This is a genomic window from Quadrisphaera setariae (assembly GCF_008041935.1).
Classification (GTDB): Bacteria; Actinomycetota; Actinomycetes; order Actinomycetales; family Quadrisphaeraceae; genus Quadrisphaera; species Quadrisphaera setariae.
Window position 1 is genome coordinate 57,672 of sequence record NZ_VKAC01000006.1, and the last position, 57,671, is coordinate 115,342.

The following is a 57,671-nucleotide window of genomic DNA, read 5'->3' on the forward strand; positions in this document are numbered from 1 at the left end:
GGGCGGTCCGGCGCAGATGAAGGCGGCGCGATCGAATCCGCTAGATGAATGGTTCCGTAGTAGTCATAGGGCCTGTGGATACTGTGGAAAACCCCCGTCATCGCAGGTGGGAGGTTGTGCACACCTGTGGACAGAGCTGTGGATGACGTGGGGAAAAACTACGGGTGCCTGTGGACGGCCAGATGTTGTCCACATCCCGTCCACAGATCGACCCCCGTTTGTCCACACGTCGTCCACAGGAATCCGACGGTTCTCCACAGGGCCTGTGGACACAGTCGTCCACAGGCCCTGTGGACGGCTGTGGATCGTCCTCACCTGTGGACACACCCTGTGGACAACTTGCGTCGTCGCAGGTCAGGAGGTTGCGAGCTTCAGGCTCGGTGCTGGAGCTTGATGCGGTTGGTCAGCTCCGTGACCTCGTTGTAGGTCTGCCGGCGCTCCGTGAGCTGCTCGCGCACCTTGCGGTTCGCGTGCATCACGGTGGTGTGGTCCCGACCGCCGAAGGCCTGTCCGATCTTGGGCAGGCTCAGCTCGGTGAGCTCCCGGCAGAGGTACATCGCCACCTGGCGCGCGTTCACCACCGACCGCGAGCGGGCGGGCCCGCACAGGTCCTCGATGGTCAGCTTGTAGTAGTCGGCCGTCTGCGCCATCACCGTCGCCAGGGAGATCTGCGCGGTCTCCCCGGTGAGGAGGTCCTTCAGGACCACCTCGGCGAGCGCCAGGTCGACGTCGGCGCGGTTGAGGTTGGCGAAGGCCGTGACGCGGATGAGGGCCCCCTCCAGCTCGCGGATGTTGGTCGAGATCTGCGAGCCGATGAACTCCAGCACCTCGTACGGCACCGAGATGCGGTCCGTGATGGCCTTCTTGGACAGGATCGCGATCCGCGTCTCCAGGTCCGGCGGCTGCACGTCCGTGGTCAGGCCCCACTCGAACCGCGACCGCATGCGCTCCTCGAACCCGAAGAGGTTCTTGGGCGGCTGGTCGGAGGTGATGATCACCTGCTTGTTGGCGTTGTGGAGCACGTTGAAGGTGTGGAAGAACTCCTCCTGCGTCTGCACCTTGTTGGACAGGAACTGGATGTCGTCCACGAGGAGGAAGTCGACGTCGCGGTAGCGGCGCAGGAACGAGTTCTTCTGGTCGTCCCTGATGGAGTTGATGAAGTCGTTGGTGAACTCCTCGGAGTTCACGTACCGGACCTTCACGCCCTGGTAGAGGTGCTGGGCGTAGTGCCCGATGGCGTGCAGCAGGTGCGTCTTGCCCAGCCCCGACGGCCCGTAGACGAACAGCGGGTTGTAGGCCTTGGCCGGCGCCTCGGCCACCGCCACCGCCGCCGCGTGGGCGAAGCGGTTGGAGGAGCCGATGACGAAGGTGTCGAAGGTGTACTTCGGGTTCAGCCGCGCGGGCTCGGCGTCCTTGCGGGTCTGCTCTCCGCGGCGGCTGCGCGGCACCTGCGGTGGCCGGCTCACGCCGAACAGGGCGCCGTCCTCGCCGGTGGCGAGCAGCTCGGAGCCGTCCTCGCCGTCCTCGTCCTCGGCGGGCTCGCCGTCTCCGGCGCCCGCAGGGGCTCCGGAGACGCCCCGGGGGGACGGCACCTGTCCCTCGGCGGGGGCGGGTGGGGGCGGCACCTCCAGGGGAGGGGCGTCGGTGAGGGTGCTGTCGACCGCCACCGCCACGCGGACCTCGCGGCCCAGGCGCTCCGAGAGCGCGGCCGCCACGGGCTCGCGCAGGCGCTGCTCGATCATCTCCTTGGTGAGCTCGTTGGGCACCGAGAGCAGCACCATGTCGTTGAGCAGACCGAGGGGACGCGTCAGGCGGAGGAACGCCAGCTGCTGGCGCGAGATGCGTGCGTCCGCACCCAGCGCGGCGATGACGGCCGGCCAGGCGGACGGGAGGTCCTGCTGATCGGCCACCGCTCCACCCTCCCACGCCCGCACGCGGGGTCGCGCACGTCGTCCACAGGGTTGTCCACAGGCTGTGGACGGAGGTGGGGACGTGGACCGGTCGGGAGGCGGCGGTGCCGGCCCCGGAGCGGGAGCGCACGACGCTAGCGGCACCGTCTCTCCGGGCACAAGGCGGCATGCCGGAGGGGGTTCCGACACCCCGGTGGCGCGGCCCGGGGCGTCAGGCGGCGGCTCGTGAGCGCGGCAGAATTGACCCTTCAGGCTCCGCGCCCCTACCGTGGAGCGGTTGCGGCAGGCGCTCGAGCGTCCCCGGAAGCCCTCACGACCACGTCGTCAGGGCCGGGGGAGCTCAGCCCGGCCGCTCGGTGCGACCGCATCCTCCCGGGTGCCAGGTCGCCCGCGACAGCGAGCTGATCAGCGACGTGATGGAGTGACGGGCGTGAGCAAGCGGACCTTCCAGCCGAACAACCGGCGCCGGGCCAAGGTGCACGGCTTCCGCCTGCGCATGCGGACCCGCGCCGGCCGAGCCATCCTCGCCGCGCGGCGCTCCAAGGGCCGCGCGCAGCTGTCCGCCTGAGACCAGCGGCCCCCGGGCCCGCTGCCTCGTGCTTCCCGCGCCGCACCGCCTGCGCCGCCCCGCCGACTTCTCGGCGGTCGTGCGGCGCGGGCGGCGCGCTGGCCGGCGCCACCTCGTGCTGCACCTCCTCGAGCCCTCGGGCCCGGAGGAGGCGGCAGGCCCGGTGCGCGTCGGTTTCGTGGTGTCCAAGGCCGTCGGCGGATCCGTGGTGCGCAACCGCGTCGAGCGGCGGCTGCGCCACCTCGTGCGCGACCACCTGGACGCGCTGCCTCCCGGGGCTCGCGCGGTGGTGAGGGCCAACCCGGCCTCCGCCGCAGCTCCGAGCGACGTGCTCGCGCGCGACCTGGCGTCCGCCGTGCACCGGCTCGTCAGCCCGGCCCGGGAGCCGGGGTGAGGCGGGCGGCGCGAGCGCTGCGGGCCCTCGACGCGGGGGTCGCCCTGGCGCTCCTGCTCCTGGTCCGGGCCTACCAGCTGCTGCTGTCCCCCCTGGTCGGCCCCGTCTGCCGCTACGCCCCCTCCTGCTCCTCCTACGGGGCCACGGCGCTCCGGCGCCACGGGGCGGTCCGGGGGACGTGGCTGACGGCGCGCCGGGTGCTGCGCTGCCACCCCTGGGCAGCCGGTGGCTGGGACCCCGTGCCCGAGCCCGCGGGCGGTGCGAGGGCGGAGGCGCCTCCCGGCAGGCCCCACACTGGTGCGGGCGGCGCGACCGGCGGCGAGCCGTCCGAGCGCCACCAGCGCCACCTGCTGCACGACCAGCCGGACCACCACGACCACGGGGCCTCCCGTCCCCAGCCCGTGAGGACGAGATGAACTTCTTCGAGAGCCTGATCTACCCGCTCGAGTGGGTGGTGGCCTGGATCATGGTCGGTGCCCACGCGGGCCTGACCGCGCTCGGCATGCCCGAGGACGGCGGCTGGACCTGGGCGCTCTCGATCGTCGCGCTCGTGGTGATCATCCGCATCGTCCTGATCCCGCTGTTCGTCAAGCAGATCAAGGCGAGCCGGGGCATGGCCCTCCTCCAGCCGGAGATGCGGAAGATCCAGCAGAAGTACAAGGGCAAGACCGACCCGGCCAGCCGCGAGGCGATGAGCCGGGAGACGATGGAGCTGTACCGCTCCCACGGCACCAACCCCTTCTCCTCCTGCCTGCCGATCCTCCTGCAGGCGCCGATCTTCTTCGCGCTCTTCCGGGTGCTGAACTACGGCATCCGCAACGAGCAGGGCGTCGGCCCGCTCACCGGGGTGCTGGCCAAGCAGGCCGCTGAGTCGACCATCTTCGGCGCGCGCCTGACGGACACCTTCCTGGGCAGCGGCGACCTCAACGTCAAGATCCTCACCGCGGTGCTCATCGTGGCCATGAGCCTCACGACGTTCACCACGCAGCGCCAGCTGATGATCAAGAACATGCCGGCCTCCGCGCTCGACAACCCGTTCGCGCAGCAGCAGAAGCTGATCATGTACCTGTTCCCGATCATCTTCGCCGTCTCCGGCGTGAACTTCCCGATCGGCGTGCTCATCTACTGGTTCACCACCAACCTGTGGACCGGTGGCCAGCAGGCCTACGTCATCCGCCGCATGCCCGCCCCCGGGTCCAAGGCCGAGGAGGCGCTGGAGGCCCGCCGGGCCCGCAAGCGCGCCCGCCGCGGTGAGGCCTCGACCGACGTCGTCGCCGGTGAGGTCGTCCAGGAGGCTCCCCAGCGGACCGGCCAGCGCGTCCAGCCCAAGCGCAAGGACCGCAACCGCGGTCCTGCCGAGCCGACGCGCCGCCCCCAGAACTGAACCGCCCACCTGACGACGAGGAGGCCGTGGTGAGCACCGAGCAGGCCACGCACGAGGTCCCCACCAGCACCACTGACGACGACGCCACCGCCGCGGCCGGTCCCGCGGAGGGCCACGCGCCCGCCGGCGAGGGCGGCGAGCGCCGCAGCCGCCTGGAGCGGCTCGAGGAGGAGGGAGAGGTGGCGGCTGACTACCTCGAGGAGCTCCTGGACATCGCCGACCTCGACGGCGACATCGACATCGACGTCGAAGACGGCCGCGCCGCCGTGTCGGTGGTCGCCGAGGGCAGCGACGCCGTCGCCCTGCGCCGGCTCGCCGGTCCGCGCGGCGAGGTGCTCGAGGCGCTGCAGGACCTGACCAGGCTCGCCGTCCAGGCGCGCACCGGTGAGCGCAGCCGCCTCATGCTCGACGTGGCGGGCCACCGCGCTCGCCGGCGCGAGGAGCTGCAGGAGCTGGCCGCGCAGGCGGTGGCCGAGGTCCAGCGCGACGGCGCCCCCGTGGCGCTGGAGCCGATGAACCCCTTCGAGCGCAAGGTCGTGCACGACGCCGTCGCGGCGGCCGGCCTGGTCAGCGACTCCGAGGGCGAGGAGCCCCACCGCCGCGTGGTGGTCTCCCCCGCCGCCTGACGTGGCAGGCGACCCCGCCGAGCCCGCTCAGGCCACCGGGGAGCTCCTGGCGCCGCGCGTCGTCGACGGTCGGCTGCCCGAGCCCGCCGGGCTGGCCGCGGCCGTGAGCACCGTCTTCGCCGCTCAGGACGACGACGGGGCCGGCCTCGACCTGGCGCGCCGCTACGCCGGCCACCTGGCCACGACGGCCGTCGAGCGCGGCCTCGTCGGCCCGCGGGAGGTGCCCCGCCTGTGGGAGCGGCACGTGCTCAACTGCGCCGTCGTCGGCGAGCTGCTCCCACCCGCCGCGCTGGTGGTGGACGTCGGCAGCGGCGCGGGCCTGCCGGGCCTCTGCCTGGCGCTGGCGCGGCCGGACGCCACCGTGGTGCTCGTGGAGCCCCTGGAGCGGCGCGCGACGTGGCTGGGTGAGGTCGTGGAGGACCTCGGCATCGGCCGCCGCGTGCGCGTGGTGCGGGCCCGTGCCGAGGAGGTCGCCCCGGGCCGTCCCGGTGCGCTGCCGGCCGCTGACGTGGTGACCGCGCGCGCCGTGGCACCCCTGGAGCGCCTCGCGGGCTGGTGCCTCCCCCTCGCTCGCCGCGGAGGCCTCCTCCTGGCCCTGAAGGGCCGGAGCGCTGCAGAGGAGGTCGAGGCGGCGCGTGCGGCGCTGGCGCGCCTCGGGGGCCTCGACCCGCAGGTGCTGGAGGTCGGGAGCGGGCTCGTCGCGGTCCCGACCACCGTGGTGAGCGTTACTGTGGGTGCCGCCCCTCACCCGGTCGGGGGTGCGCGAGGCGGAGAGGACGTCGGTGGTCGATCACGAGCGGCGCGGCAGCGCGCGCGGAAGCCACGTGGCTGAGCAGCCTCATGGAACGCCCGAGGACGAGGAGCTCGCCCGTCGGGCGCTGCTCGCCCAGGCGATCCCGGACGCCGGCGAGGACACGCCGCTGGCGCGCCAGGCCGCCGAGGACGCCCGCCGGCGGATCCGGCTGCGGGGGCGGATGCTCCCCAAGCCCCCCCAGACGCGCGTCCTGACGGTCGCCAACCAGAAGGGCGGCGTCGGCAAGACCACGAGCGCGGTGAACCTGGCTGCCGCCCTGGCCCAGTGCGGGCTGCAGGTGCTCGTGCTCGACGTCGACCCCCAGGGCAACGCGTCCACGGCGCTGGGTGTGGCCCACGAGGACCGCACGCCGGGCACGTACGAGGTGCTGGTGGAGGGCCTGCCGCTGTCGGAGGCCGTGCGCCCGTGCCCGGACGTGCGCGGTCTGGAGGTCTGCCCCGCCAGCATCGACCTGGCCGGCGCGGAGATGGAGCTGGCGCAGGAGCCCGACATGGTGGCCCGCGTCTCCCTGCTCAGCCGCGCCCTGGCCGACCACGTCGCCGAGCGCGAGGAGCAGGGACGTCCCCGCCTGGACTACGTCCTGCTGGACTGCCCGCCCAGCCTGGGCCTGATCACGCTCAACGCCCTGGTCGCGGCGCGCGAGGTGCTCATCCCCATCCAGTGCGAGTACTACGCGCTGGAGGGCCTGACGCAGCTGCGGAACAACATCGGCCTCGTGCAGCGGTCCCTGAACCCGCAGCTGGAGATCAGCACGATCCTGCTGACGATGTACGACGCGCGCACGCGCCTGGCCCGCGAGGTGGCCGACGAGGTGCGCCGCGCCTTCCCCACCCGGGTGCTCGACACCACCATCCCGCGGTCGGTGCGCATCTCCGAGGCGCCCAGCCACGGCGAGACCGTGATGACCTACGACCCGGGCAACTCCGGGGCGCTGTCGTACCTGCAGGCCGCGCGCGAGCTGGTCGAGGGCCACCACGCCCGCCTGGCCGCTGCCGCGCCGGTCCCCGCCGACGCGGTCGAGGACCCCGAGGCGGTGGTCCCCGCTCCTGCGGAGCCCGGCGGTGCCACGGACCCGGCGGCCACGGCTGAGCAGACCGTCCCGGTCGCGCGGCTCGGGCAGCCCGAGCCGTCCGACGCAGCAGAGGTCGAGGAGGGGGCGGACGCGGTCGACCAGACCGAGGAGCCCGAGCAGCCGGCGGCCGTCGTCGACCTCCGCAGCGGTCCCCTCGACCTGCGCGGCTCCTGGACGCCGGACCGCAGCACCGCCAGCGGCCGCCGCGCAGCGGAGCGCCGCGCATGAGCGAGCGCAAGCGCGGCCTGGGCCGGGGCCTGGGCGCCCTCATCCCCGACGCCGTGTCCCCGGAGGTCACCGGGCAGCTGCGCGCCGTCAGCGCGCCCGAGCGCCCCGACCGTCGTCCGGAGCCGCAGGTCCTCGACCGCGCCGACCGCCGTCCCGAGCCCGCCGAGGGCGACGGCGCCGGCAGCGGTGCTCCCGCTGACGGCCCCGGTGGCCGCGTCATCGACCTGCGCGACGGAGCCCCGGCGGCCCCCAGCTGGCAGGCGCCGCGCCGTCCCGGCTCCCGGGCCGCCGCGCGCGACGAGGACCTGCTGCCCATCCCGGGCACGTGGTTCGCCGAGGTGCCCATCGGGTCGGTCAGCCCCAACCCGCGCCAGCCGCGCCAGGTCTTCGACGAGGACGCGCACGCCGAGCTCGTGCACAGCGTCAAGGAGATCGGCGTCCTGCAGCCGGTGGTCGTCCGACCGCTGCGCCGGGTCGACGGCAGCACGCCGCCTCCGGGTGAGCAGATGTCGTTCGAGCTGGTCATGGGTGAGCGGCGCTGGCGCGCCGCGGAGAGCGCCGGCCTCACGACGGTGCCCGCCATCGTCAGGGACACCACCGACGAGGACCTCCTGCGCGACGCGCTGCTGGAGAACCTCCACCGCGCCGACCTCAACCCCCTCGAGGAGGCGGCGGCCTACCAGCAGCTCCTCGACGACTTCGGCTGCACGCACGACTCCCTCGCCCAGCGCCTGGGCAGGTCCCGTCCGCAGATCTCCAACACGATCCGCCTCCTGCGGCTGCCCCCGACGGTGGCCCGCCGCGTGGCCGCCGGTGTCATCTCCGCAGGTCATGCGCGGGCCCTCCTCGGGCTGCCGACGGCGGACGCCATGGAGCGCCTGGCGCAGCGGATCGTGGCCGAGGGCCTGTCGGTGCGCACGACTGAGGAGCTGGTGGCCCTGGGCGGCGTCGGCCAGGCCCGGCCGAGCCGCCCGCAGGTGCGCGCCGCGGCGCCCGTGCTGGACGACCTCGCCGCCCGCCTGTCTGACCGCTTCGACACCCGGGTGAGCGTGGCCATGGGCGCCAAGAAGGGGCGCCTGACGGTCGAGTTCGCGACCCTGGAGGACCTCGACCGCATCCTCGGGTCGTTGGCCCCGGGTGAGTCAGGGGTCTTCCAGGCCACCGCTGATGACGTGATCGACGCCGACGGCGCTGGGGGCCCGACCGGTCCCTCGAGCGCCTCCTGACGCCCCCGGAGCCCGGGGCGTGTCCCGCCGCGTCGCGCCGCTGACCCTCGAGGCGCTGTCCGACCTGCCGACCCGCTGCCGCGGGTGCGTGGCGTGGGAGCTCGACCCCGTCTCCGCGGGTCGCGCCGTCGCCGCGGGCGGCACCGCCTTCGAGAAGGAGGCGTGGCTGTCCGAGGTGCTCCTGCAGTGGGGCTCGGCGGGGCGGCTGGCGTACGTCGACGACGCTCTCGTCGGCTTCGTCACCTACGCGCCTCCCGTGCACGTGCCGCGCTCGCGCGCGTTCCCCACCTCGCCGGTGAGCGGTGACGCCGTGCTGCTGATGACCGGGTACGTCGAGCAGCAGCACCGCGGCGGTGGCATCGCCCGGATGCTGGTGCAGAGCGCTGCCAAGGACCTCACCCAGCGCGGCGTGCGCGCGATCGAGGCGTTCGGCGTCGCCGGGACCGAGGTGGACGCGCTGGACGCCGGCCTGTCGGCCGGGTGCATGGTCCCGGCGGCCTTCTTCGAGGCCGTGGGCTTCACCGTGGTCAGGCCCCACCACCGCTACCCGCGTCTGCGGCTGGAGCTGAGGACCGCGCTGTCGTGGCGCGAGGACGTCGAGGCGGCCCTGGAGCGCATCCTGGGCCGCGCGCGCGTCCCCGTCCTCTCCGGGGTCTGAGCCGGCTCGGCGGGGTCCTCAGCGGAGCGCACAGGGCCTCGCACTGCTGACGACGACGAAGGCCCCCGACCTGTGCAGGTCGGGGGCCTTCGTCGTCGTCAGCGGGTCAGCCGATGAACTCGGCGAGCTCCCGCTCGAGGACGGGCTTGGGACGGGCGCCGATGATCTGCTTCACCAGCTCACCGCCCTTGTAGACGTTGAGGGTGGGGATGGAGGTGATGCCGTACGCCGCGGAGGTGCGCGGGTTCTCGTCGGTGTTCACCTTGACGACGTCGAGGACCTCGGCGTGCTCGCCGGCGATCTCCTCGATGATGGGGGAGACCTGGCGGCACGGGCCGCACCAGGGCGCCCAGAAGTCGACGAGGACGGGCTTGTCGTTCTGCAGCACCTCGGTGTCGAAGGTGGCGTCGGTGACGGCGCGAGCGGTCATGGCTGTTCCTCTCGGTCTGCGGGCGGGTCGGTGGTGGTGCGGGAGCGGGCGAGCGGTCAGCCGACGGCGGTGGCCTCGGCCACCTCTTCGGCCTCGACCGCGGCGACCCGCGGGGAGTCGGTGTCGGCCAGGGCGGCCAGGTACCGCTCGGCGTCGAGGGCCGCGACGGTGCCGGAGGCGGCCGCGGTGATGGCCTGGCGGTACTCGTGGTCGACCACGTCCCCGCAGGCGAAGACGCCCGGCAGGTTGGTGCGCGAGGAGCGCCCCTCCACCGCGACGTAGCCCTTGTCGTCCAGGTCCACCTGGCCGCGGAAGAGGTCGACGCGGGGCTCGTGGCCGATGGCCACGAACACGCCGGCCACGGGCAGCTCGGACAGCTCGTCCGTCACGGTGTCGCGCAGGCGCAGGCCGGTGACCTTGTCACCACCCACGACGTCCTCCACGGCGCTGTTCCAGGCGTAGCGGATCTTGGGGTCGTTCTGCGCGCGGCGCTGCATGATCTTCGAGGCGCGCAGCTCGTCGCGGCGGTGCACCAGCGTTACCGAGTCGGCGAAGCGCGACAGGAACGTCGCCTCCTCCAGCGCCGAGTCGCCCCCGCCGACCACCGCGACGTCCTTGCCCTTGAAGAAGAAGCCGTCGCAGGTGGCGCACCAGGAGACCCCGTGGCCGGAGAGGCGCTTCTCGTTGGGCAGGCCCAGCTCGCGGTAGGCGGAGCCGGTGGCGAGCACGACCACGCGGGCGCGGTAGGTCTCCCCCAGGCCGGTGCGCACCACCTTGACGTCACCGGTGAGGTCCAGCTCGACGGCGTCGTCGTAGACGACCTCCGCGCCGAACCGCTCGGCCTGGGCCTGCATGCGCTCCATGAGCTCGGGGCCCATGAGGCCCTCGGGGAAGCCCGGGAAGTTCTCGACCTCGGTGGTGTTCATGAGGGCTCCGCCGACCGTGACGGAACCCGCCACCACGACGGGGTGCAGGTCGGCGCGGGCGGCGTAGATGGCCGCCGTCCAGCCTGCGGGTCCCGATCCCACGATCACCAGGTCGCGGACGTCATCGGGCACGTGGGTCTCCCCTCGAAGGCGGTTGCGCCGGGTCCCGCTGCTGGTCACGGGGCGCGAGTCGTTCAACCGATCGTAGGGGCCGGTCTGTTCCCGACCGTGCTCCCGACCCGTCAGCGCGCGGAGACCTCGTCGACGGTCGCGGCGTACCCGGACGACGTCTGCGGGAGCTCGGTGAACCAGAGCAGCAGGTGGGTGGCGGTCGTCGGCTGGTCCAGGGGGATCTCGACGGTGGCGCCACCGGTGCCCGCTGCGGTGGTGGCCACGACGGTGCTGCCCTCGTAGCCGCCGTCGGGGCTGCTGCGGACCTCCAGGCGACCGCCGGTGCCCTCGGTGCGCAGCTGCAGCGACGTGACGGTGCTCGGTGTCGTGCCGTCGCCCAGCACGAGACCCAGCCCCACGCCGCGCTTGAGGTTGCCCAGCGCCGCGTTGCTGTAGGTGCTCGAGCGCCACTGGGTGGCGGGGTCGCCGTCGACGGCGCGCGAGGCGGCCGCGTCGTTCTCGCTGCTGTCGCCGAAGGGGTCCTGGGCGAGCGCGCTCGTGATCTCACCGGCGCCCTCGACGACCTCGGGCGCACCCGGGGCGGAGGAGCCACCACCCTGGGCGGTCGGGTCTGCGGGCGCAGAGGCGGACGCCCCCGGCGCCGTCGTGTCCGAGGGCGTGATGCCCAGGGCCCCGGCGATCTGCGAGCCCCTCAGCCCCAGCACCACCACGGCCGCCAGCAGCGCGAGGACGAGGACGACGAGGACGGCGAGGAGCGGTCCGCGCCGGCGCCGCTCCTCGCTGGTCGGGGCGTGGCGCGGTGCTGCCACGGCCTCGGCGCCGGCGGGCGCGTGACCCCAGCCGGCGCTGACCCAGTCGGTGGAGTCGGTGTCGGAGAACGCGGCGGTGGCGCGTGAGGTAACGCCCGGGGCGTCGTGCCGAGCGGGGCGCGCCGGCGCGACCGGAGTCGTCGCGACGGGCGCTGCGGGCGCGGGGCGCTGCGGCGCGGGCGCCGCTGGCCGCACCTGCGGCTGCAGGTGCTGGGTGGGGCGCGGCTGCGCCGTGGGAGCGCCGCGGCGCTCGTCGTCGTCCAGGGGAGCCGTGGCGGTCGCGGGCGCGGCGGCCGCAGCCCGCTCCAGGGCGGGCGGCACCTGGCGACGGGGACCGGTGACCGGTCCGAGGAGGGCGTCGAACGCGTCCTCCCCGTGCGCGGCGCGCTCGGCCTCGCGCTCGGCGCGGCGCTGGGCGGCCCTGCGCTCGGCCCGGGTGGTGTGGACGACGGGCTCGTCCTCACCAGCACCGGCGAAGTGCAGACCGGGGCCCCCGCCGAGGCGGGCCCGGGTCGGCGCGGACGCCCAGGCACCTGCGGCGCCGGACGTGGCTCCGGCCGGTGGCGCGGTGCCGCTGGTCGCCTCGACGGTGGCCTCGTCCGTCGACTGCTCGGCGTCCTGGGCGTCCGGCCCGGCAGGAGCCGCCTGGGCGCTCCACGCGCCCGCGAGCCCCGGGGTCGCGGGCAGTCCGAGGGCCGTGCGCGTCACAGGGCCGGTGGCGCTGCCCCAGGGCGCCAGGGCGGCGGCGACGTCCGCGGGGGAGGTAGGTCCCTCGCGGTAGGGACCCAGCACCGCGGCGCACAGGGCGTCGAGGTCGTGGGGGACTCCCGAGGTCAGCTCACCAGGAGTGACCGGGCTGCCACCTCGACCCGTGGGCGCCGCGCCCAGGGCTCCGCACCGGCCCGCGGGCCACAGGCCCGTCAGGGCCGCGTACAGCACCCGCACCAGGCCTTCCGCGTCGTCGCGGTCGGCCTCGGCGGGGGAGCGCGGGGGCAGGCCGGCGGCGGCGCTGGCCACCTCGAGGCCCAGCACGCTGACAGCGCCGTCCGCCGTGAGGGCCACGGCACCGGGCTCGAGGCGGCGGTGGTGCAGGCCGGAGCGGCTGGCCCGGGCGAGCACGGCGGCCGCCTCGCCCACCAGCGCCCGCGCGCGGGCGGCGGGCAGCGGCGACTCGCGGAGCAGCTCGGCCAGCGTGCGACCGGGGGAGCGCTCGGTGACCACCCAGCCCAGGGCGGTGCCGTCCACGGCCCGCTCCAGGCCCACGTCGAGCAGGTGCGGCAGCCGCTCGTCCTCCAGGGTCGCGGAGCGGCGGGCCGCGTCGACGGCCTCGGCGGCGGTGGGACCGGACACCACGGTGACCACCACGGGGCGCAGCAGCTGGTCGTCCTCGCCGTCCCAGGTGGCCCAGGCGCCGTCCTTGGTGCGGCGCTGCAGCAGGCGGTACCTGCCGTCCAGGAGGACGCCGACGGACCCGGCGACGGTGCGCGCGCGGCCCGCGGTGCGGACGGCCGAGGACGGGCCCGCCCCCACCGGGGCGGGCTCCTCGCCGCGGGAGGGCAGGGGCGTGGTGCTGTCTGCCACCTCAGCTCCTCCAGTCGTCGCTCAGCGTGCGTCCGCGCTCTCCCAGCGCAGTCGTCGAACACTGGATGGTACGGGGAGCCGATCCTCTGCGCCGTGATCCAGTAGCGCGTGTCGTGCCCGTCAGAAGGGCCGCCAGAGGTGGCTCGCGGTGGTTCGGCGGGCTTCGTCCCGGACTGCCCCGCCGCCCGGGAACGGCAGAGGGGACCGTCCCCGAGCGGGCCGGTCCCCTCCGTCAGCAGCGGGCGGGCTCGTCGTCAGCGACGGCCGAGCGGACCGGGAAGGCGGCGCAGCAGCGGCCGGACCTCTTCCACGTGGAGCACCCGCAGCCCCACCGCGTACACGAGGACGACGACGGCGCCCCCGACCACGGCCAGGACCGCTGCGCCGACGTAGCCACGCTCCAGGAGCCCGTCGAGAGGTCGGACGGTGAGCAGCCCCAGCGCCGTGGCGACCGCGCCGATGACGAGGAGGCGGATGTGGGTGCGGACGACCCGGGCGCCGTCGACACCCCCGAGCCGCTTGCGGAGGGCCAGGACACCGACGACGGCGCCGACCCACTGGGACACGACGAGGCCGGCAGCCACGCCCTCGATGCGCACCGCGGGCGGCAGCGCGAAGGTGGTGAGTGAGACGGACACCCACAGCGCGGTCGTCAGCGCCTGGACGAAGAAGGGCGTCCTGGCGTCCTCGAGGGCGTAGAAGCCCCGCTGCACGAGGTAGGTGGCGCTGAAAGGGACGAGTCCCAGGGCGACGACGGCGATGACGCGAGCCAGGACGGCACCATCGTCCGGCCGGCCTCCTGCGAGCAGCACACCGGTCGGGCCGTTGAGCGCGACCAGGCCAGCGCTGGCCACCACGGTGGCGACGGCGACCGTCCGCAGCCCCGAGGAGACGTCCATCCTCAGCGCTGCGAGGTCACCCTCGGCCGCCGCCCGGCTCATCCTCGTGAAGAGCGCCGTCACGAGCGACACCGTCACCAGGGAGTGGGGGAGCATGAACACCAGGAAGGCGGAGCTCCACACGGTGTTGCCGGCAGCGTCGCCGCCGCTGACGCTGCTGCCCACGTTGGCGATGACGAAGGCGCTGCCCTGGCTGAGGAGCAGGGCGCCGAAGGTCCACCCTGCGACCCGACCCGCGCTGCGCAGCCCCATCCCGCGCACGCCCCACCGGGGTCGGAGACGGACGCCCGCTCGCCGCAGGACCGGCAGCAGCACCAGCGCCTGCGCGACCACCCCGAGCGTCGACGTCCCGGCGAGCACCGCGATCTGCGCCGGGGTCCAGGCCGCGGCGGAGACGTCCTTGCCCACCGTGCCGAACGCCAGGAAGAACACGCCCAGGCCCGCCAGACCCACCACGTTGTTCACGACCGGTGCCCACATGTAGGCGCCGAACCGGCCCTTGGCGTTGAGGATCTGGCCGAGCAGCGTGTAGAGCGCGTAGAAGAAGACCTGCGGCAGGCACCAGAAGCCGAAGGCGACGGCGAGGGTCCGTTGAGCCGGGTCGGCGCTGAACGTCGTCAGCAGGATGACGAGGGGGGCGGCCGCGACGAGGACCGCCGTGACCGCGGCGAGCGCCACGACGGCGGCCGTCACGAGGCGGTCGAGGTACTCGGCGCCGCCGTCGGGACGCTGCATGGCGCGCACCACCTGGGGCACGAGCACGGCGTTGAGCACGCCGCCGGCGATGAGCAGGTAGAGCATGTTGGGAACGGTGTTGGCGACGGTGAAGGCGTTCGCACCAGCTCCGACGGCGCTGATGAGCGCAGCGAGGAGCGAGACGCGCACGAAGCCGAGGACGCGGGAGACCGCCGTCCCCGCCGCCATCACCGCGCTGGCCCGTCCCAGGGCCGCTCCGCTGAGGGACCGGCGCTCGGAACGGGCTTCAGCCACGGGTGGACTCCTCGGGACGTCGGGTGGGTGGGCCGTCGGGGTCCGCCTCCTCGGCGGAGCGCACCACGGGGGGAGCGGGGCGTCGGCGGACGCGCAGGACGGTGCGCACCACCCCGCCGACGAAGACGAGGCCCGCGACACCGGCGGCGATCGCCACGCCCCGGCCCTCCCAGTCGGCGCGGACGCGGACGCGGAGGTCCATGGGCGTCCCGATCTGGTTGCCCGCGGTGTCGGTGAGGTAGACCGTCACGGACGTGTCGCCGCTCGCCGCGGCCTTCACGGGGATCTGCGCGGGCTGCGTCGCCCCGGGAGCGATGGTCAGCTGCACCGGATCGCGGGGGATGAGGCGCAGGTTCCCCGAGCGCAGGTGCACGAGGACGGTGGCCGGCTGCGTCAGCGAGTTGCTCACGTTGACGGGCAGGTTGACCCGTGAGGAGATCACCGTGGTGGTGCTCCTCTTGACGATCTGCAGTGCACTGCGCAACCGCGTGGCCGTCTCGCCCAGTTCGTCGACCCCCTGCTGCCAGCCCTGCAGGTCCTCGCGCCACCCGAGCCCGGCGGCGGCGGTGGCCCTGCGCTCCACCGGAGCCAGCAGCTCCTGGCGGCCCGTCGGGTCCTGCACGACGGGCGCCACGGTCCGGGCCGCGGCCACCGCGCTCTGCGCGTCGTTGAGCCCTCCTGCCGACAGGGGCGTCCCCGTGGGACCCGGCTCCGCCGACAGCGCCCGCGCCTGCGACACGTCGAAGGCGGCCGCGGTGGGCGGGGTGGCGAGGAGGTCGGGCAGGGAGGTCGCCCGCACCCAGGGAGCGGAGCTGACCGGACCGAGCACGGTCGCCATCGCCGAGGGGTCCGCGTCCCAGTCGCGGGGGAGGGCGAGCACCACGCCGCCCCCGGCCGACGCCGACACCGCGGTGTCGGCGAGGAGCCGGGCGGTCGCCTCGGAGGGGTCCACCTGGGAGCCGTCAGCAGCGGCCGACGTCAGCAGCGACGAGGCAGCGGCGTCCACGAGCACCCCGGTGGCCGTGGCGGTGCTGCCGTCGGCGGTCCGCGTGGCCAGCGTCGCCGTCGAGGGGCCGGTCCCCCGGTCTGACACCGCTCCCGGCACGGACCTCGCGTCCACCAGCACCGCCGGGCCCGGGCCAGACCCCCCTGCGCTGCGCGCCGCGGCGGCGGACTCGGTGACCAGCGGCTGCGGGGTGGCGGTGCCGAGGTCCGCCGGCCACAGCAGGGCCTGGTCGTCGTCGCCGTCCAGCGCGGCGCGCGACTGGGAGACGGCCAGCGCGAGCAGGTCGCTGGTGCCCGCGGCGCCGGTGGCCACCACGTCGGTGTCGCCGTGCGGCAGCACCACCGCCCTGCCCCCGGTGCGCGCGCGGAGCACGTCGAGCCACGCCTGGAGGTCGGGCGAGGTCTCGTCGGCCGTTCCGGTCGTGAGCTCGGGGGCGTCGCCCGTGCCACCCGCGGACGTCGGGTCCGCAGTGCTCGCCGTCGCCGGGGTGCTCGCAGCGCTGCCGGCGGTGGGCGACGCAGCGGCGCTCGCGGAGGCGCTGGCGCTGCTGCTCGGCGTGGCCCCCTGGCTGCTGGCGCTCCCGGTGGCGGTGGAGCTCTGCTCCTGGGCCGGCTGGGCGAACGGGCCGAGCAGGGCGGGGTCGACCACGAGGCTCGTCGACTGCAGGGACATGGCTGGCAGCAGGTCGCGCAGCCGGCCGAGCTGGTCCTCCACGCGCTGTTCGGGCAGCTGCCCCGTGCCCACGTCGGGTGCCCCGGCGGTGACCGGAGCCACCACCGTCAGGGGAGCGGTCACCTGTGAGGCGCCCTGGGGCGCCCACACCACGAAGGAGCGCAGGGCCGCGAGGCGCTGCAGGGAGGAGTCGATGACGTCCACGGTGACGCCCCGCGGTCCGAAGTCCGCGCCCAGCTGGAGCTGGTCGGCGTCCACGGTGAAGTCGACCTCCGTGCTCTCCCCCGGCTCCAGCGACCGTCCCACCGGCTGCTCGGCGCCGTCGACGCCGGAGAACCTGTCCCCTCCCTGCACGCCCTCACCCGACGCCCACGCGTCGAGCGCGGCACGGCTGGAGAGCACCGGGGAGTTGACGAAGAGCCGCGCCCGGGCACCGGTCAGCGCGGTGGTGCTCGTGTTGGTGACCTGCACCCGGACCACCAGCTGCGACCCCGGCGTGAGCGCGGCACCGGCGCCCATCTGCTCCAGGTCCACGGCGATGCCGCTGGGACCCACCACCGAGGCGACGGACGCCAGCGCTGGTCCCGGGGCCGTCAGGGGCGCGGCGGCTGCGGGCGCCGCGACGGCGACCGGCCCCAGAGCCACCGCAGCGGTGCCGACGACGACCGCGAGCCGCCGCGACGACGGACGGGACCGGATGCCCCTCCGCACCACGTGGTCACCCACCGCTGGCGAGCAGCGCGCTCGCGGCGCGCGCGATCCGGCGCTCGTTGGAGAACGCCAGCCGCTGCCCGAGCTGGGTGACGGGCACCCAGGCCGCCTCGACGGCCTCCGCGTCGGGGTCGCCGTCCACGCTGATCGCTCCCCCCGTGGCCTCGAGCAGGTAGTGGTGGACGGTCTTGTGGATGCGCCGGCCCTCCGCGGAGAACCAGTAGTCGATGGTGCCGAGCTCCCCCACCACCACGCCGGTGATGCCGGTCTCCTCGGCCACCTCGCGGACGGCCGCCTCCTGGGGCGTCTCGGCGCCCTCCAGGTGCCCCTTGGGCAGGCACCACTCGAGGCGCCCGGCGCGGTTCAGCCGCGCGATGAGCGCCGCGCGGGCCTCGCCGGTGGAGGTCTCCACGACGATGCCGCCCGCTGAGACCTCCTCCACGGTGCGGCCACCGCCGCGCCACGGGGTCCGACCACCCCGTTCGGAGGGCCGCTGGCCCGGCCTGCCGCCGTCGCGACCGTCGTCGCGACGACGCCGTCCCGGCGTCGGACGACGATCGCCTGGGGCCATGCGAGCCACTGTAACTTCGCGACCTCTGGCAGCCTTGACGCTCGTGCCGCGCCTCGCCAGTGGATCCGCGTCGTGACCGACCACGCAGACCCGACCCCGGACGACAGCCACCCCTCCCCCGGTGGCGGAGGGCGTCGGGAGCGCTCGGACGCCCACCTCGCCGCTGAGCGCCGCGTGCTCGACGACCTCGCCCGGGTGGCTCCCGCGGCCGCCGAGCTGGGCCGCCGCTTCGCCGCCGCCGGCCACGAGCTGGCCCTCGTCGGCGGCTCCGTGCGCGACGCCCTGCTGTCCCGCCTGGGCGGTGAGGGCGAGTTCGACCTCGACTTCGCCACCTCCGCGCGCCCCGAGCAGACCGAGCGGCTCCTGGCCTCCTGGGGCAGCGCCACGTGGGACGCCGGCCGCGCCTTCGGCACCATCGGCGCCCGGCGCGGCCCCGTGGTGGTGGAGGTGACCACCTACCGCTCCGACGTCTACGACCCGGAGAGCCGCAAGCCCGTCGTCGCGTTCGGCGACACCCTCGACGGCGACCTCTCCCGCCGCGACTTCACCGTCAACGCCATGGCGCTGCGCCTCCCCGACGGCGTCTTCGAGGACCCCTTCGGCGGGCTCGACGACCTCGCCGCCGGCTACCTGCGCACCCCCGTCGCCGCCGAGCGCTCCTTCGACGACGACCCGCTGCGCATGATGCGCGGCGCCCGCTTCGCCGCCCAGCTCGGGTTCGACCTCGCACCCGAGGCGCTCGCGGCCGCCTCGGCCATGGCCGAGCGGCTCTCCATCGTGTCCGCGGAGCGGGTCCAGGCGGAGCTGGTGAAGCTGCTGCGCGCCGTCGACCCCGTACCGGGGCTGCGGGTGCTGGTCGACGCCGGCCTGGCGGCCGTGGTGCTGCCGGAGCTGCCGGCCCTGCAGCTGGAGGTGGACGAGCACCACCGCCACAAGGACGTCTACGAGCACTCCCTCACGGTGCTGCGCCAGGCCATCGAGCTGGAGCCGCAGTACGAGCTCGACACCGACGGACCCGACGTGGTGCTGCGCCTGGCGGCCCTCCTGCACGACATCGGCAAGCCGCCGACGCGGCGCTTCGAGCCCGGGGGCGGCGTGAGCTTCCACCACCACGAGGTGGTCGGCGCCAAGATGACGGCCCGTCGGCTGAAGGCGCTGAAGTTCGACAAGGAGACCACCAAGCAGGTGGCCCGGCTCGTGGAGCTGCACCTGCGGTTCCACGGGTACGGCGGCGGGCAGTGGACCGACTCGGCGGTGCGCCGCTACGTCACGGACGCCGGCCCGCTGCTCCCCCGCCTGCACGCGCTCACGCGCGCTGACTCCACCACGCGCAACAAGCGCCGCGCCGACCAGCTCCAGCGCACCTACGACGAGCTCGAGGTCCGCATCGCCGCCATCCGCGAGCAGGAGCAGCTCGACGCGGTCCGCCCCGAGCTGGACGGCGCCGCCATCATGCGGCTGCTCGGCATCAAGCCCGGTCCGGTGGTGGGCCGCGCCTACAAGCACATGCTCCAGGTGCGCCTCGATGACGGGATCCTCGGCGAGGACGCCGCGCGCGAGCAGCTGCTCCGGTGGTGGGCCGAGCAGCCCGAGTCACAGACGCCTGACGCCTGACGGACGCTCGTCGCGACGAGGACGGGGCCAGCGGTCAGGAAGGGCCGACGTTCCCCGTGGAACGTCGGCCCTTCCAGCACCCGACCGCCGCGCGATCCCAGCTGCGCGCACCGTCGTCCTGATCTGTCCGCGTGACGACGTGCGCTCCCGGCTCAAGGGCCGCGGGGGAGACGTCGAGGAGCAGGGCAGGGCACATCACGTCGAACCTCTCGGCGCCCGCCCGAGACGGAGGTTCCGACGGTGCAGCCCCATCCCTCAGACGCGCTCGAGGTCGGTCCCGACGGTCTGGTCCACCCGCTCCTCCCGCTGCCCCGGCGGAGCGGGCTGGCCTCGGCGGAGGTGCTGGAGCGCCACCGGGTCACCGAGCACGGTGACCCGGACGGACCCGTCCTGCTCCTGGCCCACGGCTTCGGCGCCGGCCAGGCGGCCTGGAGCCGGCTGCTCCCCCATTTCCCCCACCACCGCGTCATCACCTTCGACCACCTCGGCTCGGGGTCCACGGACGTCGCGGTCTTCGACCACGAGCGGCACTCCACCCTCACGGGGTACGCCGAGGACGTCCTGGACGTCTGCGGCGCCCTGGACCTGGAGGGCGTCACCTTCGTCGGCCACTCGGTCAGCTCGATGATCGGCGTCCTCGCGGCGGCGTCCGCACCGGAGCGCTTCTCCTCGCTGGTCCTCGTGGCACCCTCACCGCGCTACGTCGACGACCCGTCGACTGACTACGTGGGCGGCTTCTCCCTCGAAGACATCACCGAGCTGCTCGCATCGCTCGACAGCAACTACTACGCGTGGTCCGCGGCGATGGCCCCTGTGGTGATGGGAACCCCTGGAGCGCCCGAGCTGGGCGGTGAGCTCACCGAGAGCTTCCTGGGGACCCACCCGGACGCTGCGCACACCTTTGCCAGGGCCATCTTCCTGTCCGACACGCGTGCGGTGCTCCCCCGTGTCAGCGCTCCAGCGCTGGTCCTGCAGTGCCGGCACGACGCCCTGGCCCCCGAGCAGGTCGGGCGCAGCACCGCAGAGGCGCTGCCCGCCGGCGAGCTCGTGCACCTGGACGCCACCGGGCACTGCCCGCACATCAGCGCCCCGGCGGAGACCGCGGCCGCGGTCCACCGCTTCCTCGGAGCGCTCGAGGTCCGCCAGACCAGTGCGGCATGAGCAGAGCGCGGGCGGTCCCGCTCCAGCTGGTGCCGGACCTCGGAGCGGGAGCGCCTGGCCCCGCCCCGCGCGCTGACGACGTGGTGGTCCCCGTGGAACCGTCTCCTTCGCCCACCGTCGTCGACCGCTGGGACAGGTCGCCGTGCCCCCAGCTGGTGCTCGACCCCACGGCGACCACGGTGCTCGCTGCCAACCAGACCTTCTGGGACTGGACCGGGCTGGAGCGCCCCGCAGTGCTGGGGACCTCCTTCGCCCGCCTGCTGCCCGTCGGCGACCGCATCCTGTGGTCCACCCACTGCTTGCCGAAGCTCGAGGCCGCTGGACGCGTGGACGAGATCTCCGTGGAGGTCGTCGGGAGCGGTGGCCAGCGGCGAGCCGCCTTCCTGACTGCGTCGCGCAGCGGTGCCGGACTCGATGAGCACGTGCTCGTGGCCCTGTTCGGAGCGGCGGAGCGGCGCCGGTACGAAGAGGACCTCCTCGCCTCGAAGCGCCGCGCCGAGGCCTCCGAGGCCCAGCGAGCACGCGCTGAGGCGCGCCTGCAGCACCTGGCCGAGCACGACTCCGTCACCGGGCTGCTCAACCGCCGTGGCCTGCACGCCGCGCTCCTGGCGTCGCTCGCCAGCGGCGAGACCGCGGCGGGGCCGGCGGGAGCGGCGGACTCGACCACGCGCCGGCTGGTGGTCTTCTTCATCGACCTCGACGGCTTCAAGCAGGTCAACGACAGCACCGGCCACGCCGGTGGCGATGCGCTGCTCGCGAAGGTCGCCGAGCGCCTGCGCGCCACCGTGCGCCCAGAGGCCGCGCTCGCGCGCTTCGCAGGTGACGAGTTCGTGCTGCTCGACGCGATGCCCGCCGGTGGGGAGGGGGCCGTCCTGGAGGAGGTCTGCCAGCGCATCCTCGCAGCCCTGGCCCAGCCGGTGGTCATCAGCGGTGTCGAGGTGGTCGTCTCAGCGAGCATCGGCGTAGCGCGTGCGGCGGACTGCGCTGCGCCGGCAGGGGCCGTCGGCCCGGAGGAGCAGGCCGAGGCCCTGCTGCACCGCGCGGACGCGGCGATGTACGCCGTGAAGCGCGGTGGCCGCGGCGGATGGCGGATCCACGACCCCGGTGCCTCGGACCCCGCGGCCGACCGCCTGCGCCTGCTGGAGCAGCTGAGGCACGGCATCGCCGACGGCCAGCTGCGCCTGCACCACCAGCCACGGGTCGACCTGGCCAGCGGACGCACCACCGGGGTGGAGGCGCTCGTCCGCTGGCAGCACCCCGAGCGCGGTCTGCTGCCCCCGGCCGAGTTCATCGAGGTGGCCGAGGAGTCCGGCCTGGTCCGAGAGCTGGGCGCCTGGGTGCTCGAGGCGGCCGTCGCACAGGCCGCCGCGTGGAACGCGTCCGGGCGGAGCCTGGAGGTCAGCGTCAACGTCTCGGCCCGGCAGCTCGCTGACCCCGACCTGTCCTCGACCGTGGCCACCGCTCTGGCCCGGCACGGCGTGCCCGCCTCCCAGCTGGTGCTGGAGATCACCGAGACCGCCCTGATGCTGGACCCCGTCGCCGCCGCCACCACGCTGCGCCGCCTCGCCGACCTGGGCACGCGGATCGCTGTGGACGACTTCGGGACCGGGTACGCCAGCCTCACCTACCTCCGCCGCTTCCCGGTGCACGAGCTGAAGGTCGACAAGTCCTTCGTCGACGGGGTGGCGCGGGACTCTGGCGACCGCGCGATCGTCGCGACCTGCCTCCAGCTGGCGCACGCCCTCGGGCTCACCAGCGTGGCGGAGGGCGTCGAGACCCGCGAACAGCGGGACGCCCTGGCAGAGCTGGGGTGCCACGTCGTCCAGGGCTACCTGTTCGGGCGCCCGGTGCCGGCCGAGCTGCTGGCGCCCTGACCCTGCTCCGGACCGGGTGGTCCGTTCCACGTGTTCCCCGTGGAACGGACCACCGGGAGTCACGAGCCGTGGTGTCGTGTGCGGTGCCCTCAGGCCGCGCGGGTGGCCCGGCGGCTCGAGGTCGCGCTGAGCGCCGCCACCGCCACCCACCACACGGCGAGCGCCGCGAGCACCGGTGCGGAGTAGCCGTCCACGGGGAGCACCAGCGCGGCGAGGCCGGCGGCCGCGACGGTCGCCGCGTTGGTCAGCACGTCGTAGAGCACGAACACCCGGCCGCGGAAGCCGTCGTCCACGCCGGTCTGCACGAGGGTGTCCACGGAGATCTTCACGCTCTGTGCCGTCAGTCCGAGGACGCCAGCGGCCACCACGAGAGCCGTCGCGCCCGGGGCGGTCACCAGGGCCAGGGGAGCGGCCGCCGAGGCCGCGGCTGCGACCACCGCCCACCGCTGCGGTCCCAGCCGCTTCGCGGCCACCGGTGTCAGAGCTGCAGCGAGTGCGAACCCCAGCCCCGACGACAGCGTCACCGCACCTACGAGCGCCGTCGCGGCGAGCAGACCGGAGGTGCCGCCCGTGGAACCGGCGGCCGCCGCGCTGGTGGAGGGGCCCCCGCTGACGGCGGTCCGCGCGTACAGCAGCGACAGCACCAGCGCGACGCCGTACCCCAGGCGGTGGGCGCCGATCAGGAGCAGCGCCCGCCCCGCCGTCCGGCGCTCGCGCAGGTGGCGCAGTGCTCCCACGAGGTCGCGCTCGGGTCGGGTGTGCTGGGCGACGTCCTCCGCTCCGGGGCCGAGCTCGTCTCGCCCGATGCGCAGCGCGACGCCACACGCTGCCGCGCACAGCAGCACGGTGGCCAGCAGGAGGCGAGCGTCGCCGTCGTCGCCCAGCCCGACGAGGGGGTGCACGGCCAGGGCCAGCGCCCCGGCGGCCAGCGCGGTGGCGCTGCCCGCGGTCGGGACGACGGCGTTGGCGGCCACGAGGTCGCGCGCCGGCAGCACCCGCGGCAGCGAGGCTGACAGCGCGGCGAGCAGCAGGCGGTTCACGGAGAGGTAGGCCAGGGCCACCACGAGCACCGCCACCGGTGGGCCGGCGACCACGGCGAGCGCCGCTGCCGCGGCGAGCGCGGCGCGAGCTGCCGACGCCACCACGAGCACCTGGCGGCGGCGGAACCTGTCGAGCACGGCCGCGGCCCACGGCCCGACGATCGTGAAGGGCAGGAGCAGCACCGCCATGGCTCCCGCGATGGCGGCGGGAGAGGCGGCCCGCTCGGGGGAGAGCAGCACGAAGGACGCCAGCGCCGCCTGCAGCACGCCATCGCCGGCCTGCCCCAGCAGGCGCACCATCACGAGGCGACGCGCGCCCGGGGCGCGGAAGACCGCGGCCGCTCCGGCGAGCAGACCCGACGTCGCAGCCGTCGACCGCTGGCGGCCCTGTGCCCCTGAGGGGGCCGTGTCACCGCTCATGCGTCCAAGCCTCGCCGATGCGGTGCTGCCGGCGTCCCACGGGCTCGACGGGCGCGCGCTGGTTCCACGTCGAACCACGCACCCCGTCCGCCCCGAGCGCCGGTGGGGGGCCCGGACGCGCCGGAGGCCCGGACCCCTGGGGGATCCGGGCCTCCGGCGTCGCCGTCAGACGGTCACGAGGCGTTGCGTCAGCGCTCGTTGGTGCCGGCGATGAAGGCCTCGACGTCGTCCTTGGCCTTGTCGTCGCGCTTCTGCACCGGCGGCGACTTCATGAAGTACGACGACGGCGAGGTCAGCGGGCCGCCGATGCCGCGGTCCAGGCCGATCTTCGCGGCGCGCAGCGCGTCGATGATGACGCCGGCCGAGTTCGGGGAGTCCCAGACCTCGAGCTTGTACTCCATGTTCAGGGGCACGTCGCCGAAGTTGCGGGCCTCCATGCGCACGTAGGCCCACTTGCGGTCGTCGAGCCACTCGACGTAGTCGCTCGGGCCGATGTGGACGTTGCGCTTGCCGAGGTCGTGGTCGACGTTGCTCGTCACGGCCTGCGTCTTGGAGATCTTCTTCGACTCGAGGCGGTCGCGCTCGAGCATGTTCTTGAAGTCCATGTTGCCGCCGACGTTCAGCTGGTACGTCCGGTCGACGATGACGCCGCGGTCCTCGAAGAGGCGCATCAGCGCGCGGTGCGTGATGGTCGCGCCGATCTGGCTCTTGATGTCGTCACCGACGATCGGCACACCGGCGTCGGTGAACTTCTGCGCCCACTCCGGGTCGGAGGCGATGAACACCGGCAGGGCGTTGACGAAGCCGACCTTGGCGTCGATGGCGCACTGCGCGTAGAACTCCGCGGCGTCCTCGGAACCGACGGGCAGGTAGCAGACCAGGACGTCGACGCGGGCGTCCTTGAGCGCCTGCACCACGTCGACCGGCTCGGCGTCAGACTCCTCGATGGTCTCGCGGTAGTACTTGCCGAGGCCGTCGTGCGTGACACCGCGCTGCACCGGCACGCCCATGGGGGGCACGTCGGAGATCTTGATGGTGTTGTTCTCCGAGTTGAAGATGGCCTCGGAGAGGTCGAAGCCGACCTTCTTGGCGTCCACGTCGAACGCGGCCACGAACTCGATGTCGCGGATGTGGTACTCGCCGAAGCGGACGTGCATCAGGCCGGGGACGGTCGCGTCGTCCGCGGCGTCCTTGTAGTACTCGACGCCCTGGATCAGGGACGCGGCGCAGTTGCCGACGCCCACGACGGCGACGCGGATGGAGCCCATCCGTTCTCTCCTCACTGGTTGGACGACAGCTGGCCGGACGGCTGGCTGGTGGTGCTGGCCGGTCCCGTCCCGTCAGCGCTGGGTCGCGCGGAGGGGGAGGGCGGCGGTGCGTGCGGGGACCTGGTCGGAGCCCCGGGCCCGGACCCGGAGCTGCGCTCCCGCTCGACGAGCTCGTCGAGCCAGCGCAGCTCCCGCTCCAGGGAGTCGGTGGTGTGGCGGTGCAGCTCCGCGGACCAGCTGTCCGCCCGGGCGCTGGCGCCTGCGGCGCTCACGCGCTCGAGCCGCTCGACCACGCGGGTGCGGCGCCCCTCGAGGATGCGCAGCCGTGTGGCGGGGTCGGTGCTGCCGAAGAAGGCGAAGTGGACGTCGAACTGCTCGTCCTCCCACGTCGCCGGCCCGGAGTTGGCGAGCAGCGAGCGGAGCTGGGCCCGGCCGGCGTCGGTGAGCTGGTAGACGACGCGGCTGCGCTTGCCGGCGAGCGGCGGCGTGGCGGTGGTGGGCGAGCTCTGCGTGATCCAGCCGCGCTCCTCCATGGAGCGCAGGGCCGGGTAGAGGCTGCCGAAGGAGATGCGACGCCGCAGCGGTCCGATGACGAGGTCGATCCGCTTGCGCAGCTCGTAGCCGTGCAGGGGGGCGTCGTCGAGGAGCCCGAGGACGGCGATGGTGAGCGCGTCGGAGCCTCGTGCCACGCGCTCGTCCTCCTCTGCTGACGTCCTGGTGCCCGTCCGGTGGAGCGCGGGAGCGAGCGGATGTATCGAGTCGATACATCCGCGGACTGTAGCCACGGTTCGGCGCGTGCGCGAGTCGTGACCCACCCGTGCAGCCGAAGCCCCGTGGGGGACCAGGCCAGCGCCGCATACTGGCGGGGACTCGAGACCGCTCCACCCGCGGCGGCACCGGGCCCAGGACGGGCCGGCGGCGCCCGCACGACTCCAGGGACGCACCCGGTGCCTTCTCACCCCCAGGCCCCCAGCCGACGCTCCGCGCCCGCCGCCCGCCCGGCGGCCCGCACGGCCGACCCGCGCCACGGTGGAGCCGGTGGCGCGCGGCCGCCGGCGCCGAAGAAGCGCCGCCGCTGGATCCCGTCGTGGCAGCTGGTGGTCGGCGGGTTCCTGCTGTTGGTGATCATCGTGGTGGGCGCGGGCACCTTCGCCTACGCGACCACTCCCACGCCCTCGCTCAACGCGGACGCCCTCAAGGCCACGACGACGGTCTACTACGCAGACGGCCAGACGGTCATGGCCGAGCTGAACGACGGCATCGACAGGAAGCCGCTGACCGAGGAGCAGATGCCCAAGTCGGCCAAGGACGCCGCCGTCGCCTCGGAGGACCGCACCTTCTACGAGAACAAGGGCGTCTCCGTCACGGGCGTCGGGCGAGCTGTCTGGGGCGTCCTCACCGGGAACCCGAACCTCGGCGGCGGCTCAACGATCACGCAGCAGTACGTGAAGAACATCACGGGCAACGACCAGCGCGCCTACACGCGCAAGGCCACCGAGGCCATCCAGGCGCTCAAGGTGGACCAGCAGTACTCCAAGGACCAGATCCTCACGAGCTACCTCAACACCGTCTACTTCGGGCGCGGCGCGTACGGCATCGGTGCCGCGACCGAGGCCTACTTCGGGCCCGACGTCGACCCGAGCCAACTCACCAACGAGCAGGCGGCGCTCCTCATCGGCATCCTCCCGGCGCCCTCCGCGTGGGATCCGGCCAACAGCCCGGAGAACGCGCAGAAGCGCTACACGTACGTCATGGGCGCCATGGCGACGATGGGGTACGTCACTGCTGAGGAAGTCGCGGCCAACCCGGAGATGCCCGGCACCGTGCAGCAGGACAAGCCGAAGTGGTTCCAAGGTCCGCGCGGTTACGTGCTCAACGCCATCGTCAAGGAGCTGGCCAGCAAGGATCTCCGCTTCACTGGCCTGGACGGCGTCAACCGGACTCTCGCGACTACGGACGACGTCGCGACGGCAGGCCTCAAGATCGTCTCCACGATCGACGCCACCAAGCAGCAGGCGGCTGAGGAGACGATGGGTGACACGAGCGTGCTGCCGGCCAAGGGTCGTCCCGACACGCTGCGAGCGGGACTGGTCTCAGTCGACCCGGCCACCGGGGGGGTCGTTGCGATGTACGGCGGTCCGGACTACCTGACCCAGCCCTTCGACGCCGTCAACCAGGGGAAGGCGCAGGCCGGCTCGACGTTCAAGCCGATCACTCTGCTGGCGGCCTTGCAGAACGGCACGACGGACGGTCAGGCCATCGACCTGTCGGACACCTTCGACGGCGCCAGCCCGCAGACCTTCGCTGGCACCCCGGTGTCGAACTACGGCAGCGGGCGGGGTGAGCAGTTCGGCGACATCAACCTGGTCAAGGCGACGGCCGAGTCGGTGAACACCGTCTACGTTCACCTCAACCAGGAGATCGGCCCGCGCACCACGGCCAAGACCGCCGGGCAGCTCGGGGTCACGATGGAGGGCAACTCCAAGGACGCCTTGGTCAACGTGCTGGGGAGCTCGGCGGTCTACCCCATCCAGATGGCGCAGGCCTACGCGGCCCTCGCCAACGGCGGCACGGTGAACCCCGCCCACTACGTCCAGCAGGCCACTCTCGGCGACACCGACTACGCCGTCTACACGGCCAACCCGAACGCCGGGACCAAGCCGTTCACCGACGAGGCGGTGACCGACACCGTCTACGCCATGCAGGCCGTCACCAAGCAGGGCGGTACAGCGGCGAGCATCGGCAAGGCCTTCGGCAAGCGCCCGATCGCCGGCAAGACCGGGACGACCAACGGCAACAAGGCCGCCTGGTTCAACGGGTTCACCCCGCAGCTGCAGACGGCCGTCGTGCTGTACAACAGCGGGCCGGACGGGGAGGAGCTGTCCATCCCCGGCTGGGGTGGCGTCAAGGAGGTCACCGGGGCCACCTACCCGGCGCGCATCTGGACCTCGTACATGACCAAGGCGCTCAAGGGCACCAAGGTCGAGCAGTTCTCCTCGCCGTCGAAGCAGGTGAGCTCGGACCCGACGCCGACGGCGACCCCGACGCCCACCGAGACCGCGACGGCGTCGCCCACCGACACCCCCTCGGACGGCGCGACCGCCAGCCCGTCCGACGGCGCCACCGACGGTGCGTCCGACGGCCCGGGCGGTGGCCAGGGCGAGAACAACGGCAACGGCGGCGGCAACGGCAACGGCAACGGCGGTGGCCAGGGACAGGACCAGGGCGACACCGCCCAGGCGGCCGGCCCCAACGGCCTGTCCGACCGGGTGGCCGCACGGCTGAACCAGGCGCGTCCTGGTCAGCAGCCCACCGGCGGCCCCGCGGGCCCGGGCGCCCGCGGTCAGGGCTGACGAGGGGCTGGCGAGGGACTGGCGGGGCTGGCGGGCACCCCCAGCGGACGGTGGGACGATCCGGTCGTGGGTGCACCCAGCCGCAGCGACGGCGTCGTCAGGGCCGCCAGCGAGGTCGTGGGCGGCCCGCTCGGTGACCGCGCCGCCACGGCTCCCGGAGGCGGCGGGGGAAGTCGCCTGTGGGGCGCCGGTCCCCTGCTGGCCCTGGCGGCCGTCGTGCCGGTCGCTCTGGCGGCGCTGACCCGCCAGCACTGCCGCACCACCGGGTGGACCTCGCCCGACCAGTTCGTCCACGCCTGCTACTCCGACGTCCCCGCCCTCGTGGCGAACGCCGACGGCGCCAGCGGGCAGCCGCCGACCACCGCCGTCCTCCTGCGCCTGCTCGACCTGGTCGGCTCCACGCCCCGCGGCGCCTTCGACGCCTCGGTGCTGCTGGCGGCCCTGGCGCTGTCCCTGGCCGCCGTGCTCGTCGTGAGGGCCCGCGCCGGGGTGGCGGGCGCCTCGGGGTGGGACGCGGCGCTCGTGGCCCTCAGCCCCGTGGTCGTCACCGCGGGTCTCGTCTCGGTGGACCTCGTGGCCGTGACCCTCCTGGCCGGCGCGCTGCTCGCCCTGGCGCGCCGCCACCCGGCCGTGGCGGGTGCGCTCATCGGCCTCGCGGCAGGCGTCAGACCGGCGGCCGCACTCGTCGTCGTCGCGATCTGGCTGGTGGTGCTGCTCGGGCGGCGGAGCCGCAGGGGCGGGCCGTCCGAGGACCAGCCGCTGGCGGTGCTGGACGCCACGGCCGCCACGGCCGCGGCGGTGCTGGCGGGTGGCCTCATCACGCTCGTGTCGAGCCTGCCCCTCGGCGGGCAGGACGGCGGGTCGCGCTGGTGGGACGGCTCCGGCGGAGCGGGCTTCGGGTCGCTCTGGCTGCTGCCCGGGCTGCAGGGAGACCTGCCCGACGGTGGCCAGCTGCCCTGGTCCGCCCTGCCCGCGGGGGCCGTGACGGCCCTCGCGGGCGTCGGGCTGCTCGTCGTCGTCCTGCTCGCGGCCGCGGCCGCGGCGAGGACCGCCGGGGCCGACCCGGTCCGACGGCTGGCCGCGGTGGCGCTGGTGCTCGTGGCGGGCGGGCTGGCCGTCTCCCCCAGCGTCCCGGTCCAGGCGACCCTCGTGGTGCTGCCGCTGGCCGCCGTCGCGGCGCCGCGCTGGCGCGACCACCTCCCCTGGGCGCTCACCGAGTGCGCCTACGGAACCGCCACCTGGCTCTACCTGTACGCCACCAGCTCCTCCGACGGGCGCGGCATGTCCCCCGGCGGGTACGCCGTCCTCCTCGTGCTGCGGCTCGCGGCGCTCGGGTACCTCGCCGTCCAGGGCGTCAGGACGACGACGCGGTCCGCCGCGCCCCCGGGCTCGCGGCGAGCCGCCCGCGCCGCTGACGACGACGTCAAGGCGCTCTCTCCGCAACCGGTAGACTGACCCGCTGGTCCGGGTCCCCGGACCACTGCCGCCCGTGAGGGCGGCGCCTCCTGTCACGGAGAGACCGTGACCGCCGAGTCCAGAGGAGGTGGGCCGCTGATGCGCGCCTACGAACTGATGGTCATCCTCGACGCCGAGCTCGAGGAGCGCACCGTCGCCCCGTCGCTCGACAGGTTCCTCAACGTCGTCCGCGCCGACGGTGGCACCGTCGAGAACGTCGACATCTGGGGCCGTCGTCGCCTGGCCTACGACATCGACAAGAAGTCCGAGGGCATCTACGCCGTCGTGACCATGAAGACCGAGCCGGCCACGGCCAAGGAGCTCGACCGCCAGCTCAACCTCAACGAGGCCGTGCTGCGCACCAAGCTCCTCCGCCTCGAGAACGCCTGAGACCCGCTGTCGGCGCCGACTGCTAGACCGGCGCTGCACGCGGACCGCACGCGACACGACCCCCAGCTGCTGAGGAGCACACCATGGCCGGCGAGACGACGATCACCGTCATCGGCAACCTGACGAGCGATCCGGAGCTGCGGTTCACCCCGTCCGGGGCTGCCGTGGCCGGCTTCACCGTGGCGTCCACGCCCCGCACGTTCGACCGCCAGAGCAACGAGTGGAAGGACGGGGAGACCCTGTTCATGCGCTGCTCGGTCTGGCGCGACGCGGCGGAGAACGTCGCCGAGTCCCTGACCCGCGGCACGCGGGTCATCGTCACCGGCCGCCTGGTCTCTCGCTCGTACGAGACCAAGGAGGGCGAGAAGCGCACCACCATGGAGATGCAGGTCGACGAGATCGGCCCGTCCCTGAGGTACGCCAACGCCAAGGTCAACAAGACCCAGCGCTCCGGCGGTGGCGGTGGTGGCGGCGGCTTCGGCGGTGGCGGCGGCCAGGGCGGGGGCGGCGGCTTCGGCGGCGGTTCCAGCTCCGGCGGCTCCTCCGGCGGCGGCCAGGCCAACGACCCGTGGGCCACCGGCCCCTCGGGCGGTGGCGGCGGCCAGAGCTCCGGCTCCGGGGGCGGCAGCTGGGGCGGCGGCTCGTTCAACGACGACCCGCCGTTCTGACAGACGGCTCTTCCAGACCCACAGACCACATCCACCATCCCGGCCCCTGCCAGCGGGGCCGGGCTCTCAGAGAGGGAGCTCCACGATGGCCAAGCCCGCTGTGCGCAAGCCCAAGAAGAAGGTCAACCCGCTCAAGGCGGCGAAGATCACCACGGTCGACTACAAGGACACCGCGCTGCTGCGGAAGTTCATCTCCGACCGCGGCAAGATCCGCGCCCGCCGCGTGACCGGTGTGTCCGTCCAGGAGCAGCGCCAGATCGCCACCGCCGTGAAGAACGCGCGCGAGATGGCCCTGCTGCCCTACACCAGCTCGCCGCGCTGACCCGGCTGACAGAGGAGACCGAGAGATGAAGCTCATCCTCACGCAGGAGGTCACCGGCCTCGGTGCCCCCGGCGACGTCGTCGACGTCAAGGACGGCTACGGCCGCAACTACCTCGTGCCCCGCGGTCTGGCCACCGGCTGGACCAAGGGCGGCGAGAAGCAGGTCGCGCAGATCCGCGCGGCCCGCGCCACCCGCGAGCTGGCCTCCATCGACGAGGCCAAGTCCGTCAAGCAGCGCCTGGAGTCCGCTCCGGTGAAGCTGCAGGTGCGCACCGGCACCGGCGGCCGCCTGTTCGGGTCCGTGACCCCGTCGCTGGTCGCCAGCGCGGTGAAGGACTCCACGGGCACGTCGATCGACCACCGCAAGGTCGAGATCGGCAACCCCATCCGGTCCACCGGTGAGTACACCGTGCAGGTCCGCCTGCACCCCGAGGTGTCCGCCTCGATCGACGTGCAGGTCGTCCCGGAGGCCTGAGCCCCCGGCAGTGCCGCTGCACCACCTCGACGCCCGTCCCGCTCCTGCGGGGCGGGCGTCGTCGTGTCCCAGCGCAGGACGACGACGGGGTGGGGTGTGCGCCTGGCGGGAGCCCCCCGCTGGCCGAGCTCCTGCGGGGGCGCGGGGTCGCTCCGTCTCGGTGGGGGCGCAGAGTCCCGGGTGTGACCCTCCCGGCCGGGACTCTGCGTCCCCACCGGGATCCGGCGTCCCCAGCGGTGGTGGACGGCGCGCCGCTTCATGACCCACAGCAACGCTGTGGAGAACGTCCATCAGCGCTGCGTCACCACCGGCGCGTCGCTCGCGACACGCCGGTGCAGCGACACGCCGCAACCTGCAGTTCACCCTGTGGACGGTTCTCCGTCCACACCCGGTGGATGGAAGACGCTGCAGGTCAGGGCCGCTGAAACGCTGATCCACCAGGGGTTATCCACAGTTGTCCACAGGTCTGTCCCCAGGTTGTGGATAACTCTGCTCGCCTGCGTCGCAGGTGGGAGCGCTGCCGCTCCCGGCTGTCCACAGGGGCGACGCGCCGAGCTGCGCTCGCCGACGTCCGCACCCCCTCCGGGCGCTTACCGTCGGGAGTGCCACCGACTCCGCGGCAGCAGACGGCGAGCGCCCTCCGGCCTCCCGTCCACCCTGTTCCGCCGTCGGCCCACGGACTGTCGGTGGTGGGTGGCTAGATGTGCCCAGCAGCACGAGCAGGTGGGACGAGGACGGGTGGGCGGGGTTCCGCCCAGGAGAGGCGGGAGGGCCGACACGGATGTCACTGGCTGACCTGGAGCCGTACGAGTCCTCGGGACCCACCGAGGAGCTGGGGCGCACGCCCCCGCAGGACGTCGCCGCCGAGATGAGCGTGCTGGGCGGGATGATGCTCAGCAAGGACGCCATCGCCGACGTCGTCGAGCAGATCCGCGGCACGGACTTCTACCGGCCCGCCCACGAGCTCATCTACGACGCGATCATGGACCTCTACGGACGCGGCGAGCCGGCCGACGCCATCACCGTGGCCGCCACCCTCACCCGCAAGGGCGAGATCGGCCGGGTCGGTGGCAACGGGTACCTGCACACCCTCATCTCCTCGGTGCCGACGGCGGCCAACGCCGGCTACTACGCCCGGATCGTGCGCGAGCGCGCCGTGCTGCGGCGCCTCGTCGAGGCCGGCACGCGCATCGTGCAGCTCGGCTACGCCGCCGAGGGCGGCGACGTCGACGCGCTCGTCAACACCGCCCAGGCCGAGGTCTACGCGGTCACCGACCAGCGCCAGACCGAGGACTACGTGCCGCTGGGCTCCACCATCGAGGCGACGATCGACGAGATCGAGGCCTCCAGCCACCGCGGCGACGGGATGATCGGCGTGCCCACGGGCTTCGCCGACCTCGACGCGCTGACCAACGGCCTCCACGGCGGCCAGATGATCGTCATCGCCGCCCGGCCGGCCATCGGCAAGGCGCTGGCGCTAGACACGCCGCTGCCCACCCCGACCGGCTGGACGACCATGGGTGAGGTCTCCGTGGGTGACCTCGTGCTGGCTGCTGACGGCACCCCCACGCGCGTCGTGGCGGCCACCGAGGTCATGGTCGACCATCCCTGCTACGAGGTCGTCTTCGACGACGGGACCACCGTCGTCGCCGACGCCCAGCACCAGTGGGTCACCCGGGAGGTGCCCCAGGCACCCCTCACCACCGAGGAGCTGGCCTCCCGCTGGACGGCCGGCTCCTCCGTGTCGGTGGACGCTGCGCGACCGCTCGCGCTCCCCGAGGTGCCCGTCACCCAGGCCTACGGCGTCGCTGCTCTCTGGGCAGCACGCGGGTGCCCGCTGCCCCTCCAGGTCCAGGCGCTGGCGGAGAGCGACGGCACCCTCCTCGACGACGACGCCGATGCCCTGTCGGCGGCTGTCCGAGCGCTGCTGCGGGGGTCCGTCGCGCAGCGCCAGGCCGCCTTCTCCGGCATCGCCGACGTCTGGGGAGCCCCGGGTGCTTCCGGGGAGCTGCTCCTGCCCTCGGGACGGGTCTTCTCCGACTCCGCCGCCGAGCTCGCCGCCTCGCTGGGAGCTCGGGTGACGCGCGACCCGGAGCACCACCACCTCGTGGTCGACGGCGGCAGCGCGGACTTCCGACGCAGCGACCTCTTCCTCGACCGCAAGCGCGCCCGCGGTTCCGCTGAGCCCTCAGACCACCGTCTCGCCGTCGAGGTCCGTCCCGTGGCGAGCGTTCCGGTGCGGTGCATCGAGATCGAGCACGCCTCGCACCTGTACCTCGCGACGCGCTCGATGGTGCCCACGCACAACTCGACCATCGGACTGGACATCCTCCGGTCGGCGGCGATCAAGAACAACATGCCTGCCGTCGTCTTCTCCTTGGAGATGGGCAAGACCGAGATCACCATGCGCCTGCTGTCCGCCGAGGCGAAGGTGCCCTTGCAGAACATGCGCAAGGGCACCATGCGCGAGGAGGACTGGACCCGTCTGGCCCGCACCATGGGCGCGGTCAGCGAGGCGCCCCTCTTCATCGACGACAGCCCCAACATGACGCTGATGGAGATCCGGGCCAAGTGCCGCCGCCTCAAGCAGCAGCACGGGCTCAAGCTCGTCGTCATCGACTACCTGCAGCTCATGACCTCGGGCAAGAAGGTCGAGAGCCGCCAGCAGGAGGTCTCGGAGTTCTCCCGCGCCCTCAAGCTCCTCGCCAAGGAGCTCGAGGTGCCCGTCATCGCCATCTCGCAGCTGAACCGCGGTCCCGAGCAGCGCACCGACAAGCGGCCCGCCATGGCCGACCTGCGAGAGTCAGGCGCCATCGAGCAGGACGCCGACATGATCATCCTGCTGCACCGCGAGGACGCCTACGAGAAGGAGAGCCCGCGCGCGGGTGAGGCCGACCTCATCGTCGCCAAGCACCGCAACGGTCCCACCGACACGATCGTCGTGGCCTTCCAGGGGCACTACTCGCGCTTCGTGGACATGGCCACCGGCTGACCGGCTGGTGAGCTGCCGGCCTGCCGGCCAGACGGTGGTGCTGGGACGTCAGGCGACGTCGGCGTTCATCGCGGCCACGAAGTCGCGCTTCACGGCTCGCCAGGCCTCGTCGGTCATCGTGCGCCGCCAGTACGGCGAGCAGGACATCTCCGAGCGCTGCATCCCGCGGTCGACCAGCAGGTGGCGGCGGACCGCCCGGATCTCCTCGGCCTCGCCGTGCACGAACGCGTGCACGGGGCCGTCGGCCCACTCCAGGGCTCGCGTCGCGTCCAGCAGCAGCGCGCCGTCGCGCTCGTCGCCGCCGGTGCGGTGCAGCCACCGGACGTCGGCGCCGGCGGGCGCGGTCAGCGGCACCTCGTGCTCCGGTCCGTCGCAGACGAGGCGGACCACCACCGTCGCGTCGTCCTGCAGCGCCTCCAGGGAGGCGGCGATCGCGGGCAGCGCCGACTCGTCGCCGAGCATGAGGTGCCACGCCGCGGCCGGGTCGGGGCGGTAGCCCGAGGCCGGCCCCTCGAAGACGAGCACGTCACCGGGCTGCGCCGCCGCCGCCCACGGACCGGCGACGCCGGAGTCTCCGTGGACGACGAAGTCGACCGCCAGCTCGCGCGCGTCCTCGTCCCACGAGCGCACCGTGTACCGGCGCCGAGCGGGCATCTGCTCGCGCGGCACCCCGGCTTCGCGCAGGGCCTGCGGGTCGAAGACCGTGCCGTAGGGGGCGCCCGCCGGGGGGATGGCGATGTTGATGTACGCGTCGCTGCCCTCGGCGGGCTGGAACCCCTCGAGTCCCGGGCCGCCGAGGACCACTCGCACGAGCGTCGGCGTCAGCCGCTCGACGTGGACCACGTCTCCATGCACCCGAGCATGGTAGCCGCGATAGTTAGGTGACCCTTACCGCGTCGGTGTGGATCAGCCCCAGCAGTTCTTGGAGCCCCAGTCGCTGCCCTTGCTGTACAGGCCGCCCACCGGCTTGTCGGTGACCAGCTGGGAGCCGGTGTTGAAGAACGCCAGCCCCGGCGAGGACGGCGGCACGTCGCCGGTGAGGGCGTGGTCGATGACGGCGTCCAGCCCCAGGCGCGCCATGCGCAGCGGGAACTGCATGGCCGTCGCACCGATCTGGCCGGCGGTGGTGGCCTTGACGCCGTCGCAGCCGCCGTCGATCGACACCACGGTCACCTGGCCGGCCCGGCCGGCTGCCTGCAGCGCCTCGTGGGCGCCCAGCGCCGACCCCTCGTTGATCGTGTAGACGAGGTTGATGGAGGGGTCTCTCGCGAGGAGCTGCTCCATGGCGGCCTTGCCGCCCTTCGCGTCACCCCCGGTGTACGCGTGGCCGACGATGCGCGGGTCGGTCTCGTCACCGATGACCTTCGGGTCCGCCAGGTCGATGCCGAAGCCCGCCAGGAACCCCTGGTCGCGCGCCACGTCGACCGGGACGTGGGCGTCGTTGAGGTCGAGCATGGCGATCCTCGCGGCCTTCGTGTCGACGGTGGCCGCGGCCCACTGCCCGATGGAGCGGCCAGCGGCGAAGTTGTCGGTGGCGAACGTGGCGTCCACGGCGTCGGCGGGGTCCGTCGGTGAGTCGAGGGCGACCACCAGCAGGCCCTTCGTGCGGGCGTCGGCGATGGCGGGCAGGACGTCGCTGTTGGCGGGGGTGATGAGGATGCCCTGGGCGCCCAGCGCCACGAGCTCCTGGATGGCCTTGATCTGGGTGGCGGAATCGGTCTCGCCGGTGCCCGCGTAGGAGCGCAGGTCCACGCCGAGCGCCTTGCCCTCCTGCTCCGCCCCGGCGCGCAGGGCCTGGAAGTAGCCGCTGTCGGCGGTCTTGGTGATGAGCCCCACCACCGGCTTCGACGACGCGGCGCCGACCGCGGTCGAGCCGCAGCCGGCGCTCGCCAGCAGCGCTGCGCAGCCGGCGGCGGCAGCGAGCGCGCGGGCGGTGGTGCGGGTGCGGGAGGTGGTGGACGCGGGACGGGCGGAGGCGCTCATGGCTTGTCAGCTCCAGGGGGACGTCGAGGCGAGGGCGAGGGGGCTCAGTACTGGAACTGGGCCAGGCGGTCGCGCACCGAGGCGGACAGGTCGGACAGCTCGCGGGAGGAGGAGCGGGCGCTGGAGGCCGCGCCGGTGGTCTGGCTGCTCGTCTCGACGACGGCGGCGATCGCCTCGGCGATGCTCGACGACTGCTGCGAGATGTCCGTGACGTTGCGGGCCATCTCGGCGGTGGTGGCGGACTGCTCCTCCACCGCGGAGGAGATGGTCAGCTGCTTCTCGTGGATGGTGCCGATCACCGAGCGGATGTCGGCGATCCTCTCGACGGCGAGCGCGGTCGTCCGCTGGATCGCGCTGATCTTGTCGGTGATGTCCTCGGTGGCGCGGGCGGTCCCCTGCGCGAGGTCCTTGACCTCGCTGGCGACGACGGCGAAGCCCCGGCCCGCCTCGCCCGCACGGGCTGCCTCGATCGTGGCGTTGAGGGCGAGGAGGTTGGTCTGGGCGGCGATCGTGGTGATGGTCTGGATGATCTCGCCGATCTCCGTGCTCGCGCGGTCGAGGTCGGCGACCGCCTGGGAGGTCTCCGCCGCAGCGGTGACGGCACCGGAGGCGACCTGGGAGACCGAGACAGCCTGCTCGGAGATCTCCGCGATCGAGGCGGTCATCTGCTCGGTGGCGGCGCTGATCGTCGACGCCGCGGAGGAGACGTTCTGGGCGGAGTCCGCGACGACGCTCGTCTGCGTCACTGACGCCTCGGAGGCGGTGGTGAGGTCGGCGGCCACGTGGTCCATGCCCTGCGAGGCCTCGGCCATCGTCGAGGCGGACTGCGAGAGCGCGCTGATCGTGGAGCGCAGCGAGCGCAGGGCGGCACCGAGCGCACGGCCCATGTCGCCGATCTCGTCACGACCGCTCTCATCGACCTCGACGGTCAGGTCCCGCGCTTCCACGCGCTGGAGCGAGGCCACCATGCGGCGCACCGGCAGCAGCACCGAGCGGCCGACCCAGGCGTTGGCGCACGCCAGGACCACCAGGCCGACCAGGCCGCCCAGCGCCAGCGCGAGGACGGCACGGGACTGGACGGACTCCGCCTCGTCCCGGGCGACCTTCGCGTCGGCGTCGATGATGTCGCTGACGACCTTCTGCTGCAGCGTGATCGCCGCCGCCGAGGCGGCCAGCTGGCCCAGCATCGAGCGGCCGAGGTCGCTGCGCGGGTCGACCTCGGGCAGCACCGCCATCTGCTCCTGGGCACCGGAGAGGTAGGCGTCGTAGTCGGTGCGGAGCGGCTCCACGGCTCCACGGGCCCGCGGCGAGAGGATGCTGAGGTCGAACGCGTCCCAGTCGGCGGTCGCGGCCTTCTGCGCCGCCGTGAAGGCGGCGGTCGCGGCCTCGGCGTTGGAGCCCCCGCCGGACAGCAGCGCGTCGCGCAGGCTCACCTGGACCTGGTCGATGTGCCCCGCCAGCGCGGTCATGTGCTGGTCGGACTGGCTCAGCTCCAGCGCTCGCTGGCTGCTGGCGCTGACCGAGCCCAGCGTCACCACCGTGAATCCGGACAGGGCCGCGATGAGCAGCGAGCCCGTGCTGGCGAGCACGACGAGCTTGGCCTTGATGGTGGTGCGGCGGGGCTGCAGCCTGCTGAGCAGCACGAGGACCTCCGAAGGATGACGGCGAGATCATCTGCATCGGTCGGCGCCCGTGTCCCCTGTAGGGCCTACGGAGTCCCCCTCAGGAGGTTCCTCCACTCACTGGACCCTCCAGCGCAGCAACCACAGGGGGTCGTGGAGGAAACGCCGGGCGCACTCCAGCGACCCGGGCAGCTGGGCCTCGAACAGCCCCGGTGGCAGCGCGTCGGCCCGGTGCCCCGTGGTCCAGCCCAGCAGCTGCAGCCGGCGGAGCATGGCCAGGGCGCAGGCGTGCACGAGGTCGCGCTCGTCCAGCACCGCCACCTCGCGGTACCCCGCCACCCACGCCCTCGCCATGGCGGGCGCGTAGGGCTCGTGGTCGACGAAGCTCAGCGCCGCGGCGAAGTCGTACAGGTAGAAGCCGAAGCCGCAGTCGTCGAAGTCGATGACGGTCAGGCCCCCGTCGGCCCCGGCCATGATGTTGGACGGCCGGAGGTCGGCGTGGACGAGCCCCCAGTGCGGTGGCGAGGCCGGCAGGTCCGCCAGCAGCTCCAGGGCCCTGCCCTGCGCCCGGCCCAGCAGCAGCTCGTCCTCGGGCCGCTCCACGGCCGCCTCCCACGGGCCCCAGCGGGCCGTCGGCCCCACGAGGTCGGAGACGCCCCACGTGAAGCGCTCGAACCCGTGGGGCGGCTCCCACGCGCGGGCGTGGGCGTGGAACAGCGCCGTCCACCGCCCGATCGTCCGGTAGCAGGCGGCGGGGTCCTCCAGGTCCTCCAGCGGTGAACCCTCCACGAAGCGCGTCGAGACGCACGCCCACCCGTGCCCGCGGGTGTCCTTCACGACGGCGGTGAACCCGCCGCGGACCGTGGGCACCGGATCGATGAGCCGCACCTCGTCCAGGGCGTGCAGCGCGCCCAGCCACGCGATCTCGCTCGCGATGGCAGCCGGCCCACCGACGTACCCGGGCTGCGACACCCGCACCACACCCACGGGCCGCCCGTCGAGGTCGAGCCTGAAGGTCGCGTTCTCGGAGACGGTGATGAGCGGCATGTCCACGCGCATCGGCTCCAGGCCCCAGGCCGCGCACACGCCGCGGTGGAGCCAGTACGGCGCGGGCGCTCCCTTGCCGAGGGCGTCGAAGGCGTGCAGGGACACCTCGGTGCTGGGCTGCTCGACGGGCTGCTCGACGGGCTGCTCGACCCCGTCCGCCGCGCCGGCGGTGGGCGTGGTGGTGGTCACGGGCAGATGGTGACGAGCGACGGCCGCGGTGCGCGTCGACGAAACAGCTCCTTAACGCAGCTCCCGCAGACTCCGCCCGTGACCGCCCCGCCCGCCACCCGATCGACGATCATGGACACCAACAGCTTCCGGCCCGAGGACGCCGACGGCGTCAGCGAGCGGACCCTGGAGCTCACGCGACGCCGTTCGCAGCTGCTGGGGCCCGCCTACCGCCTCTTCTACCGCGACCCGGTGCACCTGGTCCGCGGCTCGGGCTCGCACCTCTTCGACGCCGACGGCGAGCGCTACCTCGACGTCTACAACAACGTCGCGAGCGTCGGGCACTGCCACCCCCGCGTGGTGGCCGCGGTGCAGCAGCAGGTGGCGACCCTCAACACGCACACCCGCTACCTGCACGAGGCCGTGCTCGACTACGCCGAGGACCTCCTGTCCACGACGCCGGACGAGATCGGCCAGCTGATGCTCCTGTGCACCGGCTCCGAGGCCAACGACCTCGCCGTCCGCGTCGCCCAGGCGCACAGCGGCGCGAGGGGGGTGGTCATCTCCGCCGAGGCCTACCACGGCAACACCGACACCGTCTCCCAGCTCTCCCCGGCGCTCGGCACGGCACAGCCGCTCGGGGAGTGGGTCCGCACCGTCCCCGCGCCCGACGCGCGCCTCGCCGCCGCCGAGGGGTGGGACGACCTCGGGGCGTGGTTCGCCGCGAAGGTCGCGGCCGCGGCCGACGAGCTCGAGGCCGCCGGGCACGGCGTGGCGGCGCTCCTGGCCGACTCGATCTTCTCCTCCGACGGCGTCTTCCCCGACCCGGCGGGCTTCCTCGCCCCGGCCGTCACCGAGGTCCGCGCGCGCGGCGGTGTGCTCATCGCCGACGAGGTGCAGCCCGGCTTCGCGCGGACCGGCCGCGCCTTCTGGGGCTTCGCGGGCCACGGGGTCGTGCCCGAGCTGGTCACCACGGGCAAGCCGATGGGCAACGGCATCCCCGTGTCCGGGCTCCTGGCCCAGCCGCACGTGCTGGCGTCCTTCGCCGAGCACCTGCCGTACTTCAACACCTTCGGCGGCAACCCCGTCTCCGTGGCCGCCGCGCAGGCGGTGCTCGACGTCATCCGCGACGAGGACCTCCAGGGCAGCGCCCTGAGCGTCGGGACCGCGCTGCAGACCGACCTGCGCTCCCTGGCCGGCCGCACGGACCTGCTCGGTGAGGTGCGGGGGGCCGGCCTGTACACCGGGCTGGAGGTGGTCGACCCGGAGACCGGCGCCGGGTCGAAGGACCTGGCGCTGGAGGTGGTGGAGGCGCTGCGGCAGCGCCGCGTGCTCACCTCGGTCTGCGGCGCGGGTGGAGACGTGCTGAAGCTCAGGCCTCCGCTGGTCTTCTCCGCCACGGACGCGGCGTGGCTGCTGGAGGCCCTGGACGACGCCGTTCGCGAGGTCGCCGCCCGGCGGCGCTGAGAACGCGACCGCAGCGGCCGCTCGGACGCTGTCCGGGCGGCCCCTGCTGTCGGGGGTCGTCGTGGGGGTGCGGGTCTGGTCGTGCAGGAGGTGGTCGCGACGACCGGGGCCTCCGACGGCCGGTCCTCAGACGGAGAGGACGGTCCCGACGCTGAGGCGGTCGGGGTCGGCGCCGATGACGGCGGCGTTCGCAGCGTGCAGGGCCTGCCAGCTGGTACCGGTCGAGGCGGCGATGCTCGAGAGCGTGTCTCCGGCGCGGACCGTGTACCCGGAGGAACCGGTCGAGCTGCTGGAGCGCTCGGTGGACCGCGAGGCGGCCGGCGCCTCGCGGGAGGCCGCCACCTCGCTGCTGGCCGAGCCGGCCTCGTCAGCGGAGCTCAGCCCGAGCTTGGCGGAGCAGGCGGGCCAGGCGCCCCACCCCTGCACGGCGAGGACCTTCTCGGCGATGGCGATCTGCTGCGCGCGGCTGGCGAGGTCGGCGCGGGAGGCGTACTGACCGCCGCCGAACTCCTGCCAGGTGGTCTGCGAGAACTGCAGCCCGCCGTAGTAGCCGTTGCCGCTGTTGATCGACCAGTCGCTGGTGCTCTCGCAGACCGCGAGGCGGTCCCAGGTGCTGGCGGAGGCGGCCTGGGCCTGGGCGCCGGTGAGGGCCACCAGGGGGGCTGCTGCCAGGGAGGCTGCTGCCGCGAGGGCGAGCAGGCGGCGGCGGGAGCTTCGGACCGGGGCGAGTGTCTGCTGGGTCATCAGGACTCAAACACTGACACACATCACCGAGAGTGTCGAAAATCGACCTACAAGCCGATCTCCGTCACTGCTAGTAGTTGGTGATCCATCCAGCGAGCTGTTCCAGGCCTCTGCAGGTCAGACGGACAGGACCTGTCCCACGAAGATGCGGTGCGGGTTGCTGCCGATGACGGAGGCGTTGGCGGAGTAGATCGCCTGCCAGGAGGTCCCCTGGGCCGAGGCGATCCTGGCCAGCGTGTCACCGGGGGCCACCGTGTAGGTGCCGCCCGTGCGGCTCGCCGAGCGGGACGCCTGCGGGGTGCGCTGGGCGGCGACGTCGTCCGCCGCTGCCGCGGCGGCGGGGGCTGCTCCAGCGGAGCCGGCCTTGTCGGCGGCGGTCAGCCCGAGCTTGCGCGAGCACGACGGCCAGGCGCCCCAGCCCTGCGCGGCGAGGACCTTCTCGGCCACCGCGATCTGCTCCTCGCGGCTGGCGAGGTCGGCACGGGAGGCGTACTGCCCGCCCCCGAAGCCCTTCCAGGTGCTCGCCGAGAACTGCACACCGCCGTAGTAGCCGTTGCCGGTGTTGATCGACCAGTCGCCGGTGCTCTCGCACTGGGCGAGCCGGTCCCAGGTGGCTCCCGTGGCGGCCGAGGCCGGCGCGGCGACGGCGACCACCGGTGCCGCGGCCACGGCCGCCGTGGCGGCCACGCCGAGCGCGCGGCGGGTGATGCGGCTGGGCTGGGGCTGGGCGCGGTGGCGGGCGGTGCGGCTCACGGGGGACCTCCGTGTCGACGGTGCTCCGGGTCCGGTCAGCACTGCTGCTCGACCGGGCGATCGCCCACAACCTACGGACAGCCTGTGCGGCAGTGGGGGGATTTGGGTGAACTTGTGGACGACGCGCCGCCGGATACCGTCCTGGAGTGCCTCCGGACGGCCCAGTGCGCACGGATCCGCACAGCGGCTCCAGCAGCCCTGGCGGCCCCGGTGGGTCTTCGGTGCGCACCGTGCTCCACGTGGACCTCGACGCCTTCTACGCGGCCGTCGAGCAGCGCGACAAGCCCTCCCTGCGGGGCAAGCCCGTCGTCGTGGGCGGCACGGCCTGGCGCGGGGTGGTGGCCACCGCCTCCTACGAGGCGCGGGCCTTCGGCGTCGGCTCCGCGATGCCGACGGCCGCCGCCCGACGGGCCTGCCCGTGGGCGGCGTACCTCTCCCCGCGCTTCGGCGCCTACCGCGCGGCGTCAGCGCGGGTGATGGAGCTCCTGGCCGACCTCGCCGGTCCTCCCGGTCTGCTGGAGCCCCTCTCCCTCGACGAGGCCTACGTCGACCTCTCCGGCTCCTCCTCGGGACCCGAGGACGAGGCCGTGCTCGCCGCGGCGGTCGCCTTCCGCGAGCGGGTGCGCGAGCAGGTGGGGCTGACGGCCTCGGTGGGGATCGGCACGAGCAAGCTCGTGGCCAAGGTCGCCTCCGACCTCCGCAAGCCCGACGCGCTGCTCGTGGTGCCCGCCGGTGCGGAGCGCTCCGTGCTGGCTCCGCTGGGCGTGCGCGCCCTGCCGGGGGTGGGACCGGCCACCGAGGCGCGTCTGGCGGCCCTGGGTGTCAGCACGGTGGGCCAGCTGGCGGGCACGGACGAGCGCGAGCTCGTGTCCGTGCTCGGCCGCGCCGCGGGGACGGCGCTGCACGCAGCCGCGCTGGGGGTCGACCCGCGGCCGGTGGTCCCCGAGCGGGAGGCCAAGTCGGTCAGCGCCGAGGAGACCTTCCCCACCGACGTGGTGGACCGGGCGGTGCTGGCCGGAGAGCTGCGGCGGATGGCCGGGCGGGTGGCCGAGCGGCTCCTCGCCTCCGGTGTCCGGGGTCGCACGGTGACGGTCAAGGCCCGCCGCTACGACTTCACGGCGCTGGCCCGTTCGGCGACAGCGCCCGGCGGCGCCGGTGTGGCCACGGCCGAGGAGATCGCCGCCGCCGCGGCACCGCTGCTGGCGGCGATCGACGCGACGGGCGGCCTGCGCCTCCTGGGGGTGGGCGTCTCGGGTCTGGTGGGCGCGCTGGACGCCCTCGAGGACCCGGTCCAGGGAGACCTCCTCGCCGACCTCCTCCCCGACCCCCCGGAGCCCTCGCCGCTCGAGGCCCTCCCCGCTGCCTCGAGCCCGCAGGAGGGTGGAGGGGAGCAGGACGAGGACGCCGGTGCGGGTGGTGTACCGGCTGCACCGGACGTCCCCCCTGCCGCTGTGAGCGTCCCCGCACCAGTGGTGTGGAGACCCGGTCAGGACGTGGTCCACGTGGAGCACGGAGCGGGGTGGGTGCAGGGCTCGGGCGTCGGGCGGGTCACCGTGCGCTTCGAGGGCCCCCGCACCGGTGTCGGGCGCGTGCGCACGTTCGCGGTGGACGACGCCGACCTCGCTGCCGCTGGTCCTCCGGTGTGGTGACGCCGCGGTCCACCTGCACCGATGAGCCCCGCCTCTGTGACGGGTGTTCCACGTGGGACGGATGAGGCGTGTCGTGCCCCGCACCGCAGGATCATGGGGCACACTGGTGGGTGCGCGGCAGAGTCCGGCGAGCCGAGCGCTCGCGCTGGACCGCCCATCCGATCACCTCCCGCGCCGCGCCGGCGTGACGCCCCGGCGGGAGGTGGCCAGCCACCAGCGCCGAGGCGGACGCCCGCGCGCCGGACCGGCCTGCGCCGCGCTCGCGCGCGCCGCGGCCCGAGAGGAACCCACTCCGTGACTCCCAGCAACGCCCCCGGCCACAGCGGCCCCGGTCACACCTCGCCGGGGCGCTCCTCCGGCACCTCCCGTGACGGCGCCGTCGACGGGGGCGCTCCCCGCCGTCGCCGCGGCGGCCGCGGTCGTGGCGGCCAGGGCGGCGCCCAGGCCGGTCAGGCCGGTCCCGGTCGCCCGGCGGCGGCTCCCGGCTCGCGCGTCCTCGCGCCCGGCTCGCTCGCTCCCGGCGCCCCCACCCACAGCGCTGGTGGCACCGTGCAGCCGCCCGCGCAGCGCTCCGCCAGCGCTCCCGCCCCGCAGGCCGCTGCGCCCCGGGCCGCGGTCCAGGCCGTCGCCGCACCCGCGGCGCAGCCGGCCGCTGACGGTGCCTCCTTCGCGGAGCTCGGCGTCCCGGCCCCGCTGGTCGCCGCCCTGGAGGCGCGCGGCGTCACGAGCCCCTTCCCCATCCAGGCCGCCACGCTGCCGGACACCCTCGCCGGGCGCGACGTGCTCGGCCGCGGCCGCACGGGCTCCGGCAAGACGATCGCCTTCGCCCTGCCGCTGGTCGCCCGGGTCGCCGCCGGGGCCGCCCCCCGCACCCCGCGCCGCCCGCGCGGCCTGGTGCTGGCACCCACCCGCGAGCTCGCCACCCAGATCGCCGCGACCGTCGAGCCGCTGGCCCAGGCCGCGGGCCTGCGCACCACGGTCATCTTCGGCGGGGTGCCGCAGGGGCGTCAGGTCACGGCGCTCGCCGCCGGCGTCGACGTCGTCATCGCCTGCCCGGGCCGCCTGGAGGACCTGCTGCGCCAGCGCGAGCTGACCCTCGACGGCGTGGAGGTCACGGTCCTGGACGAGGCGGACCACATGGCCGACCTCGGCTTCCTGCCCGGCGTGAAGCGCCTCCTGGACGCCACCCCCCGCGGCGGCCAGCGCCTGCTCTTCTCGGCGACGCTCGACAACGGCGTCGACGTCATCGTCAAGCGCTTCCTCGTCGACCCGCTCACGCACTCCGTGGACAGCGCCGCCGCTCCGCCGCCGGCCATGACGCACCACGCGCTCCACGTGGCCGACCCGGGCGCGAAGACCGACGTCGTGCGCCACCTCGCCTCGGGCACGGGGCGCCGCGTGCTGTTCCTGCGCACCAAGCACCAGGCCAAGAAGCTGGCCAAGCAGCTGACGGCGTCGGGCATCCCCGCCGTCGACCTGCACGGCAACCTGTCGCAGAACGCCCGCGTGCGGAACCTCGACGCGTTCACCTCCGGTGAGGTGAAGGTGATGGTCGCCACCGACATCGCCGCCCGCGGCATCCACGTGGACGACGTCGAGCTGGTCGTCCACGTCGACCCGCCGACCGAGCACAAGGCGTACCTGCACCGCTCCGGCCGCACGGCGCGCGCCGGCTCCGGCGGTGACGTGGTCACCGTGGTGCTGCCCGAGCAGGTCCGCGAGGTGGCGCAGATGATGCGCCAGGCGCGCGTCACCGCCTCCCAGCACCAGCGCACCACCGCCGCCTCCCCGGTGGTCGTGGAGCTCACCGGCGAGGTGGCGCCGCACGTGGAGCCCGCACCTGCGGCCCCCGCCCCCCAGCCGGCGCGCTCCGCCGGCGGTGCGCGCAGCGGTGGCTCGCGCCGCGGCGGGAGCGGCTCCCGCTCCGGTGGCGGCAGCGCCGCTGGTGCCGGCCGGGGCCGCCAGGCTGGCCAGGGTGGTCGCCGAAGCGGTCAGGGCAGCCTCGCCTCATATCGGTGAACCTCTCTTTCGATATTCGGTGAGGTCCGCCTCACCGAATATCGAAAGGCGGTTGTGATCTATCTCGAACGGCCGCTGACCTGGGGTGTTGCATGAGAAAAATTCTGCCAGTGCCGATATGGTGAGGGCACCGACTTTCTCGCCCTGGACTCTGGAGGTCATCGTGGCCACGCTCGAGATGCCCGCTGTCACCGAGTGCACCGTCGCCGGTTGCTCGTACAACCACGACGGCTGCCACGCCTTCGCGATCACCGTGGGCTCTGCTGATGGCTCCGCGGACTGCGGCACCTTCATCCCGCTGAGCCGCAAGGGCGGACTGGACAAGGTCGTGGCCCAGGTCGGCGCGTGCTCGCGCAGCAACTGCACCTTCAACGCCGACCTGGAGTGCACCGCCAGCTCCATCCGCGTGGGTGCCGGCGCGAGCGGCTCCGACACCGCCGCCTGCCTCACCTTCCAGGCCTCCTGACCCACCCGCCCGCGGCTCCGGCCCGGGCGCAGCAGGACCACCGACCGCCGGTCGTCGCCCTCCGCGACGGCCGGCGGTCGTCGTCTGCGGGACCGGCCGCGAGGCGCCGCCCGCCTGCGCTGACGCCACCGGGGAGACTGGGCCCGTGCGCGCGTGGGTGGTCTGGGGTGTCGGGGTCGCCGCGTACGTGGTGGCGGTCCTGCAGCGCACCTCCTTCGGCGTGGCCGGTCTCGACGCGGTCGAGAGGTTCGGCACCACCGCGGCCGCCGTCTCGGCCTTCACGGTGCTCCAGCTGCTCGTCTACGCCCTCCTGCAGGTGCCCGCCGGCGTGCTGCTGGACAGGTTCGGCACGCGCCGCCTCGTGGTCACGGGCGGCCTCCTCATGGCGGCGGGACAGCTCGTGCTGGCCTTCGGGGAGGTCCTCCCGCTGGCGGTGGTGGGTCGCGTGCTCGTCGGTGCGGGAGACGCCCTGACGTTCATCAGCGTCCTGCGCCTCGTCGGGGCCTGGTTCCCCGCGCGGCAGGCGCCGGTCATCACCCAGCTGACGGGCCTGCTCGGACAGCTGGGTCAGGTGCTCTCCGCGGTGCCCCTGGTCGCGGTGCTCTCGGGTCCGGGGTGGACGCCGGCCTTCGCGTCAGCAGCGGCGCTGGGGGTGCTCGCCGTCGTCCTGGTCCTCCTCCTCGTCCGTGACGCCCCCGGGGTGCGCACCCGCTCCGGCCCTCCGCTGAGCTGGACCAAGGCCGGTCGCGACCTCGTGCGGGCCTGGCGCCACCCCGGCACGCGGCTCGGCCTGTGGAGCCACTTCGCCACCCAGTTCCCCGGGACGGTGTTCGCCCTCATGTGGGGCTTCCCCTTCCTGGAGCGCGGCGAAGGAGTGCCGCAGGCCACCGTGAGCGCCCTCTTCACGGCCTACGTCGTGGCTGGGCTGGTCGCCGGCCCGCTGCTCGGCGTGCTCGTGGCGCGGCACCCCCTGCGCCGGTCCTGGCTGGTGCTGACCATCGTGGCCGCCAACGCCGCCGCCTGGACGGCCGTCATCGCCTGGCCCGGCCCGGCGCCGCTGTGGCTGCTCGGCCTGCTCGTGCTGGCCCTGGCCAGCGGCGGTCCGGGGTCCATGGTCGGCTTCGACTACGCCCGCACCTTCAACCCCGCCGACCGCCAGGGCACGGCCACCGGCATCGTCAACGTCGGCGGCTTCGTCGCGAGCCTGCTGACGGTGCTGGCCGTCGGCGTGGTGCTCGACGTCACCGGTGGTGACTACTCCCTGGGCGACTTCCGCGCAGCGTTCAGCGTCCAGTACCTCGTCTGGGCGGTCGGTCTGGTCGGCGTGCTGGTGACGAGGCGGAAGGTCCGCGAGCAGCTGGCTGCCGAAGGGGTGGTGGTGCCCCCGATCCGCGTGGCCCTGGCCCAGCGCTTCCCGCGCCGCGACCGCCCGTAGCGGGACGCCGAGCGGACGACGAGCAGGCGACGAGCAGCGACGAGCACGGCGCCCGCGACGGCCTCAGGCGGGCGGGGCGGGGACGACCGGCAGGGCGCCCGTGGTCACCGGGTCCGGCGGGGCGATGTCGGAGGGCCGCAGGCGGTACACGCGCAGGTGCAGGTCGTAGTACTTGTCGGTCTCCCCGACCCACTCCATGCCCAGGCGGCGGGCGATCCACTCGCCGCGCTCGTTGCCGGGGCGGACCACGGCGAACACCTCCGAGGCGCCCCGGTCGAAGGCCCACTCCGCCAGGGCGCGAGCACCCTCGCTGGCGTAGCTGTGGCCCCAGTGCTCCGGCGCCAGCTGCCAGGCGATCTCGAGGTCCTCGCCGTGGGGCGGCATGGTGCGCAGCACCAGTGCGCCCACCACGGCGCCGTCCTCCTTGCGCGCCAGCGCCCAGCGGCCGACGAACTGCTCGCCGTCGTCACCCTCGCGCACCTGCTCGGTGCGCCACTGCTCGAGGCGGTCGGCCATGGCCTGCTCGTCCGGCACCGCGTCAGCGGCCGGCGCGAGCCATCGGGAGACCCTCTCGTCACCGAAGACGGCGAGGGCGGCGGCGGCGTCGGAGCGCTCCCAGTCGCGCACGACGAGGCGCTCGGTGGTCACCAGGTGGGTCACGGCGGACACGTTAGCGCCCGCCGCCGAGAGCGACACCCGAGGAAGATCCACACGAGGGACCGCCCGCGGTGGGCCACGATGCAGGGGTGCCGACGACCACCGCCGACGCTGACGCCGTCCTGATCGGCGGAGGCGGCGCCAGCACCGCCGTGCTCCACCACCTGGCTCTCCACCTGCTGCGACAGCAGCACCGGCGTCCGCTGCGCGTCATCGTCGTCGACCCCCTCGACAGGCTGGCCGAGCGCCCGGCGGACCGCACGTGGTGCTCCTGGGTGCCGCGCGGGAGCGCCGCCGAGGCGGAGCTGGAGCCCGCCGTGCACCGCTGGTGGCCCACCGTCCAGGTGGTCGCTCCGGACGGGACCGCGGCGGAGCTCGACCTCGCCCCGCTGCGCTACGCGATGGTGCGCGGGGAGGACTACTACGCCCACGTCGCCGGCCTCGTCGACCTGGCCCGCGAGCGCGGAGCGCTGCAGCTGGAGCACCTGCCGGTGGCCGCGCTCGGCGTCGAGGAGGACTCCTCCGCCACCCGGGTGGTCCTGCCGGAGGGCGCCCTGGTGGCGCCGGTCGTGCTCGACTCGCGCCCCGCGCCGCCCGCGCGTCCCGGTGCGTCGAGCCTCGTGCAGCACTTCCTCGGGCAGCGCGTGCGCGGGAGGGAGGGCTCGGTGGACCCCGACCGGGCCGTGCTCATGGACTTCTCGGTGTCGCAGCCGGAGGTCGGCCTCGCCTTCGGCTACTGCCTGCCCAGCGACACCGCCACGGCGCTGGTCGAGCACACGGCCTTCGTCCCCGAGCCGCTGGGCGCGGCTGAGCAGGCAGCGGCCCTGGCCGAGCACCTCCCGAGGGCGCTGGGCACGACGACGAGCGCCGACCTGGTGGTCGAGCACGTCGAGACCGGCGCCATCCCCATGACCGACGCCCCCTTCCCGCAGCGGCCACCCGCTCCGCCGGGCCTGCGACGCAGCCGGGTGGTGAGGCTGGGGACGGCGGGCGGCGCCGTGAGGCCGTCCACCGGCTACGCGTTCACCGCGATGCAGCGCGCGGCGCGGGCGGTCGCCGGCCAGCTCGCCGCCGGCGTGCCCGGGGACCGGCTGGAGGTGCCCCACCCCTACCCCCGCCGCCACGCCTGGATGGACGCGCTCGTGCTGCGCGCCCTCCTCGACGGGCCGCGCCGCGGCGGGCTGGACGGGCCGGAGTTCTTCGTGCGCCTGTTCGCGCGCAACCCCCCGCAGCGGGTGCTGCGCTTCCTCGACGGACTGACGGGCCCCGGTGAGGAGCTCGCGCTCATGGCCACCTCCCCGCGCGGGCCGATGCTGCGGGCCGCCGCCTTGGACGCGGCGTGGCGACTGCGGAGCGGGCGATGAGCCGCCGGCTGCTCTTCGCGGCGGCCGTGCTCGCCGGGCTGGCCGTCGCCCTGGGCGCCGACGTGCTGGCACACGGCCTGGTCAGCCGCCTCGACGAGCCCGCCAAGGCCCTGGGCGAGCGGGTCCGGTCCTCGGCGCTCACGCCCGCGGTGCGCTTCGCGTCCGACCTCGGCACCACGCCGTACCGGGCCGTGCTGGCGGCGCTGGTGGCGGTGCCCCTCGCGGTGCGCTGGAGCTCCTGGCGCCCCGTGGTCTACGCCGCGGCCGTGGTGGGTGTCGCCCCGGCGGTCAGCGCCAGCACCAAGCGCCTGGTCGACAGGCCCCGTCCCCCTGCGGCCGAGGCCCTGGAGCACCCGCTGGACCCGTCGTTCCCCAGCGGTCACGCCACGGCGTCGGCCGCGCTGGCCACCGGTCTCGCCCTGCTCGCCCTGGTCGCGCTGCGCAGCGCGTGGGCGAGGGTGGCGGCCGTCGCCGCCGCAGGTGCTTTCGCGCTGGTGGTGGGCCTGACGCGCATCTACCTCGGGGCGCACTGGGTCACCGACGTGCTGGCGGGCTGGTGCACGGGGGCAGCGGTGGCCCTGGCGCTCGCCGCCGCGGTGCGTCCCTGGCTGCGACCACCCCGCGCTGTCAACCCCTCTTGACGCCACGCCGCCCGTCAACGAGTCTTGACACCGTGGGCACCCACGACGAGGAGGTGGCGGCGTTGGCGGCACTGGTGGCGCGAGCCGCGGACGACGACCCCCTCGAGGCGCTCGCGGCCCTGGCGGCCGCGCGCCGGGAGCTGGAGGCGCTGGAGGCGCTGGCGGTGCGCAGGGCGCGCGTCCGCTCCGCCTCCTGGGCCTCCATCGCGATGGCCATGGGGGTCACCCGGCAGGCCGCCCACCAGCGCTTCCGGCTCTCGCGCTGGGGCGACCGCTGAGCAGCGGGCCGGCAGCGGCCGCGCCGAGGAACCCCGGACGGCCGCGCGAGGGCCTGCGCACGCTGCTGCCCCACCTGCGCGCCCACCGCCGGCCGCTCGCCGCGGCTGCGGCGCTGTCCCTGGTCACCGCTGCCACGGGCCTGGCGCAGCCGCTCCTCGTGCGCCGCGTCATCGAGGCGGTCCAGGTCGCAGCGCCGGTGCGGGCGGCCGTGGTGGCGGTCGTCGTCGTCCTCGTGGCCGGGTCGCTGGTCGGCGCCGTCCAGCAGTACCTCCTGCAGCGCACCGCCGAGGGCGTCGTCCTGGCCACGCGCCGGCGGCTGGTCGGTCGGCTGCTGCGACTGCCGGTGGCCGAGCTGGACGCCCGGCGCACCGGTGACCTCATCTCACGCGTCGGCTCCGACACCACGCTCCTGCGGGCCGTGGTCACCTCCGGGCTCGTCGAGGTGGCCGCCTCGGCGGTGCTCGCCGCGGGGGCGGTCGTGGCGATGGCTCTGGTCGACCCCGTGCTGCTCGCCGTGACCCTGGTGGCCGTCGGCGTGGGGGCGGTGGCCGGTGTGGCGGTCGGGCGCCGCCTGCGCGAGCTCGCGCGCGCCTCGCAGGAGCGCGTCGGGGCGATGACGGCCGCGGTCGAGCGCGCGCTCGGCGCCGTGCGGACTCTGCGCGCCTCAGGCGCCACCGACCGCGAGGTCCAGGCCGTGGGGCGCGCCGCCGAGCAGGCCTACGACGCGGGCGTGCGCGCCGCCCGCGTCCAGGCCGCGATCTCTCCGGTCGTGGGAGTGGCCGTCCAGGGGGCGTTCGTCGCCGTCCTCGGCGTCGGCGGGTACCGCGTGGCCAGCGGCGCGCTGACCGTGGCCGACCTCGTGGCGTTCATCCTCTACCTCTTCCTCCTCGTCATGCCGCTGGGTCAGCTGCTGGGCGCCTACTCCCAGCTCCAGCTGGGCCTGGGGGCGCTCTCGCGCGTCGAGGAGGTGCTCGCGCTCGACGAGGAGGACCCCGGCCCTCGGGGCGCTCCGACCCCGGACGCCGTGCGTCCCGCCGGTGCGGCCCTGCTCGAGCTCGACGACGTCGCCTTCTCCCACCCCGGCAGCGACCGGCCCGTGCTCGACGGCGTCTCGTTCCGCGTGGAACCGGGCACCCGGACGGCGCTCGTCGGGCCGTCCGGCGCCGGCAAGTCGACCCTGCTCGGGCTGCTGGAGCGCTTCGCCGACCCCGTCGAGGGCAGCATCCGCCTGGACGGCGTCGACCTGCGCGACCTGCCGCGGGCGGCGCTGCGCGCCCGCCTCGGGTACGTCGAGCAGGAGGCCCCGGTGCTCGCCGGCACCCTGCGCGAGAACCTCCTGCTCGCCGCGCCGCGGGCCACCGAGGCCGAGGTGGCCGAGGTGCTCGCGGCCGTGGGGCTGTCCGGGCTGGCCGAGCGCTCTCCCCTCGGGCTCGACGCGCAGGTCGGGGAGGGCGGCGTGCTGCTGTCCGGTGGGGAGCGGCAGCGGCTGGCCATCTGCCGCTCGCTGCTGGCCCGTCCGGAGCTGCTGCTGCTCGACGAGCCCACGGCCAGCCTCGACGCCCGCAACGAGGCGGCGCTGGCCCGTGCGCTCGACGCGGTGCAGCGGCGCTCGACCGCGCTGGTGGTGGTGGCGCACCGCCTGTCGACCGTGGTCGACGCCGACCAGATCGTCGTCCTCGAGGCCGGCCGCGTCGTGGGCGTCGGTCGGCACGAGGAGCTGGTGGTGAGCACGCCGCTGTACCGCGAGCTCGCCGCGACGCAGCTGCTCGTGGCCGGCTGAGGCGCCGCACCCGACTGCTCCCCGGGGCCCGGAGCCCGGTCCGGGAGGGCTCCGTGCGCCGGCCCCCACCGGCTCCGGGGGGCGGGCGCCGCGTCCGGCGTGCAGGCTCGTGAGGTGAGCACGCTGCCCGGTGACGACCGCTTCGCCCAGCCCCTCGCCGCCGAGGTCGAGGACGGGCCGGCCGACCCGCTCGACGGCGGGGCCGGACAGCCGCCGCTGCGCGTGGTGCTGCTCGACGTCAACGGCACCCTCAGCGACACCGCCGCCCTGGCGGCGGCCTTCGAGGACGCCGGAGCGCCGGGCCACCTGGCAGCGCCCTGGTTCGCCGGCGTGCTGCGGGACGGCCTCGCGCTCACCCTGCACGGCGCCCCCGCCCGCTTCGCGGACGTGGCCCTGGCCGGCGCCCGCGCCGCGTTCGCGGGCGCCGGGCTGGACGGCGACCGCGCCGAGGCCGCGGCGGTGGCCGTCGTCGACGCCCTCGGGTCGCTGCCGCTGCACCCCGACGTCGTGCCCGGCCTGTCGGGGCTGCGGCAGCGCGGGCTGCGCCTGGTGCCCCTCAGCCAGGGTGCCGCGGGCACGACCGAGCGGCTGCTCGCCGCAGGCGGGGCGGGTGACCTCGTGGAGACCGCGCTGTCCGTGGCCGACGCGCCCGGCGGGCTCTGGAAGCCCGCGGCCAGCACCTACGCGTGGGCGCTGGACCAGGTGGGTGCGGCGCCCGCCGAGGCGCTCCTGGTGGCCGCGCACCCCTGGGACCTGGACGGCGCGGCGCGCGCGGGCCTGTCGACGGCGTGGGTGGACCGGGCGGCGGGCTCGCCCTACCCGGACGTCATGGCCGAGCCGGACCTCGTCGTCCCCGGCCTCGACGCGCTCGCCGACCTGCTGCGCTGAGGGCGCTGCCCGCTGCGGTCAGCTGAGGCCGAGGGGACCCGCGAGGTACTGGTAGCCGACGAACGCGACGACGTCGAGCAGCGTGTGGGCGACGACCAGCGGCATCACGCGTCGTGTGCGCCAGTAGACGAGGGCGAACACCACGCCCATGACCACGTTGCCGAAGCCCGGGCCGTAGCCCTGGTAGAGGTGGTAGCTCCCGCGCAGCAGCGCGCTGGCGGCCACCACCCACACCACGGTCCACGCCGACGGTGACAGGCGACCCAGCCAGCGCGGGCGCCGCAGCCCGAGGCGCGGCAGCCGGTCGAGGAGGTAGGCGACGACGAGGACCTCCTCCAGCAGCGCGTTCTGCAGCGCCGAGAGGACGAGCACGGGCACGGTCCACCAGTCGCTGCCCAGCGCGGACGCCTGCACCTCGGCGGTGATCCCGACGGCTCGGCCGAGGAAGTACAGCCCGAGCCCGGGGACCCCGATGACGGCCGCCAGGCCGACGCCGTGCAGCAGGTCCCGTCCGGGGCGGCGCAGGTCCAGCCCGATCCGGTGGTAGACGCGGCCCAGCGCCGGGAGCAGCGGCCCGCGCCCCCAGGTGCCGCCGGCGAGCAGGAACAGGCACAGGAGCACGGGGACGAGCGCGAAGCCGATGCCCAGCAGCTGGTAGGTCAGGTCGAGGTAGGGCCGCGGGCTGCGCGAGGGGTTGAGCGTGGCCGTGCCCGCGGCGACGCCACCGGCGGCGGTGGCCAGGGCGATGAGCTGGACGACCGCGTACACGCCCGAACGGCCCAGCGACAGCGCCGCCACGAGCAGCACCTCGCCCAGGACCCGTCCCCGGTCGAGCTGCTGGTCGTCCACGGCGACCGCGGCTGCTCGGGTGCTCACGGCGGTCAGGGCGTCATCGGGGGAGCCGGCGGCTCCGCTTCGCTCCACCTGCGTCACGGCGCCCAGTGTCCGTGCGCGCGCTGGGAGCCCGCTGGGAGCGCCGGAGCCGGTGTCAGCGGCCGGTGGCGTCGGCGGCGGAGCCCCGGGCCGGTTCCACGGCGGGCTCGGGAGCCCCGCCGCCGTGGCCGTCGTCGACCATCGTCGCCTCGTCGAACGGCGTCCTCCCGGCGAGCACGTCCTTGACGCGCCCGTGGTCGACCTGGCCCGTCCAGTGGCCGATGAGCACCGTGGCGATCGCGTTGCCGGCGAAGTTGGTCACCGCGCGGGCCTCCGACATGAACCTGTCGATGCCCACGATCAGCCCGACGCCGCCCACCAGCTCGGGCCGGTGGCTCTGCAGCCCGGCCGCCAGCGTGGCCAGCCCGGCGCCGGTGACACCGGCAGCGCCCTTCGAGGCGATGATCATGAAGACGAGCAGGCTGATCTGCTCGGGGATGCTGAGCGGCTGACCGGTCGCCTCGGCGATGAAGATCGAGGCCATGGTCAGGTAGATCGCGGTGCCGTCGAGGTTGAAGGAGTAGCCGGTCGGCACGACGATCCCGACCACCGGACGGGCCACGCCCAGGTGCTCCATCTTGGCGATCAGGCGGGGCAGCGCGGTCTCGGAGGAGGACGTGGAGACGATGAGCAGGAACTCGCGGCCGAGGTACTTCAGCAGGCTGAAGACGTTCAGGCCGGTGGCCAGCCGCAGCACGGTGCCGAGCACGAGGAACACGAAGATCGCGCAGGTCGCGTAGAACGCCAGCATGATGCGCAGCAGCCCCAGCAGCGCCTCCCAGCCGGTGTCGGCGACCACTCCGGCGATGGCGCCGAAGGCGCCGATGGGCGCCACCCACATGATCATCGCGAGGACCTTGAAGACCACCTTCTGGAACACCCCGATGCCGCGCAGCGCCGCCTCGCCCGCGCTGCCGCCGAGGGACTGGATGGCGAAGCCCACGAGCAGCGCCACGAAGAGCGTCGACAGCACCTGCTCCTGCACGAGCGGCGAGACGAGCGTGGTGGGGATGAGGTTGAGGAGGAACCCGCCCTCCTCGGCCTCACCGGCGGGCGGCTCGTAGCCCCTGGCCCCGCTGAGGTCCAGCCCGTCGCCGGGGTGCACGAAGTTGCCGACCACCAGGCCGATGGCCAGGGCCAGCGTCGACATCGCCAGGAAGTACCCCAGGGCCAGGACGCCGACCTTGCCGACCGTGGCCGCGGCGCGCACCGACCCGATGCCCAGCACGATGGTGCAGAAGATGACCGGCGAGATCATCATGGTGATGAGCCGGACGAAGGCGTCCCCCAGCACCGACAGGGAGCTTCCGACGCCCGGCGCGAGACCGCCCACGAGGGCGCCGAGCACCACCGCCGCGATGACCGCGATGTAGAGCCAGTGCGACCTGTCCCGCCGCGCACGACGAGGGGAGCCGGGCTGAGCAGGTGCTGTCGACGTCGACACGCCGCCGGACGCTAGTCCCGGGTGGGCCGCCCCGCCCGTCGAGCAGGCCTCAGAGCACGGACAGCGCGGCGCGGGCCGCGCTCCCGGCGGCTGCCCCGCAGGACCCGCCGAACAGCTGCGCGTGCACGAGCAGCGGGTGGACCTGGTGCAGCGGCACCCGGTCGCGCCAGCCGTCGGCGAGCGGCGCCGCCTCGTCGTAGGCGGCCAGCACGCGCTCGAGGTGCGGCAGGCCGAACAGGGCGAGCATCGCCAGGTCCGTCTCCGCGTGACCTCCGTGGGCGGCCGGGTCGACCAGGACGACGCCGGCAGCGGTCCACAGCGCGTTGCCGGCCCACAGGTCTCCGTGCAGCCGCGCCGGTGGGCGCCCGTCCTCGGCCGCGCCGTCCTCCAGGCGCGCGCAGAGGCGCTCCACGGCGCGCGCGTCGTCGTCGACGGCACCGGCGTCCCGTGCGGCCGCCAGGTGCGGAGCCAGCCGGCAGCGGGCGAAGAAGGCGCCCCAGCTCGCCCCGGCGGAGGTCGCGGGTGCGTCGAGCAGGTGGCGCAGCGGCGCCGTCCCGACCCAGCCGTCACCGCGCCACCGCGCGGGCGGAGCCCCGTGGTGGGGCGCTCCGGCGGCGTGCGTGGCGGCCAGCTCCCGCCCGAACGCCTCGGCCACCTGCGGCGCGGGGTCGACCTGCTCGACCCTCGGCAGGACGATCCGCTCGCGGGCCACCTCCAGGACCGGCGGCACGAGCGCACCGCCGGAGGGCCTCGCCCCCGCCAGCCACGCCAGTCCGGCGGCCTCGGCGGCGAAGAAGCCCTCCGGCGCACCGGCGCGCGACTTCACGAACGGGTCGGCGGTGGCCCAGCCGGGGCCGGGTCCGTGGTCTGGCGCACTCATCCCGCGGTCTTACCGTGGAGGGGTGAGCACCGGCATCGTGGGGTTCGTCCTGTGGGGCACGATCATCGTCATCGCGCTGTTCCTCGCGCTCGTGGCCCGCGCCGCCTCCAAGGAGCGCCGCGAGGGTCCGAAGAAGCACCTGCGCGAGCCCGTGCTCAAGGGCTGGGACCAGGTCGTGCCGCCCGGCCAGGAGCGCCCCCGCCGCTGAGGAGACCCGCGCACCGGGGAGGTGTCCCGGCGGTGCTCGCGGGGTAGGTCCCGGTCATGACCAGCCTCCCCAGCACGAGCACGACCGCTGCGGGCACCGGTGCGGTGCCCCTCGGTGACACCGGCATCGACCTGCACCCGCTCTGCCTCGGCGGCAACGTCTTCGGCTGGAGCGCCGACGAGCAGGCCTCCCACGCGGTCCTCGACGCCTACGCCGAGGCCGGGGGCAACCTCGTGGACACCGCCGACGTCTACTCCGCCTGGGTGCCCGGGCACACGGGCGGGGAGAGCGAGGCCGTCATCGGCCGCTGGCTCGGCGGCCGCCACCCCGGCGGCGGCGCCGTCCAGGTGGCCACCAAGACCGGGGCCGCCGAGGGCGCCCAGCTGTCGCCCTCCGCCGTCGACGAGGCCCTCGACGCCTCCCTGGGCCGCCTCGGGCTCGACTCCGTGGCCCTCTACTACGCCCACCGCGACCAGCCCGAGCGCCCCGTCGAGGAGGTCGTGCGGGCCTTCGCCGCCACCGTCACCAGCGGCCGCGCCCGCGCCTGGGCGGTGAGCAACTGGAGCGCCGAGCGCATCGACGCCGCCGTGGCCGCTGCGCAGGAG

Annotated in this window: 50 protein-coding genes and 1 pseudogene (1 of these 51 only partly in view); 31 read left to right on the forward strand and 20 right to left on the reverse strand. The window is 74.4% G+C overall.

Translation table 11 applies throughout. From position 1 onward, the window contains the following. Positions 1-371 precede the first annotated feature (371 nt). Positions 372-1,910 (reverse strand): chromosomal replication initiator protein DnaA, encoded by a 1,539-nt coding sequence (dnaA, locus tag FMM08_RS10885; protein WP_147926402.1) that lies wholly within the window; start codon positions 1,908-1,910, stop codon positions 372-374. A 430-nt stretch (positions 1,911-2,340) separates the two neighbouring features. Between dnaA and rpmH the strand changes: the two genes are divergently transcribed. The 9 genes and pseudogenes from rpmH (at position 2,341) to FMM08_RS10930 (ending at position 8,880) form a co-directional block, all read left to right on the forward strand. Beyond that, the gene (gene rpmH / locus FMM08_RS10890; protein WP_109772950.1) at positions 2,341-2,478 is read left to right on the forward strand and encodes a 50S ribosomal protein L34; all 138 of its coding nucleotides are present in this window, start codon (positions 2,341-2,343) and stop codon (positions 2,476-2,478) included. A gap of 28 nt (positions 2,479-2,506) precedes the next feature. Then, entirely contained in the window at positions 2,507-2,872 is a 366-nt protein-coding gene (gene rnpA / locus FMM08_RS10895; RefSeq protein ID WP_147926403.1) for a ribonuclease P protein component, read from the forward strand. A gap of 17 nt (positions 2,873-2,889) precedes the next feature. After that, a pseudogene (gene yidD, locus FMM08_RS24105) lies at positions 2,890-3,120 on the forward strand (membrane protein insertion efficiency factor YidD); the annotation flags it as partial. A gap of 164 nt (positions 3,121-3,284) precedes the next feature. Beyond that, complete coding sequence (yidC, locus tag FMM08_RS10905; protein ID WP_147926404.1) at positions 3,285-4,256, forward strand: membrane protein insertase YidC; 972 nt, start codon at positions 3,285-3,287, stop codon at positions 4,254-4,256. A 29-nt stretch (positions 4,257-4,285) separates the two neighbouring features. Further along, entirely contained in the window at positions 4,286-4,882 is a 597-nt protein-coding gene (locus FMM08_RS10910; RefSeq protein ID WP_147926405.1) for a Jag family protein, read from the forward strand. Between the two features lie 73 nt (positions 4,883-4,955). Beyond that, the gene (gene rsmG, locus FMM08_RS10915) at positions 4,956-5,714 is read left to right on the forward strand and encodes a 16S rRNA (guanine(527)-N(7))-methyltransferase RsmG (RefSeq protein WP_147926642.1); all 759 of its coding nucleotides are present in this window, start codon (positions 4,956-4,958) and stop codon (positions 5,712-5,714) included. Next, positions 5,707-6,996, forward strand: a complete 1,290-nt coding sequence (locus FMM08_RS24110; RefSeq protein ID WP_369431705.1) for a ParA family protein — start codon at positions 5,707-5,709, stop codon at positions 6,994-6,996. Before rsmG ends, FMM08_RS24110 begins: the two co-directional genes overlap by 8 nt. After that, entirely contained in the window at positions 6,993-8,222 is a 1,230-nt protein-coding gene (locus FMM08_RS10925) for a ParB/RepB/Spo0J family partition protein (protein ID WP_187279692.1), read from the forward strand. Before FMM08_RS24110 ends, FMM08_RS10925 begins: the two co-directional genes overlap by 4 nt. Positions 8,223-8,241: 19 nt before the next feature. Continuing rightward, complete coding sequence (locus FMM08_RS10930; protein WP_147926406.1) at positions 8,242-8,880, forward strand: GNAT family N-acetyltransferase; 639 nt, start codon at positions 8,242-8,244, stop codon at positions 8,878-8,880. A gap of 106 nt (positions 8,881-8,986) precedes the next feature. Here FMM08_RS10930 and trxA read toward each other — a convergent pair whose 3' ends face one another. The 6 genes from trxA to FMM08_RS10960 form a co-directional block, all read right to left on the reverse strand. Beyond that, positions 8,987-9,310 carry a thioredoxin gene (gene trxA / locus FMM08_RS10935; protein WP_147926407.1) on the reverse strand — a complete coding sequence of 108 codons (324 nt, stop codon included), beginning with the start codon at positions 9,308-9,310 and terminating at the stop codon, positions 8,987-8,989. 56 nt (positions 9,311-9,366) lie between these two features. Then, positions 9,367-10,368 (reverse strand): thioredoxin-disulfide reductase, encoded by a 1,002-nt coding sequence (gene trxB, locus FMM08_RS10940; RefSeq protein WP_147926408.1) that lies wholly within the window; start codon positions 10,366-10,368, stop codon positions 9,367-9,369. A 110-nt stretch (positions 10,369-10,478) separates the two neighbouring features. Further along, positions 10,479-12,758, reverse strand: a complete 2,280-nt coding sequence (locus FMM08_RS23940) for a protein kinase family protein (RefSeq protein ID WP_147926409.1) — start codon at positions 12,756-12,758, stop codon at positions 10,479-10,481. 254 nt (positions 12,759-13,012) lie between these two features. Beyond that, a complete protein-coding gene (gene murJ, locus FMM08_RS10950) occupies positions 13,013-14,647 on the reverse strand; it encodes a murein biosynthesis integral membrane protein MurJ (RefSeq protein ID WP_222710665.1) in 1,635 nt (544 codons plus the stop codon). Further along, positions 14,640-17,039, reverse strand: a complete 2,400-nt coding sequence (locus tag FMM08_RS10955) for a DUF6049 family protein (protein ID WP_147926410.1) — start codon at positions 17,037-17,039, stop codon at positions 14,640-14,642. Before FMM08_RS10955 ends, murJ begins: the two co-directional genes overlap by 8 nt. Before the next feature lie 4 nt (positions 17,040-17,043). Continuing rightward, the gene (locus FMM08_RS10960) at positions 17,044-17,607 is read right to left on the reverse strand and encodes an NUDIX hydrolase (RefSeq protein ID WP_147926411.1); all 564 of its coding nucleotides are present in this window, start codon (positions 17,605-17,607) and stop codon (positions 17,044-17,046) included. A gap of 72 nt (positions 17,608-17,679) precedes the next feature. On the opposite strand from FMM08_RS10960, the gene FMM08_RS10965 reads away from it, so the two are divergent. From FMM08_RS10965 to FMM08_RS10975, 3 genes are all read left to right on the forward strand, one after another. Then, a complete protein-coding gene (locus FMM08_RS10965) occupies positions 17,680-19,221 on the forward strand; it encodes a CCA tRNA nucleotidyltransferase (protein WP_147926412.1) in 1,542 nt (513 codons plus the stop codon). A 324-nt stretch (positions 19,222-19,545) separates the two neighbouring features. Beyond that, complete coding sequence (locus tag FMM08_RS10970) at positions 19,546-20,382, forward strand: alpha/beta fold hydrolase (protein WP_147926645.1); 837 nt, start codon at positions 19,546-19,548, stop codon at positions 20,380-20,382. Continuing rightward, positions 20,379-22,256: a putative bifunctional diguanylate cyclase/phosphodiesterase gene (locus FMM08_RS10975; protein ID WP_147926413.1), complete on the forward strand. Its 1,878-nt coding sequence runs from the start codon at positions 20,379-20,381 to the stop codon at positions 22,254-22,256. The genes FMM08_RS10970 and FMM08_RS10975 overlap by 4 nt, the downstream gene beginning before the upstream one ends. Positions 22,257-22,345: 89 nt before the next feature. Here the strand turns inward: FMM08_RS10975 and FMM08_RS10980 are convergent, their stop codons facing one another. The 3 genes from FMM08_RS10980 to FMM08_RS10990 form a co-directional block, all read right to left on the reverse strand. Further along, positions 22,346-23,716, reverse strand: a complete 1,371-nt coding sequence (locus tag FMM08_RS10980; protein ID WP_222710666.1) for an MFS transporter — start codon at positions 23,714-23,716, stop codon at positions 22,346-22,348. A 188-nt stretch (positions 23,717-23,904) separates the two neighbouring features. Beyond that, the gene (locus tag FMM08_RS10985) at positions 23,905-24,984 is read right to left on the reverse strand and encodes an inositol-3-phosphate synthase (protein ID WP_147926414.1); all 1,080 of its coding nucleotides are present in this window, start codon (positions 24,982-24,984) and stop codon (positions 23,905-23,907) included. A gap of 11 nt (positions 24,985-24,995) precedes the next feature. Further along, positions 24,996-25,673 carry a PadR family transcriptional regulator gene (locus FMM08_RS10990; RefSeq protein ID WP_147926415.1) on the reverse strand — a complete coding sequence of 226 codons (678 nt, stop codon included), beginning with the start codon at positions 25,671-25,673 and terminating at the stop codon, positions 24,996-24,998. Between the two features lie 258 nt (positions 25,674-25,931). Between FMM08_RS10990 and FMM08_RS10995 the strand changes: the two genes are divergently transcribed. From FMM08_RS10995 to dnaB, 7 genes are all read left to right on the forward strand, one after another. After that, a complete protein-coding gene (locus FMM08_RS10995; RefSeq protein ID WP_187279693.1) occupies positions 25,932-28,337 on the forward strand; it encodes a transglycosylase domain-containing protein in 2,406 nt (801 codons plus the stop codon). A 66-nt stretch (positions 28,338-28,403) separates the two neighbouring features. Further along, positions 28,404-29,792, forward strand: a complete 1,389-nt coding sequence (locus FMM08_RS11000; protein ID WP_147926417.1) for a glycosyltransferase 87 family protein — start codon at positions 28,404-28,406, stop codon at positions 29,790-29,792. 99 nt (positions 29,793-29,891) lie between these two features. Continuing rightward, entirely contained in the window at positions 29,892-30,182 is a 291-nt protein-coding gene (gene rpsF / locus FMM08_RS11005; protein ID WP_147926418.1) for a 30S ribosomal protein S6, read from the forward strand. Between the two features lie 83 nt (positions 30,183-30,265). Next, positions 30,266-30,850 carry a single-stranded DNA-binding protein gene (locus FMM08_RS11010; RefSeq protein ID WP_147926419.1) on the forward strand — a complete coding sequence of 195 codons (585 nt, stop codon included), beginning with the start codon at positions 30,266-30,268 and terminating at the stop codon, positions 30,848-30,850. Between the two features lie 85 nt (positions 30,851-30,935). Next, positions 30,936-31,172, forward strand: coding sequence for a 30S ribosomal protein S18 (gene rpsR, locus FMM08_RS11015; RefSeq protein ID WP_109772846.1), 237 nt, complete (start codon positions 30,936-30,938; stop codon positions 31,170-31,172). Between the two features lie 25 nt (positions 31,173-31,197). After that, positions 31,198-31,647, forward strand: coding sequence for a 50S ribosomal protein L9 (gene rplI / locus FMM08_RS11020; protein ID WP_139711046.1), 450 nt, complete (start codon positions 31,198-31,200; stop codon positions 31,645-31,647). A gap of 781 nt (positions 31,648-32,428) precedes the next feature. Then, positions 32,429-34,639 (forward strand): replicative DNA helicase, encoded by a 2,211-nt coding sequence (gene dnaB / locus FMM08_RS11025; RefSeq protein ID WP_147926420.1) that lies wholly within the window; start codon positions 32,429-32,431, stop codon positions 34,637-34,639. Positions 34,640-34,687: 48 nt separating this feature from the next. Here the strand turns inward: dnaB and FMM08_RS11030 are convergent, their stop codons facing one another. The 4 genes from FMM08_RS11030 to FMM08_RS11045 form a co-directional block, all read right to left on the reverse strand. Beyond that, a complete protein-coding gene (locus FMM08_RS11030) occupies positions 34,688-35,494 on the reverse strand; it encodes a siderophore-interacting protein (protein WP_147926421.1) in 807 nt (268 codons plus the stop codon). Between the two features lie 51 nt (positions 35,495-35,545). Then, on the reverse strand, positions 35,546-36,622 hold the full coding sequence (locus FMM08_RS11035; RefSeq protein WP_147926422.1) for a substrate-binding domain-containing protein: 1,077 nt from the start codon (positions 36,620-36,622) through the stop codon (positions 35,546-35,548). Positions 36,623-36,666: 44 nt separating this feature from the next. Then, complete coding sequence (locus FMM08_RS11040; RefSeq protein ID WP_147926423.1) at positions 36,667-38,265, reverse strand: methyl-accepting chemotaxis protein; 1,599 nt, start codon at positions 38,263-38,265, stop codon at positions 36,667-36,669. Positions 38,266-38,361: 96 nt separating this feature from the next. Continuing rightward, positions 38,362-39,480 (reverse strand): phosphotransferase enzyme family protein, encoded by a 1,119-nt coding sequence (locus FMM08_RS11045; RefSeq protein WP_147926424.1) that lies wholly within the window; start codon positions 39,478-39,480, stop codon positions 38,362-38,364. Between the two features lie 111 nt (positions 39,481-39,591). Between FMM08_RS11045 and FMM08_RS11050 the strand changes: the two genes are divergently transcribed. Further along, positions 39,592-40,926 (forward strand): aspartate aminotransferase family protein, encoded by a 1,335-nt coding sequence (locus FMM08_RS11050; protein ID WP_369431710.1) that lies wholly within the window; start codon positions 39,592-39,594, stop codon positions 40,924-40,926. Between the two features lie 126 nt (positions 40,927-41,052). Here the strand turns inward: FMM08_RS11050 and FMM08_RS11055 are convergent, their stop codons facing one another. Then, the gene (locus tag FMM08_RS11055; RefSeq protein ID WP_147926426.1) at positions 41,053-41,670 is read right to left on the reverse strand and encodes a LysM peptidoglycan-binding domain-containing protein; all 618 of its coding nucleotides are present in this window, start codon (positions 41,668-41,670) and stop codon (positions 41,053-41,055) included. A gap of 117 nt (positions 41,671-41,787) precedes the next feature. Then, the gene (locus tag FMM08_RS23945) at positions 41,788-42,423 is read right to left on the reverse strand and encodes a LysM peptidoglycan-binding domain-containing protein (RefSeq protein ID WP_147926427.1); all 636 of its coding nucleotides are present in this window, start codon (positions 42,421-42,423) and stop codon (positions 41,788-41,790) included. A 221-nt stretch (positions 42,424-42,644) separates the two neighbouring features. Between FMM08_RS23945 and FMM08_RS11065 the strand changes: the two genes are divergently transcribed. The 4 genes from FMM08_RS11065 to FMM08_RS11085 all read left to right on the forward strand — a co-directional run bounded on the left by FMM08_RS11065 (position 42,645) and on the right by FMM08_RS11085 (position 47,992). Then, positions 42,645-44,072, forward strand: a complete 1,428-nt coding sequence (locus tag FMM08_RS11065) for a DNA polymerase IV (RefSeq protein ID WP_147926428.1) — start codon at positions 42,645-42,647, stop codon at positions 44,070-44,072. A gap of 693 nt (positions 44,073-44,765) precedes the next feature. Next, positions 44,766-46,091, forward strand: a complete 1,326-nt coding sequence (locus FMM08_RS11070) for a DEAD/DEAH box helicase (protein WP_369431711.1) — start codon at positions 44,766-44,768, stop codon at positions 46,089-46,091. A gap of 163 nt (positions 46,092-46,254) precedes the next feature. After that, the gene (locus tag FMM08_RS11075; protein ID WP_147926430.1) at positions 46,255-46,557 is read left to right on the forward strand and encodes a DUF1540 domain-containing protein; all 303 of its coding nucleotides are present in this window, start codon (positions 46,255-46,257) and stop codon (positions 46,555-46,557) included. 145 nt (positions 46,558-46,702) lie between these two features. Continuing rightward, the gene (locus FMM08_RS11085; RefSeq protein WP_222710669.1) at positions 46,703-47,992 is read left to right on the forward strand and encodes an MFS transporter; all 1,290 of its coding nucleotides are present in this window, start codon (positions 46,703-46,705) and stop codon (positions 47,990-47,992) included. Between the two features lie 63 nt (positions 47,993-48,055). Here the strand turns inward: FMM08_RS11085 and FMM08_RS11090 are convergent, their stop codons facing one another. After that, complete coding sequence (locus tag FMM08_RS11090) at positions 48,056-48,652, reverse strand: GNAT family N-acetyltransferase (RefSeq protein WP_147926431.1); 597 nt, start codon at positions 48,650-48,652, stop codon at positions 48,056-48,058. 86 nt (positions 48,653-48,738) lie between these two features. Between FMM08_RS11090 and FMM08_RS11095 the strand changes: the two genes are divergently transcribed. From FMM08_RS11095 to FMM08_RS11115, 5 genes are all read left to right on the forward strand, one after another. Then, positions 48,739-50,013, forward strand: coding sequence for a lycopene cyclase family protein (locus FMM08_RS11095; RefSeq protein ID WP_187279694.1), 1,275 nt, complete (start codon positions 48,739-48,741; stop codon positions 50,011-50,013). Then, positions 50,010-50,654: a phosphatase PAP2 family protein gene (locus FMM08_RS11100; protein WP_147926433.1), complete on the forward strand. Its 645-nt coding sequence runs from the start codon at positions 50,010-50,012 to the stop codon at positions 50,652-50,654. The genes FMM08_RS11095 and FMM08_RS11100 overlap by 4 nt, the downstream gene beginning before the upstream one ends. A gap of 32 nt (positions 50,655-50,686) precedes the next feature. Further along, the gene (locus FMM08_RS11105) at positions 50,687-50,932 is read left to right on the forward strand and encodes a helix-turn-helix domain-containing protein (protein ID WP_255472281.1); all 246 of its coding nucleotides are present in this window, start codon (positions 50,687-50,689) and stop codon (positions 50,930-50,932) included. Beyond that, on the forward strand, positions 50,929-52,713 hold the full coding sequence (locus tag FMM08_RS11110) for an ABC transporter ATP-binding protein (protein ID WP_439653561.1): 1,785 nt from the start codon (positions 50,929-50,931) through the stop codon (positions 52,711-52,713). Before FMM08_RS11105 ends, FMM08_RS11110 begins: the two co-directional genes overlap by 4 nt. A 114-nt stretch (positions 52,714-52,827) precedes the next feature. After that, positions 52,828-53,601 carry an HAD family hydrolase gene (locus FMM08_RS11115; RefSeq protein ID WP_222710671.1) on the forward strand — a complete coding sequence of 258 codons (774 nt, stop codon included), beginning with the start codon at positions 52,828-52,830 and terminating at the stop codon, positions 53,599-53,601. Positions 53,602-53,619: 18 nt separating this feature from the next. Here FMM08_RS11115 and FMM08_RS11120 read toward each other — a convergent pair whose 3' ends face one another. The 3 genes from FMM08_RS11120 to FMM08_RS11130 all read right to left on the reverse strand — a co-directional run bounded on the left by FMM08_RS11120 (position 53,620) and on the right by FMM08_RS11130 (position 56,858). Then, positions 53,620-54,450, reverse strand: coding sequence for a CPBP family intramembrane glutamic endopeptidase (locus FMM08_RS11120; protein ID WP_147926650.1), 831 nt, complete (start codon positions 54,448-54,450; stop codon positions 53,620-53,622). 139 nt (positions 54,451-54,589) lie between these two features. After that, a complete protein-coding gene (locus FMM08_RS11125; protein ID WP_147926435.1) occupies positions 54,590-55,978 on the reverse strand; it encodes a cation:dicarboxylate symporter family transporter in 1,389 nt (462 codons plus the stop codon). 49 nt (positions 55,979-56,027) lie between these two features. Continuing rightward, positions 56,028-56,858 carry a fructosamine kinase family protein gene (locus FMM08_RS11130; RefSeq protein ID WP_147926436.1) on the reverse strand — a complete coding sequence of 277 codons (831 nt, stop codon included), beginning with the start codon at positions 56,856-56,858 and terminating at the stop codon, positions 56,028-56,030. Between the two features lie 22 nt (positions 56,859-56,880). On the opposite strand from FMM08_RS11130, the gene FMM08_RS11135 reads away from it, so the two are divergent. After that, on the forward strand, positions 56,881-57,066 hold the full coding sequence (locus FMM08_RS11135) for a hypothetical protein (RefSeq protein ID WP_147926437.1): 186 nt from the start codon (positions 56,881-56,883) through the stop codon (positions 57,064-57,066). Between the two features lie 56 nt (positions 57,067-57,122). Beyond that, positions 57,123-57,671, forward strand: partial view of an aldo/keto reductase gene (locus tag FMM08_RS11140; RefSeq protein WP_147926438.1) — the 5' portion only. It continues 423 nt past the right edge of the window; the window shows 549 of its 972 coding nt (coding positions 1-549); its start codon is at positions 57,123-57,125; its stop codon lies beyond the right edge, outside the window.

Coding starts and splice junctions, on each gene's coding strand:
- yidC (WP_147926404.1), top strand. CDS start 3,285: ATGAACTTCTTCGAGAGCCTGATCTACCCGCTCGAGTGGGTGGTGGCC.
- FMM08_RS10925 (WP_187279692.1), top strand. CDS start 6,993: ATGAGCGAGCGCAAGCGCGGCCTGGGCCGGGGCCTGGGCGCCCTCATC.
- trxA (WP_147926407.1), bottom strand. CDS start 9,310: ATGACCGCTCGCGCCGTCACCGACGCCACCTTCGACACCGAGGTGCTG.
- FMM08_RS10960 (WP_147926411.1), bottom strand. CDS start 17,607: ATGGCCCCAGGCGATCGTCGTCCGACGCCGGGACGGCGTCGTCGCGAC.
- FMM08_RS10975 (WP_147926413.1), top strand. CDS start 20,379: ATGAGCAGAGCGCGGGCGGTCCCGCTCCAGCTGGTGCCGGACCTCGGA.
- FMM08_RS10980 (WP_222710666.1), bottom strand. CDS start 23,716: ATGAGCGGTGACACGGCCCCCTCAGGGGCACAGGGCCGCCAGCGGTCG.
- FMM08_RS10985 (WP_147926414.1), bottom strand. CDS start 24,984: ATGGGCTCCATCCGCGTCGCCGTCGTGGGCGTCGGCAACTGCGCCGCG.
- rpsF (WP_147926418.1), top strand. CDS start 29,892: ATGCGCGCCTACGAACTGATGGTCATCCTCGACGCCGAGCTCGAGGAG.
- FMM08_RS11010 (WP_147926419.1), top strand. CDS start 30,266: ATGGCCGGCGAGACGACGATCACCGTCATCGGCAACCTGACGAGCGAT.
- rpsR (WP_109772846.1), top strand. CDS start 30,936: ATGGCCAAGCCCGCTGTGCGCAAGCCCAAGAAGAAGGTCAACCCGCTC.
- rplI (WP_139711046.1), top strand. CDS start 31,198: ATGAAGCTCATCCTCACGCAGGAGGTCACCGGCCTCGGTGCCCCCGGC.
- dnaB (WP_147926420.1), top strand. CDS start 32,429: ATGTCACTGGCTGACCTGGAGCCGTACGAGTCCTCGGGACCCACCGAG.
- FMM08_RS11035 (WP_147926422.1), bottom strand. CDS start 36,622: ATGAGCGCCTCCGCCCGTCCCGCGTCCACCACCTCCCGCACCCGCACC.
- FMM08_RS11050 (WP_369431710.1), top strand. CDS start 39,592: ATGGACACCAACAGCTTCCGGCCCGAGGACGCCGACGGCGTCAGCGAG.
- FMM08_RS11055 (WP_147926426.1), bottom strand. CDS start 41,670: ATGACCCAGCAGACACTCGCCCCGGTCCGAAGCTCCCGCCGCCGCCTG.
- FMM08_RS11100 (WP_147926433.1), top strand. CDS start 50,010: ATGAGCCGCCGGCTGCTCTTCGCGGCGGCCGTGCTCGCCGGGCTGGCC.
- FMM08_RS11130 (WP_147926436.1), bottom strand. CDS start 56,858: ATGAGTGCGCCAGACCACGGACCCGGCCCCGGCTGGGCCACCGCCGAC.